58 protein-coding genes and 3 pseudogenes (1 of these 61 cut by a window edge) are annotated in these 55,228 nt (G+C 60.9%); 33 read left to right on the plus strand and 28 right to left on the minus strand.

Features of this window, described 5'->3' with window-relative positions:
* Positions 1-275: 275 nt before the first annotated feature.
* Positions 276-1,649, minus strand: coding sequence for a sensor histidine kinase (locus QD408_RS13870; RefSeq protein WP_414139690.1), 1,374 nt, complete (start codon positions 1,647-1,649; stop codon positions 276-278).
* A 238-nt stretch (positions 1,650-1,887) separates the two neighbouring features.
* Here QD408_RS13870 and QD408_RS13875 point away from each other — a divergent pair, with 238 nt between their 5' ends.
* From QD408_RS13875 to QD408_RS13910, 8 genes are all read left to right on the plus strand, one after another.
* Complete coding sequence (locus tag QD408_RS13875; protein ID WP_414139691.1) at positions 1,888-2,655, plus strand: Crp/Fnr family transcriptional regulator; 768 nt, start codon at positions 1,888-1,890, stop codon at positions 2,653-2,655.
* Between the two features lie 109 nt (positions 2,656-2,764).
* Complete coding sequence (locus tag QD408_RS13880) at positions 2,765-3,523, plus strand: FadR/GntR family transcriptional regulator (RefSeq protein WP_088681448.1); 759 nt, start codon at positions 2,765-2,767, stop codon at positions 3,521-3,523.
* Between the two features lie 24 nt (positions 3,524-3,547).
* On the plus strand, positions 3,548-4,522 hold the full coding sequence (locus QD408_RS13885) for a sialic acid TRAP transporter substrate-binding protein SiaP (RefSeq protein ID WP_414139692.1): 975 nt from the start codon (positions 3,548-3,550) through the stop codon (positions 4,520-4,522).
* A 184-nt stretch (positions 4,523-4,706) separates the two neighbouring features.
* Positions 4,707-5,279, plus strand: a complete 573-nt coding sequence (locus QD408_RS13890; protein WP_088681450.1) for a TRAP transporter small permease — start codon at positions 4,707-4,709, stop codon at positions 5,277-5,279.
* A gap of 4 nt (positions 5,280-5,283) precedes the next feature.
* Positions 5,284-6,690, plus strand: a complete 1,407-nt coding sequence (locus QD408_RS13895) for a TRAP transporter large permease (RefSeq protein WP_414139693.1) — start codon at positions 5,284-5,286, stop codon at positions 6,688-6,690.
* A gap of 10 nt (positions 6,691-6,700) precedes the next feature.
* On the plus strand, positions 6,701-7,735 hold the full coding sequence (locus QD408_RS13900) for an L-idonate 5-dehydrogenase (RefSeq protein ID WP_414139694.1): 1,035 nt from the start codon (positions 6,701-6,703) through the stop codon (positions 7,733-7,735).
* A 327-nt stretch (positions 7,736-8,062) separates the two neighbouring features.
* Positions 8,063-9,325: a hypothetical protein gene (locus tag QD408_RS13905; RefSeq protein WP_414139695.1), complete on the plus strand. Its 1,263-nt coding sequence runs from the start codon at positions 8,063-8,065 to the stop codon at positions 9,323-9,325.
* 66 nt (positions 9,326-9,391) lie between these two features.
* Entirely contained in the window at positions 9,392-10,657 is a 1,266-nt protein-coding gene (locus QD408_RS13910) for a hypothetical protein (RefSeq protein ID WP_414139696.1), read from the plus strand.
* A 103-nt stretch (positions 10,658-10,760) separates the two neighbouring features.
* Here the strand turns inward: QD408_RS13910 and QD408_RS13915 are convergent, their stop codons facing one another.
* From QD408_RS13915 to QD408_RS13930, 4 genes are all read right to left on the minus strand, one after another.
* Entirely contained in the window at positions 10,761-12,107 is a 1,347-nt protein-coding gene (locus tag QD408_RS13915; RefSeq protein ID WP_414139793.1) for an NAD(P)/FAD-dependent oxidoreductase, read from the minus strand.
* A gap of 2 nt (positions 12,108-12,109) precedes the next feature.
* Positions 12,110-12,997 carry a dihydrodipicolinate synthase family protein gene (locus QD408_RS13920; protein ID WP_414139697.1) on the minus strand — a complete coding sequence of 296 codons (888 nt, stop codon included), beginning with the start codon at positions 12,995-12,997 and terminating at the stop codon, positions 12,110-12,112.
* Positions 12,998-13,067: 70 nt separating this feature from the next.
* Positions 13,068-13,763 (minus strand): GntR family transcriptional regulator, encoded by a 696-nt coding sequence (locus QD408_RS13925; protein ID WP_414139698.1) that lies wholly within the window; start codon positions 13,761-13,763, stop codon positions 13,068-13,070.
* Positions 13,764-13,912: 149 nt separating this feature from the next.
* Positions 13,913-15,208, minus strand: coding sequence for a GGDEF domain-containing protein (locus QD408_RS13930; RefSeq protein WP_414139699.1), 1,296 nt, complete (start codon positions 15,206-15,208; stop codon positions 13,913-13,915).
* Positions 15,209-15,408: 200 nt separating this feature from the next.
* Here QD408_RS13930 and QD408_RS13935 point away from each other — a divergent pair, with 200 nt between their 5' ends.
* The 3 genes from QD408_RS13935 (at position 15,409) to QD408_RS13945 (ending at position 17,714) form a co-directional block, all read left to right on the plus strand.
* Entirely contained in the window at positions 15,409-17,103 is a 1,695-nt protein-coding gene (locus tag QD408_RS13935; protein ID WP_414139700.1) for a sensor histidine kinase, read from the plus strand.
* Complete coding sequence (locus QD408_RS13940) at positions 17,100-17,456, plus strand: response regulator (RefSeq protein WP_088681459.1); 357 nt, start codon at positions 17,100-17,102, stop codon at positions 17,454-17,456. Before QD408_RS13935 ends, QD408_RS13940 begins: the two co-directional genes overlap by 4 nt.
* 72 nt (positions 17,457-17,528) lie before the next feature.
* On the plus strand, positions 17,529-17,714 hold the full coding sequence (locus QD408_RS13945; protein ID WP_088681460.1) for a hypothetical protein: 186 nt from the start codon (positions 17,529-17,531) through the stop codon (positions 17,712-17,714).
* Between the two features lie 47 nt (positions 17,715-17,761).
* On the opposite strand, the gene QD408_RS13950 is transcribed toward QD408_RS13945, so the two are convergent.
* Positions 17,762-18,280, minus strand: coding sequence for a hypothetical protein (locus tag QD408_RS13950; protein ID WP_414139701.1), 519 nt, complete (start codon positions 18,278-18,280; stop codon positions 17,762-17,764).
* Between the two features lie 59 nt (positions 18,281-18,339).
* Positions 18,340-18,876, minus strand: a complete 537-nt coding sequence (locus QD408_RS13955; protein WP_414139702.1) for a GXWXG domain-containing protein — start codon at positions 18,874-18,876, stop codon at positions 18,340-18,342.
* A gap of 131 nt (positions 18,877-19,007) precedes the next feature.
* Between QD408_RS13955 and QD408_RS13960 the strand changes: the two genes are divergently transcribed.
* Positions 19,008-19,868, plus strand: a complete 861-nt coding sequence (locus tag QD408_RS13960; RefSeq protein WP_414139794.1) for a hypothetical protein — start codon at positions 19,008-19,010, stop codon at positions 19,866-19,868.
* Positions 19,869-19,894: 26 nt separating this feature from the next.
* Here the strand turns inward: QD408_RS13960 and QD408_RS13965 are convergent, their stop codons facing one another.
* From QD408_RS13965 to QD408_RS13975, 3 genes are all read right to left on the minus strand, one after another.
* Complete coding sequence (locus QD408_RS13965; protein WP_088681463.1) at positions 19,895-20,821, minus strand: manganese catalase family protein; 927 nt, start codon at positions 20,819-20,821, stop codon at positions 19,895-19,897.
* Between the two features lie 70 nt (positions 20,822-20,891).
* Positions 20,892-21,392, minus strand: coding sequence for a metallophosphoesterase family protein (locus QD408_RS13970; RefSeq protein ID WP_414139703.1), 501 nt, complete (start codon positions 21,390-21,392; stop codon positions 20,892-20,894).
* A gap of 47 nt (positions 21,393-21,439) precedes the next feature.
* Entirely contained in the window at positions 21,440-22,261 is an 822-nt protein-coding gene (locus QD408_RS13975; protein ID WP_088681465.1) for a DUF1206 domain-containing protein, read from the minus strand.
* Positions 22,262-22,529: 268 nt separating this feature from the next.
* Here QD408_RS13975 and QD408_RS13980 point away from each other — a divergent pair, with 268 nt between their 5' ends.
* From QD408_RS13980 to QD408_RS13990, 3 genes are all read left to right on the plus strand, one after another.
* The gene (locus tag QD408_RS13980; protein ID WP_088681466.1) at positions 22,530-23,000 is read left to right on the plus strand and encodes an Hsp20 family protein; all 471 of its coding nucleotides are present in this window, start codon (positions 22,530-22,532) and stop codon (positions 22,998-23,000) included.
* Positions 23,001-23,013: 13 nt separating this feature from the next.
* The gene (locus QD408_RS13985; RefSeq protein WP_414139704.1) at positions 23,014-23,160 is read left to right on the plus strand and encodes a hypothetical protein; all 147 of its coding nucleotides are present in this window, start codon (positions 23,014-23,016) and stop codon (positions 23,158-23,160) included.
* Positions 23,161-23,244: 84 nt separating this feature from the next.
* Complete coding sequence (locus QD408_RS13990; RefSeq protein ID WP_088681467.1) at positions 23,245-23,718, plus strand: NUDIX domain-containing protein; 474 nt, start codon at positions 23,245-23,247, stop codon at positions 23,716-23,718.
* A gap of 15 nt (positions 23,719-23,733) precedes the next feature.
* Here the strand turns inward: QD408_RS13990 and QD408_RS13995 are convergent, their stop codons facing one another.
* Positions 23,734-24,732: a LacI family DNA-binding transcriptional regulator gene (locus tag QD408_RS13995; protein ID WP_414139795.1), complete on the minus strand. Its 999-nt coding sequence runs from the start codon at positions 24,730-24,732 to the stop codon at positions 23,734-23,736.
* A gap of 173 nt (positions 24,733-24,905) precedes the next feature.
* Between QD408_RS13995 and ltnD the strand changes: the two genes are divergently transcribed.
* From ltnD to QD408_RS14050, 11 genes are all read left to right on the plus strand, one after another.
* Complete coding sequence (gene ltnD, locus QD408_RS14000) at positions 24,906-25,814, plus strand: L-threonate dehydrogenase (protein ID WP_414139705.1); 909 nt, start codon at positions 24,906-24,908, stop codon at positions 25,812-25,814.
* A gap of 224 nt (positions 25,815-26,038) precedes the next feature.
* A complete protein-coding gene (gene denD, locus QD408_RS14005) occupies positions 26,039-27,025 on the plus strand; it encodes a D-erythronate dehydrogenase (protein WP_414139706.1) in 987 nt (328 codons plus the stop codon).
* Complete coding sequence (locus QD408_RS14010; protein WP_414139707.1) at positions 27,022-27,795, plus strand: SDR family oxidoreductase; 774 nt, start codon at positions 27,022-27,024, stop codon at positions 27,793-27,795. Before denD ends, QD408_RS14010 begins: the two co-directional genes overlap by 4 nt.
* A 66-nt stretch (positions 27,796-27,861) precedes the next feature.
* Positions 27,862-28,929: an ABC transporter ATP-binding protein gene (locus QD408_RS14015; RefSeq protein WP_414139708.1), complete on the plus strand. Its 1,068-nt coding sequence runs from the start codon at positions 27,862-27,864 to the stop codon at positions 28,927-28,929.
* Positions 28,930-29,109: 180 nt separating this feature from the next.
* Positions 29,110-30,414, plus strand: a complete 1,305-nt coding sequence (locus QD408_RS14020) for an ABC transporter substrate-binding protein (protein WP_414139709.1) — start codon at positions 29,110-29,112, stop codon at positions 30,412-30,414.
* A 184-nt stretch (positions 30,415-30,598) separates the two neighbouring features.
* Complete coding sequence (locus QD408_RS14025) at positions 30,599-31,525, plus strand: carbohydrate ABC transporter permease (RefSeq protein ID WP_088681473.1); 927 nt, start codon at positions 30,599-30,601, stop codon at positions 31,523-31,525.
* A gap of 10 nt (positions 31,526-31,535) precedes the next feature.
* Complete coding sequence (locus QD408_RS14030; protein ID WP_414139710.1) at positions 31,536-32,435, plus strand: carbohydrate ABC transporter permease; 900 nt, start codon at positions 31,536-31,538, stop codon at positions 32,433-32,435.
* 274 nt (positions 32,436-32,709) lie between these two features.
* The gene (locus QD408_RS14035) at positions 32,710-33,624 is read left to right on the plus strand and encodes a metal ABC transporter substrate-binding protein (protein WP_414139711.1); all 915 of its coding nucleotides are present in this window, start codon (positions 32,710-32,712) and stop codon (positions 33,622-33,624) included.
* A gap of 61 nt (positions 33,625-33,685) precedes the next feature.
* Positions 33,686-34,591, plus strand: a complete 906-nt coding sequence (locus QD408_RS14040; protein ID WP_414139712.1) for a manganese/iron ABC transporter ATP-binding protein — start codon at positions 33,686-33,688, stop codon at positions 34,589-34,591.
* A complete protein-coding gene (gene sitC, locus QD408_RS14045) occupies positions 34,588-35,448 on the plus strand; it encodes an iron/manganese ABC transporter permease subunit SitC (protein ID WP_414139713.1) in 861 nt (286 codons plus the stop codon). The genes QD408_RS14040 and sitC overlap by 4 nt, the downstream gene beginning before the upstream one ends.
* Positions 35,445-36,290, plus strand: a complete 846-nt coding sequence (locus tag QD408_RS14050) for a metal ABC transporter permease (protein ID WP_414139714.1) — start codon at positions 35,445-35,447, stop codon at positions 36,288-36,290. Before sitC ends, QD408_RS14050 begins: the two co-directional genes overlap by 4 nt.
* 556 nt (positions 36,291-36,846) lie before the next feature.
* Here QD408_RS14050 and QD408_RS14055 read toward each other — a convergent pair.
* Genes QD408_RS14055 through QD408_RS14065 form a run of 3 tightly spaced genes read right to left on the minus strand, consistent with a single transcriptional unit; the run spans position 36,847 to position 38,496 of the window.
* On the minus strand, positions 36,847-37,152 hold the full coding sequence (locus QD408_RS14055; RefSeq protein WP_414139798.1) for a hypothetical protein: 306 nt from the start codon (positions 37,150-37,152) through the stop codon (positions 36,847-36,849).
* A complete protein-coding gene (gene gspM, locus QD408_RS14060) occupies positions 37,094-37,498 on the minus strand; it encodes a type II secretion system protein GspM (protein WP_414139715.1) in 405 nt (134 codons plus the stop codon). The genes QD408_RS14055 and gspM overlap by 59 nt, the downstream gene beginning before the upstream one ends.
* Complete coding sequence (locus QD408_RS14065; protein WP_414139716.1) at positions 37,495-38,496, minus strand: PilN domain-containing protein; 1,002 nt, start codon at positions 38,494-38,496, stop codon at positions 37,495-37,497. Before QD408_RS14065 ends, gspM begins: the two co-directional genes overlap by 4 nt.
* A 117-nt stretch (positions 38,497-38,613) precedes the next feature.
* Between QD408_RS14065 and QD408_RS14070 the strand changes: the two genes are divergently transcribed.
* Entirely contained in the window at positions 38,614-38,820 is a 207-nt protein-coding gene (locus tag QD408_RS14070; RefSeq protein ID WP_027511051.1) for a cold-shock protein, read from the plus strand.
* 466 nt (positions 38,821-39,286) lie between these two features.
* Here the strand turns inward: QD408_RS14070 and serA are convergent, their stop codons facing one another.
* The 6 genes and pseudogenes from serA to QD408_RS14100 all read right to left on the minus strand — a co-directional run bounded on the left by serA (position 39,287) and on the right by QD408_RS14100 (position 43,111).
* The gene (gene serA, locus QD408_RS14075; protein WP_414139717.1) at positions 39,287-40,525 is read right to left on the minus strand and encodes a phosphoglycerate dehydrogenase; all 1,239 of its coding nucleotides are present in this window, start codon (positions 40,523-40,525) and stop codon (positions 39,287-39,289) included.
* Positions 40,526-40,738: 213 nt separating this feature from the next.
* Positions 40,739-40,867: pseudogene (locus QD408_RS14080) on the minus strand (recombinase family protein); the annotation flags it as partial.
* Positions 40,868-41,046: 179 nt separating this feature from the next.
* Positions 41,047-42,192, minus strand: a complete 1,146-nt coding sequence (locus QD408_RS14085) for a site-specific integrase (protein WP_414139718.1) — start codon at positions 42,190-42,192, stop codon at positions 41,047-41,049.
* On the minus strand, positions 42,189-42,434 hold the full coding sequence (locus QD408_RS14090; protein WP_414139719.1) for a type II toxin-antitoxin system Phd/YefM family antitoxin: 246 nt from the start codon (positions 42,432-42,434) through the stop codon (positions 42,189-42,191). The genes QD408_RS14085 and QD408_RS14090 overlap by 4 nt, the downstream gene beginning before the upstream one ends.
* A 12-nt stretch (positions 42,435-42,446) precedes the next feature.
* The gene (locus QD408_RS14095) at positions 42,447-42,824 is read right to left on the minus strand and encodes a type II toxin-antitoxin system VapC family toxin (protein WP_414139720.1); all 378 of its coding nucleotides are present in this window, start codon (positions 42,822-42,824) and stop codon (positions 42,447-42,449) included.
* Positions 42,821-43,111: a type II toxin-antitoxin system Phd/YefM family antitoxin gene (locus tag QD408_RS14100; protein ID WP_414139721.1), complete on the minus strand. Its 291-nt coding sequence runs from the start codon at positions 43,109-43,111 to the stop codon at positions 42,821-42,823. Before QD408_RS14100 ends, QD408_RS14095 begins: the two co-directional genes overlap by 4 nt.
* A 180-nt stretch (positions 43,112-43,291) precedes the next feature.
* On the opposite strand from QD408_RS14100, the gene QD408_RS14105 reads away from it, so the two are divergent.
* The gene (locus tag QD408_RS14105) at positions 43,292-44,449 is read left to right on the plus strand and encodes an RHE_PE00001 family protein (protein WP_414139722.1); all 1,158 of its coding nucleotides are present in this window, start codon (positions 43,292-43,294) and stop codon (positions 44,447-44,449) included.
* A 106-nt stretch (positions 44,450-44,555) separates the two neighbouring features.
* Here QD408_RS14105 and QD408_RS14110 read toward each other — a convergent pair whose 3' ends face one another.
* Positions 44,556-45,317 (minus strand): hypothetical protein, encoded by a 762-nt coding sequence (locus QD408_RS14110; RefSeq protein ID WP_414139723.1) that lies wholly within the window; start codon positions 45,315-45,317, stop codon positions 44,556-44,558.
* A 190-nt stretch (positions 45,318-45,507) separates the two neighbouring features.
* Here QD408_RS14110 and QD408_RS14115 point away from each other — a divergent pair, with 190 nt between their 5' ends.
* A complete protein-coding gene (locus tag QD408_RS14115) occupies positions 45,508-45,690 on the plus strand; it encodes a hypothetical protein (protein WP_414139724.1) in 183 nt (60 codons plus the stop codon).
* On the opposite strand, the gene QD408_RS14120 is transcribed toward QD408_RS14115, so the two are convergent.
* The 3 genes from QD408_RS14120 to QD408_RS14130 all read right to left on the minus strand — a co-directional run bounded on the left by QD408_RS14120 (position 45,681) and on the right by QD408_RS14130 (position 48,331).
* Positions 45,681-46,229, minus strand: coding sequence for a hypothetical protein (locus QD408_RS14120; protein ID WP_414139725.1), 549 nt, complete (start codon positions 46,227-46,229; stop codon positions 45,681-45,683). The genes QD408_RS14115 and QD408_RS14120 overlap by 10 nt on opposite strands.
* A gap of 720 nt (positions 46,230-46,949) precedes the next feature.
* On the minus strand, positions 46,950-47,945 hold the full coding sequence (locus QD408_RS14125; RefSeq protein WP_414139726.1) for a caspase family protein: 996 nt from the start codon (positions 47,943-47,945) through the stop codon (positions 46,950-46,952).
* Positions 47,942-48,331, minus strand: coding sequence for a TIR domain-containing protein (locus tag QD408_RS14130; protein ID WP_414139727.1), 390 nt, complete (start codon positions 48,329-48,331; stop codon positions 47,942-47,944). Before QD408_RS14130 ends, QD408_RS14125 begins: the two co-directional genes overlap by 4 nt.
* 188 nt (positions 48,332-48,519) lie before the next feature.
* Here QD408_RS14130 and QD408_RS14135 point away from each other — a divergent pair, with 188 nt between their 5' ends.
* Positions 48,520-49,425 (plus strand): hypothetical protein, encoded by a 906-nt coding sequence (locus QD408_RS14135; RefSeq protein ID WP_414139728.1) that lies wholly within the window; start codon positions 48,520-48,522, stop codon positions 49,423-49,425.
* A 13-nt stretch (positions 49,426-49,438) separates the two neighbouring features.
* Here the strand turns inward: QD408_RS14135 and QD408_RS14140 are convergent, their stop codons facing one another.
* The 3 genes from QD408_RS14140 to QD408_RS14150 all read right to left on the minus strand — a co-directional run bounded on the left by QD408_RS14140 (position 49,439) and on the right by QD408_RS14150 (position 52,261).
* Entirely contained in the window at positions 49,439-50,785 is a 1,347-nt protein-coding gene (locus QD408_RS14140) for a metallophosphoesterase family protein (RefSeq protein WP_414139729.1), read from the minus strand.
* A gap of 13 nt (positions 50,786-50,798) precedes the next feature.
* Positions 50,799-51,068 (minus strand): hypothetical protein, encoded by a 270-nt coding sequence (locus tag QD408_RS14145; protein WP_414139730.1) that lies wholly within the window; start codon positions 51,066-51,068, stop codon positions 50,799-50,801.
* A 236-nt stretch (positions 51,069-51,304) separates the two neighbouring features.
* Positions 51,305-52,261, minus strand: coding sequence for an IS481 family transposase (locus tag QD408_RS14150; protein ID WP_414139731.1), 957 nt, complete (start codon positions 52,259-52,261; stop codon positions 51,305-51,307).
* A 656-nt stretch (positions 52,262-52,917) separates the two neighbouring features.
* On the opposite strand from QD408_RS14150, the gene QD408_RS14155 reads away from it, so the two are divergent.
* The gene (locus tag QD408_RS14155) at positions 52,918-54,138 is read left to right on the plus strand and encodes a S8 family peptidase (protein WP_414139732.1); all 1,221 of its coding nucleotides are present in this window, start codon (positions 52,918-52,920) and stop codon (positions 54,136-54,138) included.
* A gap of 59 nt (positions 54,139-54,197) precedes the next feature.
* Here QD408_RS14155 and QD408_RS14160 read toward each other — a convergent pair.
* A pseudogene (locus tag QD408_RS14160) lies at positions 54,198-54,335 on the minus strand (IS110 family transposase); the annotation flags it as partial.
* A 73-nt stretch (positions 54,336-54,408) separates the two neighbouring features.
* Between QD408_RS14160 and QD408_RS14165 the strand changes: the two are divergent.
* Both QD408_RS14165 and QD408_RS14170 read left to right on the plus strand, forming a co-directional pair.
* A pseudogene (locus QD408_RS14165) lies at positions 54,409-54,779 on the plus strand (integrase core domain-containing protein); the annotation flags it as partial.
* Positions 54,780-54,893: 114 nt separating this feature from the next.
* On the plus strand, positions 54,894-55,228 hold the 5' end (the start) of the coding sequence (locus QD408_RS14170) for a CHAT domain-containing protein (protein WP_414139733.1). 691 nt of this gene lie beyond the right edge of the window; only the first 335 of its 1,026 coding nucleotides appear in the window; its start codon is at positions 54,894-54,896; its stop codon lies beyond the right edge, outside the window.

The raw sequence follows: 55,228 nt of genomic DNA on the forward strand, positions 1-55,228 counted from the left end.
CCAGCGGCTTTCGTGATAATCTCAGCCATCCTTGTCGTCCCTGCCTTGCATACGAACCAGGTTGTTCCAGCAACCATTCGGGCCACGATGAGGAGCCGATCGCGATCCTGCTTCTCCCCAACCCTAAAGGTTCTGGTGGCTGCGATCCGACAATCGGCGCGCCTTTGGCCGGGCGGCCGCCCGGCCAAAGGCAGTCACCTTATACAACATCTCTTATGCAAGGTGGCCCGAAGGGTCGGATGAGGGGGCCGCGCGGCACACCCTTCAGAAGTCCATCACCCCTCCCTTGGCAGCCGAATCACGAACCCCGTGCCGGGGTGCCGGTTCTCGATATGCATCTCGGCTTTGAGCTGCTGCACCAGCGCGCCGACGATCTTCATGCCGAGGCTTTTTCCCTCATTCCCGGAGGCCGATAACTCAGGCGGCAGGCCTTTGCCGTCGTCGGCGACTTCGAGGCGGATCTCGGCGCCGATGCTGCGGGCGCTGACGGTGACGGCGCCTGCCGCATCGGGATAGGCGTGTTTGAAGGCGTTCGTCACCAGCTCGTTGACGAGAAGGGCGATCTGGATGGCGCGGTCGGCGTCGATCATGCAGGGATCGGCGTCGACGGAGAGCCCGTGACTGGAGGCAGATTGCTGCAGGCGCAGGCAGAGGCTCGACAGGAAATCGGCCAGATCCACCGTTTCGATATGCGGCTGACGCCACAACTGGTCATGCACCTCGGCAATGGTTCCGACACGCGCCTCGGCATCGCGAAGCGCCCGGCAGACCTCCTCCCGCCCGGCTGAACGGGCCTGCATGGCGAGCATGGCCGCGACCAGCGCCAGGCTGTTTTTGACGCGGTGGCTCATCTCGCGCAGCATGATCTGCTGGTGTTCGTCGGCGAAATGACGCTCGGTATCGTCCCGCAGCACTTTGAGATAGCCGGCGCGCTGGGCGCGCAGCGGCATGGTCAGGCCGCTGCCCCAGAATGTCGATCCGTCCTTACGCAGGTGAAACCGCTCATTCTCAGCGCGGCCGCGCTTAAGCGCCGCCTCCATCTCGCGTTCCAGCGCGCCTCCGTCGCGATCTTCCTCCACGAACAGAATGCGTGCATCGCGCTTGAGGATCTCGTCTTCCTCATAACCGAAGATCCGGCAGGCGCCGGTATTCCAGCTGATGATCAACCCGTCGCGGTCGAAGGCGAAGATCGCATAGTCGATCGCACTTTTGAGAATGAGTTGAAGCCGCTCTTCGCTGGCGCGCAGGGCTTCGTCCTGATGAAGCGTCTGCGTGCGGTCGCGAACGATTTTCATCAGGCCGTAGATCTCGCCGGCATCGTTGCGAAGCGGCATCATCAGCCCCGAAGCCCAGAACGAGCCGCCATCCTTCCTGACATGCCAGCGGTTGTCGCCGGCGCGGCCGGCTGCGAGCGCAAGCCTGATCTCCTTGAGCAGCGTCCCTGCAAGCTGATCTTCGAACGTAAAGAGGATGGCGCTGTTCTGGCCGACGATTTCGGCTGAGGAATAGCCGAAAAGGTTCTCCGCACCGGCGCTCCAGGTCACGATGGCGCCGTCGAGATCCATCGCGAAGATGGCATAATCCCGCGCGCTCTCGACGATGTGCCGGTAGATTTCCGTCTCATCGTTCGGAAGGGGATATTGGTCCATACCAGCCCGCTCCAGGAATTGCCGTCGACCAACATTAGCACTTGCTACAGTAATTTCCCAGGCTGTGCGCTTGCGTACAAAACCCGCTCGCGGAACCTTCCGCCGGGCATGCGAGTTTAGGTCCGAGCGCCCTGCGATCGGCCATCCCCCCTCGATGAGTATACGGCCCGAGCGGACTTCCTGGCGCCGGCGGCTGGGACACGGAGCGGCGCTCTTGCCAGATGGAGCGGGCAAGGCCATGCGACCTTTCGAAAGCGAAAATCTCATTCTGTGCCAGCTCGCCGATCCGGAGTTTCTGGCGCTCGAGCGCATATGGGAGCCGCTCATTCTCCCGCGCGCTTTCGAGCTCGTGCATTTCGGAATGCCGGTCAGCCACTATTATTTCCTGGAGAACGGTATCGCTTCCATGGTGGCGACGAGCCCGGAGGGCAGGAAGGCCGAGATCGGCGTGCTCGGCCGGGACGGCATGTCGCCGCCGGCGCTGACGGTGGATGCGGAGCGGTTCTCGTTCGACGTGATGATGCAGATCGGCGGTCACGGACATCGTGTGGAAGCCGGCGCCTTGACGGGCTTCCTGGCCGAGCGGCCCGCCATCCGCCGGCTGCTTTCGCGTTCCCTTCATACCTTCTTCAAGCAGGTCGCCAACACCGCGCTTTCCAACGCCGTTCACAAGATCGACGTCCGCCTGGCGAAATGGATCCTGATGTGCCACGACCGGCTGGAAGGCGAGGAGATCGAAATCACCCACGAATATATGGCGACGATGCTCGGCGTGCGGCGCTCCAGCGTCACCGACGCGCTGCATGTGCTGGAAGGCGAACATCTCATCTATTCCACCCGCGGCCTGGTGGTCATCCGCAACCGTACCTCCCTCGAAGCCTTCGCAGCCGACGCCTATAACGTCCCCGGCATAACGGGGCGCGATTGGCCGCGGACCGGCCGTCATCATCTCGCCATGGTCCGTCCGCCAGCCCAACGGCGGCAAGCCTCGGCCTTTCCTGCCTGAGTTTCATGCGGCGCATTGACGCACAACCCTCGCGATGATATCCATGGGTCAATTGGTCAGGCCAGTTGACCAGATGCGTGCTTGAGGAGAAGCCGCCGGGGAGGCCAGAATGTTTTCGCCCGTTGAATCGCGCCGCCTCTACAGGCAGGTGGCGGATCAGATTCGTTCGATGATATCAGGCGGCGAGCTCGTCGTCGGCCAGAAGCTGCCGGCCGAGCGCGAGCTCGCGGATCAACTGTCCGTATCGCGCCCGACAGTGCGCGAGGCGCTGATCGTTCTCGAGGTCGAAGGCCTCGTCAACATCCGCATGGGCTCCGGCATCTATGTGGTGCGCCGGCACGCCGTCAGCATGGCGGCCAGCGAAAGCGAGCCGGTGGAGGGGCCTTTCGAACTACTGCAGGCGCGCGCCATCATCGAATGCGCCATCGCCGAGGAAGCCGCGACCCGGGCACGGCCTGAAGATATCGCCGTGCTCGACGAAGCGCTGACGCGCATGAGCGGCGGCGTCAACGATGCCGCGACGGTGCTCGCCGCCGACCGCGCCTTTCACACCGGCATTGCCGCCATCGTCGGCAATGCGACGCTGATCCGCGTGACGGGCGAGATGTTCGACATGCGCATGACGCCCTATTTCGCCAAGCTCGCCAGCCATTTCGAGGGGCCGACGACATGGCGCAGCGCCGTGGACGAGCACCGGGCCATCCGCGATGCGATCGCATCAGGCGACGCGGCGGGCGCGAAGGCTGCGATGCGCAGCCATCTCACCCTATCGCAGAAGAGATTTTCCGAGAGCTTCGGGGAGGAGTTTTCGGGAGAGGAGGAGCGCGGCCGCGACAAGGCGGCCGCGAAAGGAGCCATCAAGACTTAAACCCGAGCTCGGGAGGAGAGAGCAATGAAGATGAGACTGGCAACGATACTTTGCACCGCAGCCGCGATCATGGCGACGACGGCGGTCGCGCACGCGCAGACGGTGTTGAAATGGGCGCATGTCTATGAAACCTCGGAGCCCTTCCACACGGATTCCGTCTGGGCCGCGGAAGAGATCGCCAAGCGCACCGACGGGCGCTACAAGATCGAGGTCTATCCGGCCTCGCAGCTCGGCAAGGAAGCCGACATCAACCAGGGCCTCAAGCTCGGCACGGTCGACATCATCATCTCGGGATCGAGCTTTGCCGCGCGCGAATACAAGCCGATAGGCGTCACCTACTTCCCCTATATCTTCCGCAACCCCGATCACCTGATCGCATACACGAAGAGCGACGTCTTCAAGCGTCTCGCCAAGGGCTATGAGGACAAGTCCGGCAACCACATCGCCGCCGTCAGTTATTACGGCACGCGCCATACGACCTCGAACAAGCCGATCGCCAAATGCGCCGACATGCAGGGCCTGAAGATCCGCGTGCCCGACGTCCCGGCCTATCTCGCCATGCCGCGCGCCTGCGGCGCCAACACGACGCCGATCGCCTTCGCCGAAGTCTATCTCGCTCTGCAGAACGGCACGGTCGAGGCGCAGGAAAACCCGCTGACGACGATCGAGGCGAAGAAGTTCTACGAAGTCCAGAAGAACATCATCCTCACCGGCCACATCGTCGATCACCTCAACACGGTGATCTCGAAGACGCGCTGGGCGAGCCTTTCCGACGAGGACAAGAAGATCTTCGGCGAAGTGATGCAGGAAGCCGCCGAACGCACGACCAAGACGATCGCCGGCAAGGAAAACAGCCTCGTCGCGACCTTCAAGGAAAAGGGCATCAACGTCACCGAGGTCGATAAAGCGGACTTCGAAAAGACCGTGATGGAAAAGGTCAAGTTCGAGGACTTCGGCTACGAGAAGGCGGATTGGGAAGCGATCCGGGCGATTCAGTAGGAGCCACGGGGCGCGGCGTTTCGGCGCCGCGTCCTCTAGATTGCTGGCAAAGACCGCCAACCTCTCTTTCGTCATGCTCGGCCTTGTGCCGAGAATGACGGCGAGCGAGGAGCGAGCTCAGCAGTACAAAAAGGCGCCGCCCACACGCCGCGCCCTCCTTCTCCCAACCGGAACAAGGCCGATCATGTCGCAAGAAATTCACACGCCAATCACGGCCGAGGAAATCGGTCACGAATTCGAAGGGCATGCGCCGACGGCGAACGTCGCGGATTATGCCGTCGAGGACTGGATCACGCTGATCGTCTTCTGGCTGATGGCCGGCTGCGTCTTCCTGCAGTTCTTCACGCGTTATGTGCTGAACGACAGCTATGCCTGGACGGAGGAGATCGCCATCAACTGCCTGATCGGCGTCGTCTTCCTCGGTTCCGCCATGTGCGTGCGCATGTCGCGGCATATCCAGGTCGACGTTTTCTATCACTATATGCCGGCGGGGCTGGCGCGCGTGCTCGCCACCTTCGTCGATATCGTCCGCATCGGCTTCTTCGCCTATGGCTGCTACTTGATGTGGCGCTACGTCGAGATCGTCGCTGACGAGCAGATGGTCACCGTCGAGCTGCCGCGCAACATCGTCTTCTACTCCGTTCTCGTCGCCTTCGTGCTGATGCTGATCCGCGCGGTCATCGTCTTCATCGCCAATATGCGCCGCGGCTATTCCGTTCTGGAGCGGCCCGAAGAATTCCAGACTGTGGAAGGGTGATCCGATGCTGCTGCTTCTTGGTTCGTTTCTGGTTCTGATGCTGGTCGGCGTGCCCGTCGCCATCTCGATGGCCGTCGCATCCGTGCTCTATATCGTCCTTTACGGCGTCGCGCCCGATATCATCGTCGCCCAGCGCATGATCGCCGGCGTCGAAAGCTTTCCGCTGCTCGCCGTGCCCTTCTTCATCCTGGCGGGCAACCTGATGAATTCCGCCGGCGTCACCGGCCGCATCTATTCCTTCGCCGTCGCCCTCGTCGGCTGGATGAAAGGCGGGCTGGCGCAGGTCAACATCATCGGCTCGGTGATCTTCTCCGGCATGTCGGGCACGGCACTCGCCGATGCCGCCGGCATCGGCACGATCGAAATCAAGGCGATGAAGGATCACGGCTATCCGGTCGAGGCGGCGGTCGGCGTCACGGCGGCCTCGGCCACCCTCGGGCCGATCTTCCCGCCGTCCCTGCCTTTCGTCATCTACGGCATGATGGCGAACGTCTCGATCGGCGCTCTCTTCATGGCCGGCATCGTGCCCGGCGTCGTCATGACGCTGCTGATGATGATCACCGTCGCCGCCTTCGCCTACAAGAAGCGCTGGGGCTCCGACGCGCCCTTCGACGTGCGCCAACTGCTGTCGGCGGGGATGGAAATCGTCGTCGTCCTGATGGTGCCGGTGGCGATCTATCTGATGATGCGCGCCGGACTTTCAATGAACGCGGCGGCCGGCATCGCGCTTCTCGTGCTTCTGGCGCTCGACTGGTATTTCAGCTTTTCCGCCGTCATGGCGCTGATGACCCCGGTCATCCTGATCGGCGGCATGACGATGGGCTGGTTCACGCCGACGGAGGCCGCCGTCGCCGCCGTGCTCTGGTCGCTGTTCCTCGGCCTCGTGCGCTACCGCACGATGACGCTTTCGACGCTCGCCAAGGCAAGCTTCGATACGATCGAGACGACGGCGTCGGTGCTCTTCATCGTCACGGCGGCTTCCGTCTTCGCGTGGCTGCTGACGGTGAGCCAGGCCGCGCAGCTGCTCTCCGATGCGATCCTGTCGATCACCGACAACAAATGGGTCTTCCTGATCCTGGTGAACCTCCTGATGCTCTTCGTCGGCTGCTTCCTGGATACGATCGCCGCGATCACCATCCTCGTGCCGATCCTTCTGCCCATCGTCGCGAGGTTCGGCATCGATCCGGTCCAGTTCGGCCTCATCATGACGCTGAACCTGATGATCGGCCTGTTGCATCCGCCGCTCGGCATGGTGCTCTTCGTGCTGTCGCGGGTGGCGAAACTCTCGGTCGAACGCACGACCATAGCGATCCTGCCCTGGCTGCTGCCGCTCTTCCTGGCGCTGATCCTGATCACCTTCGTGCCGGCCATATCGCTCTGGCTGCCGGAGCAGGTCGGGCTGTTGAGATAGGAGGGGCAGGATGCAGACGCGGCTGGCGCGGCTTTACCAGAAGGGCGACCTCAGGGTCGAAACCGACAGCGTTCCGGCCCCCGGTCCGGGCGAGGTGCTTCTCAAGATGGCGGCCGCAGGCATCTGCGGCTCCGACCTGCATTATTACCAGGATGGCGGTTTCGGGCCGGTCAGGGTGCGCGAGCCGATCATACCGGGCCACGAAGCCTCGGGCACGGTCAGCCAGGCGGGCGAGGGGGTTAACCTCAAAGCCGGCACGCTGGTCGCGGTCAATCCGAGCCAGCCCTGCGGCCATTGCGAATATTGCGGCAAGGGTCTGCCGATCCACTGCCTCGACATGCGCTTCATGGGCAGCGCGATGCGCCTGCCGCATGAGCAGGGCATGTTCCGGGAATGGCTGGTCGTGCCGGCCAGGCAATGTTTCGAAGTCGGAGCCGCGACGACGGCCGCGGAAGCGGCCTGCAGCGAGCCGCTGTCCGTCTGCCTGCATGCGGCATCGCGCGCCGGCGAGATATCCGGCAAACGCGTCCTCGTCACCGGCGCCGGCCCGATCGGCTGCCTGATGGTTGCCGCCGCGCGCCATCATGGCGCGGCCGAGATCGTCGTGACCGATCTCGCCGATGCGGCGCTGCAAAGAGCGACAGCGATGGGCGCCAGCCGCACGATCAATGTTTCCGAAGGGGCTGCCGCACTTGCCGAATTCGAGAAGGGTAAAGGCTATTTCGACCTCGTCTTCGAATGCTCGGCCGCAGCCCCCGCCATCCGCAGCGCGATTGCCGCGATCCGGCCGCGCGGCACGATCGTCCAGGTCGGCGTCACCGGCGAGATCCCGATCCCGCTCAACGCCATCGTCGGCAAGGAGCTGCAGATCCACGGCACACAGCGCTTCCACGAGGAATTCGCCACCGCCGTCGCGCTGATCGCGAGCCGCGAGATCGACGTCCGCCCCATCATCAGCCACAGCCTGCCGCTGGAAGAGGCGAACGCGGCCTTCGAGCTTGCGGGCGACCGCACGGCGGCCTGTAAGGTGCAGCTTACGTTTTAGCCTGTTGCCAACTCGGCCACCAGGGACGAAGGCTGCTCTCCCGGTGCCGATGGCTCAGCACCTCTGAAGCTCGCTTTAGGCGATCGGCCTCATCGAATGGAACAAGGCGATCCAAGCCCCTGCCTTGCAACGAGTCCGACTGAGAGAACAGCCACGGATCATACATGCCTCCGTGGAGCGATCACGTAACATCTACCAATGCGAGCAGATTTCAAAATGTATATCTTTTGATTGCATTTTATAAATTTCTTTCAGCCGCTGTTAGAGGAATCGGCGCCATCATCGCGTGTATTGCTTGTAATTACTCCTAAAACTAGTGAGTAGGCGATGGCGACCACCTTTCAGTTTGCCCTTGGCTCAGCCTTGAGTGGCGTGCCTTGGAATTCCACCGGCCAGGCGCTTCTGCAGGATGGAATGCAGGGCGCTAACGGCACCTCGCTATTCTTCGCGGCACAAAACGCAGTTGCCGCTTTGGTCAAAGTGCTCAACAGCGGGGAGATCGATTGGAGCCAAGGTAGCGACGAGAACAACAACCCCACCTGGAACGCGTGCCTGCAAACCGGGCTTTTTACGCTCGGGATCACCCTCGTGGCCGCGGCCGATTCCGATATTTTGGGCGGCAATACCTCGCCCCCGGTCTTTAGTTGGCAAGGTAACGACTACAATGTCGTCGGTACTTTCACCGGCACCGTGACCATCAACGATACTTCGGTCTGGATGATCCAGGTTCCCGTAGGCCTTGCGTCGACGGTCGCAGTTACGGCTCTCGCAAGCTACGCCTGGGCAGGACTTATCTCTCCTCTCCTCAATGGCTTCTACCAAGGAGTAAAATCCTGCTTTGCTCAAGCCGACGGCATTGCTTCGGCCGAGGATGCCGCAGCGGCGAGCGAAGAAGCGGCGGCCGAAGCTGCCGTCGAGGAAACCGCCGTGGAGGATGCCGTTGTCAGCCTTGAAACCGGCGGCGCGGCCTTCATAGCGATCATCCTCATCGCAGCGATACCACTTCTCCTCGCCGCATTGGACCACACCACATACCATAATCTGCGACTCTATAACCTGACACCCTATCAAGTGGTTTGGCAGACGCCGGCCGTCTATGGAAACGAAGCCACGCTGATATCGATGCCGGTTTCCGGCGACGGATCCGGCGCGTGGGATTTCACCGTGCCCCCGCTCGGGTCGGTGTCTCCTCCGGGCGGGGCAAGCATCGACGTTGCGACCGAGGCTGGCTTTGCGTTCGCGAGCACGAGCGGATTTGCAGGTTTCGCCTATGTGCTGCCTATGACACTCATTGACCCTTCGTCCGGCGCGGTGCTGGCTGAGGCCGCAGCCCTGTTCGATCTTCCATGGGGCGCGCATAACTCGCTGTACGGAAGCTTCGACGAGACAAATCCCGAATATTTGTTTGAGAGATGGGACGGCGCGCTCAAGCAAACCCAATATTCCGTGAACACCGAGATTTCCGGGGCCAGCGTCACGATGACACTGACCTACGACTCCATCTCGGGCGAGCAAACGGCTCCCAACGGCCAGTCGGCCTACCTCTACAATTCCCTGCTCGTCTTTTCGGTCACTTCAGCGAGTTCCTGAACGATCACGCGGCCTCTTCGCGTGCCTATGCCTATTTCTTTGTCCAGCCAAGGGTAGGAGGCCCTCATGAACATCCAGGCTACAACAGTCCAGAATTTCCAGGCCACACTGCTGCCGAGTGCGACCGGGCTGCCGACGTCGACCGGGACTATCCCGACGGCTTTGCAGCCCCTCCTGCAGACCGGCAATGGGGCGCAGCAGTTTTTCGCGCAGCAGAACTTTGCCGCCAACCTGATAACCGACGTCAATTCGGGCGTCCTCAACTGGATCGCCGATACCGACGACAACGGCAACCCGATGTATTTCACGGCCATACAAGACGGCAACGGAAACTCGATGTACCTGGAGGTCACAACCAGTCAGGCGCCGGCTTCACAGCCGTACACAGCCCCCGATGGCCAAAGTTACGACGTGATCGGAAGTTTCCATGCGACCCTGAGCTGGAACGACGATACGATGTGGGATGTGAACGTTCCCCTCGGCATCACCAGCGGGCTCGGCGCTCTGCTTCTGGAATACTACGCCTGGAGTTCGTTCATCAAGCCTGTGCTTGAGGGAGTGCTGAGCGGCATCAAGAGCCTTTGCTCGGCAGCAAGCGACTGTGTCAGCGCCGGCGACGTCGCGGCAGCTTCGACGGCTGCAGAATCGAGCTCGGAGGTGGCGGGTGAGTCGATCGGAGAGGGCGCCACGATCAGCATGACCGCCGGCGCTTGCTGCTTTGCCGGCGCAGCCTTGTTGATAGCCCTGCCGTTCATTCTCTCGGCGATCGAGCATCCGACCGGCCAGAGTGTCAAGGTTTACAATCTGACCCCCTATACGCTCACCTGGCAGGCCCCATATACCGACGACTGCTCGATGACGCAGTTTCCCGTACTGAGCGACGGCAGCAATAACCCCGACTACACAATCGCCGCGCCATCCGTGATAACACCGCCCGGTGGTCAATCCGTGACGACTTATCACGAGGGTGACTTTGCCTTCCAGAGCACCTCCAATCTCAAAGGGATCTCGTGGGCTATGCAATTCGCATTCACCGATGACCAGAACAATACGCAAGGCACGGCTGCCGTCATGTTCGATTTGCCTTTGCTGAAAGCCAATTCGCTTGCCGGGGAATGGACGTCCGGTGAGTTGTCAGCGAACGAACTGCAGGAATGGGCGGAAACGAACTACGGCATCCTCAGTGAGACGCAATTCGTAACCAGCGACACGAACGGCCTCGTCATGACTTTGACGTATAACGCCCTTTCGGGACAACAACCGCTACCCAGCGATCCCGACGAAGAGGGCTACGTATATGCGTCGGCCATCGTATTCCAGCTGACAAGTTGAGCCGAGCCTTCGGCCCTATCTGAGCGACATCATTCAAAGCGTTATAGGGCCGCAGGTCTGAAAAGATGCGGCCCGATATCCCTGGCGTGGCGTCGGCTCGCTGTCATTCCGCCCCCGCGCTCCATTCGCGCCAGGCGAGATGGAGCTTTGCGCCGATCGTCGTCAGCGGCTGCGGCGGCAGCAAGACCGGCGCGGCGAGCTTGTCGTAGATCCGGCCGAGTTCGGATCGATGCCCGAGCACGCGCTCGGCTGCGGCGATACCGGCGGCGGTCGAGTTGGATGCGCCGAGGCCGTTGCAGCCGCAGGCCGCGAAGACGCCGCGTTCGAGCTCTCCGAAGGCCGGCACATGGTTGCGCGTCAGCGCCATCGCGCCGCCCCAGCGGTACTGCATGCCGACGCCGGCAAGCGTGGGGAAGCGATGGGCGAATTTGCCGTCATGCAGGCGGCCGGCGCTGCGGATGGCGGCGTCGCTGACTTCGATGCCGGGATTGTAGCTGTAGCGCGAGCGCACCAGGATGCGGTCTCCGCCGCCGGTGTTGATGCGCCTGACCGTCGTTCCCATCGGCAGCGCCGGGGTCGCCGCCCACTTCCTTTCGCCGCCGAGCCTTACCGGATCGAACTCCTCCGTCAGGGAGGCATAGGTGAAGACATGGAGCAGGCGCCCGCGGAAGAAGCCGAAGCTTTCCGCATGGCCGTTATTGGCCATGATGATCTTTCCCGCCCGCACGGTCCCTGTGGGTGTCTTCACCAGCCAGCCGTCACCGGAGCGCTCGAAGGAGAGAGCGGGCGTCTGCTCGAAGAGCGTCACCGGCTCCCTCAGACAATCGGCCACCGCCCTTATGTAAGCGGCCGGCTGGACGATGATCGTGCCCGGAGAAAACAGCGCCGAGGTAAAGGCTTTCGATCCGGTCACGGCCTCGATTTCTTCGCGGCCGAGCAGTCGATGCGCCTCGCCCATCTTCGCAAGCTGCTGCGAATAGGCCTCCAAGTGTTTGTCGCCTTCCGCGCTCATCGCAATGCTGTAGCGCCCGCAGGGATCGAACAGATCCTTGCTCCAGCCGTTCTCCGCCGCCAGCTCGCTCGCCAGCGCAATCGCCGAACGCTGTAACAGCACGGAATCGCGGAACTTGCCTTCCGACTCGCCGCTGAAATCGTCCGAGGAGACCTCGTGCGGCAGGTCGACGATGAAGCCCGAATTGGCGCCGGCCGGACCTTCGCCGACGATGCCCGCTTCGAGAATCGCGACCCGCACGGTCGGATCGAGCCGCGAGATGCGGTGGCCTGCGGAGAGGCCGGCAAAGCCGCCGCCGATGATCGTGACATCGGCGCTGATCGCCTCGCTCAGCGCCGCGCGCAGCGTGCGCGGCTGAAGTGTGGCCACCCAGCCCGAAACGCCCGCGCGTTTGGGAAGCCTGGAGGCGACGAAGACGTTCCTTGCAGCCTGGGTCACGGTCAAATCGCTTCCCGCTCCATGAGCGCTTCGAGGGACCGGCGCAGGACGGGAAGTTTTTCCGGGGCGAGCGCGCGCAGCGGCTTGCGCGGAACGCCCGCGCGATAGCCGACGAGATCGGCGGCCGCATAGACGGACTGCACGTAATCGCCTTCCCAGATCAGTCCCATTGCCGGCTCCAGGATCTTCCAGAGCGCGCGCACCTCGTCCCACTTGCGCGCGGCCGCCGCCTCGACGAGGGCGACGCAGGTTTTCGGAGCGAAGTTCGCGCCGCCCCAGATCAGGCCGTCGCATCCGGCATAGAGCGCATAGGGAACGAGCGGATCGGCGCCGTTCATGACGAAACGGCCGGTACGGATGAGCGCGGCCTGCTTGCCGAGATCACCGCCGCTGTCCTTGACCGCGCAAAAACCCGGAATCTCGTTCAGCTTTTCCAGAAGCTCCGGCGCGATGGCGACACCGACCGCCTGGGGCACGTTGTAGCCGATGACGGGAAGCCCAGCCTTGGCGACTTCGGCGTAGAAATCGAGAATGCCCTGATCGTCGGTCGGGCCTTCGAAGAAGGGCGGCAGCACCATGACGCCTTCGGCGCCGGCGTCGCGGGCGCGCACGGTCCGCTCCACCACGTCTTCCACCAGGAGCGCCGAGGCCTGGGCGATCACCTTGGCGCGGCCGTTGACGATCCTGGCGCCGCGGCGGATCAGCTCCTCGGATTCCTGTTTGGAGAGGTAGACATGCATGCCCGTGCCGGAGCTGAACAGGAAGCTGCGGACGCCGGCGGCGAGATAGCGTTCGACATTGTCTTCCAGCCTGTCGTAATCGATGCGCCCGGCATCGTCGAACGGGGTGGTGATTGCGAGATTGAGCCCTGGAAAGGGAAATGCGGTCATTGGAAGAAATCCCGTTGCGTTAGGCCGGCCGGGCCGGATTGTGTCGAGCTGCGCGTCCTGATCGGAATGCCTAGAGGGTCGGCGTCTCCATTCCCTCGGGGGCGGCGTACATGGCCATGTTCCGCCGGGAGAGTTCGATGTGGAGACGCGCCAGCTCGCCGGAGGCTTCGATATCGCGCCGCTCGATCGCCTCGATCATCTCGTCGTGCTGATCGAGCGCCAGTTCGAGTTCTTCCTGCATGCGCGGAGTGTTCGGATGCTGGTAGAAGATCTTGCCGATGCGGGCATGGTCGATCTGCAGGCGGCGCAGGCTCGGGACCACATAGACATTGTGGGCCATCTCGCCGATCTGCCGGTGGAACCGGTCGTTGTGAAACACCCGGCCTTCGACATCGTGCTCGTCGACCGCCTCGCGGAAGGCGCGCTGGATATCCTTCAGCACGTCGAGTTCCGCTTTCGTCCGGTTCTCCGCTGCAAGCTTGTTGGCGGTAATGTAGATCATCGGCGCAAGCAGGAAGAAGTCGCGCAGCGACTGGTAGCTCATGGAGCTGACCCGGGCGGCGCGGTTGGTCTCGAGCTCGATATACCCCTCGCCGGCCATCTGCCGCATCAACTCGCGCACCGGCGGACGGGAAAGCCCGAACTCTTCGCTCAGGGCCACTTCATCGAGGACCGAACCCGGCGGCAGCTCCATGGTCAGGATGCGCCTGCGCAGCGCGAGTTCGAGGCTGGCCTTGCGATCCGGGCTGGCGATTTCGACGTTCATATCGCTCCTCACTTCATAATTCTTTTTGTAGACATTATGAAGACTAGAGATAGACGTCAAGTCGCCAGAGCGTTTTCCCGCTCCTTGCATGGGAGGAATGCGAGCCTGTTCACTTCGATGAAATGCGCCGCACGGTGCAGCGAATGGGGTTATCGCCGCGCGGCGATCTGCCCGGTCGCCTGCTGCGGCCGGCGAAAGACGCAGACCTGGTTGCGGCCCGCTTCCTTGGCGCGATAGAGCGCCATATCGGCCTCATGCTGGAGATTGGCGAGCGAAATATCCGTGTCGAGCGCCGATTTCAAAGCGACGCCGACGCTGAGCGTCACCGAAGGGCCGACGCCGGAGGAAGGGTTCGGAAGGGCGGCGGCTTCGACGCTCTCGCGGACACGCCTGGCGATCGCCATCGCTTCCTCTTCGCCGACATCGGGAAGCACGATCAAAAATTCCTCGCCGCCGTGGCGGGAGACGAGGTCGCGATCGGCGCGCACGCAGCTCTGGATGATGCCGGCGACCTTGACGAGGCAGCGGTCACCCTCGCCATGGCCGAGCTTGTCGTTCAGCGCCTTGAAGTGATCGATGTCGCACATCAGCATGGCTGCGACGACGCCGCTTTCACCGCCGCTGCGCCAGAGGCCTTCCAGCGTCTCCATCATCCAGCGCCGGTTGGCGATGCCCGTCAGTGGGTCGGTTCTGGCGAGCCGCTCCAACCGGCCGTTCGCATCGGCCAGTTCCGCGACGCGGCGCTGGTCCCGGCAGTCCAGCAGAAATGTCTTCTGCGCCAGGATGTTCATCGTTCGCCGGGCAACCACGGTCGCGACGATGCCGCAGGAAAAGAACAGGGTCGCGGCAATGACACTGCCCGCTTCCAGGATCGGGTTGTACCATTGAAGGACGAAATAGAGGCCGAGAGCGTAACAGGCGATGGCGATCGTCCATGCCAGCGGCACGCTGAAGATCGTGATGGCGCTCGTCGCGACGAACAGCATGATGTTCAGATGCCGCTCGTAGTATTCGCCGCCGGCAAAGACGCCGACGAGCGCGACCGACAGAAGAATGAGACACATGCCTCCGAGCAGCGAGGCGCGCTGGACCGCCGCAGAACGCGGCTTGAGCCAGACGAGCGCCGTCAGGATCGCGGCCGGCGGCAGAAGGCAGGCGGGCGCGACCATCGACAGGGCAATCTCACGGGGAAGCAGGATGGCGTTCAGCGCCAGCGTCAGAACATCGACGAATGCCACCCATATCATCCAGGCACGAATGATTTTCGCGGTCTGCCGCCATGCCCGTTCGTCGAAGCGGCGGCGGAGTTCTTCCGTCAGGCGAATGTCGCGGGTTCGGCCGGATAAGAGACGGTCGACCTCAGCCGCCATCGCGTCCGTCAGCGGCCGAAGCGGGAAGAGCCCGGCTGAAGAACTTTCAGGGGAAGCGCTTTTGGCATCACTCATCCCTGGATAATCTAGCCGCAATCCCGAGGTCGGCAAGGCTTGGTGAAAGAGGTCGCGCCGAAGTGGTTAGCTTCCGGTTGCCGTCGGCCGATCGCAGGTCCGAATTCGCACATTTCTTAAATTTGCAAGCAAGATTGCGGACATGGTCTGTGCGAGATCGTTCCGGTCATGCTACCAACCCTCTTGCGAGGGGGTACAGGATGAGACTCAAGCTGGTTGCAGTTGCGGTCGCGGCGCTGGCGCCTGTGGTGGCGATGCTTGCCTATAACGAAGTCGCGCTCCGTCATCAGCGCAATGAGGAAGTGCGCGCATCGGCGGCACAGGCGGCGCGTCAGGCATCGTCGGAAGTCGAAAGAATCGTGGAGGGCCTGCATGGCCTTCTCGTTTCCGTCTCCGCCATGCCCTCCGTCCGGCACCTCGACGCCGGCGCCTGCAACGCGGCGCTCAAATCGGTCGCCGAAAGCATTCCGAACATCAGCACCATCTTCGTCGTCGGGCTCGACGGGCGGCCGGTCTGCGGCAGCACGGCGTTTCCCCCAGGCGTGGTGTTTTCCGATCGCGACTATTTCCAGCAGATACTGAAGACCAAGGACTTCACCGTCGGCACCTACACGCAGAGCCGCCTTTCCGACAGGCACGTGCTGCCGCTCGCCATGCCCTTGATGGAGGGAGACATCCTCAAGGCCGTCATCGTCGGCGGCATCAGGATGGACTGGCTGCAAAACCGCATCACCGAGCGCGGCGTGGTTTCCGGCAACACGGTGACGATCGCCGATGGGAAGGGCACCATCGTCGCCCGGGTTCCCCTCGCGGAACAGTTCGTCGGCACCGTCATACCAGACGAATACCAGCATCTGGTCCATGCCGAACAGCCCGACGTGATCGAGGTCATGAGCCAGGACGGAACGACGCGCATCCTCGGCTATCGCCCGATCGCGCTGCCGTCCAGCCCCCTCTATGTCAGCGCCGGCTTCTCGAAACCGGAGGCCTTCGCGCCGATCAACCGGGCGACGCTGACGAACACGCTCGCCATCATCGGCGGCGCGCTGTTTTCATTTGCCGCCGCCATCTTCATCGGCAATCGCTTCATCCTCGTGCCGATCTGGCGGATCGCCGACGTGATGGAGAAGTGGCGCGGCGGCCAGACAGCGGCCAGAACCGGAATGAACGGCTCGGACGAACTCGCCGTCGTCGGCGCGACCTTCGACCGGCTGCTCGACGAACTCGACGAACGCAGACGCCGCAACGAGGAGGCGGAGGAGGAGCGTATCCTTCTCGTCCGCGAGCTGGCGCACCGGGTCAAGAACGGCTTCACCCTGGTTCAGGCGATCGCCCGGCAGACCTTCTCGCGCTCCGATCCCGAAAGATACAATTCCTTTGCCGAACGGCTCGCGGCGCTCGCCGGCACCTATGATCTCATCCTGTCACGGGAAGGATCGGCCTCATCGGTCCGGGACATCGTCTCGGCAGCCCTGCGGGCGCATGTCACCTCGGAGGCGGAACGCATTCGCCTCGGCGGGCCGGACGTGGTTCTGCCCGCCGATATCGCTTTGCCGCTTTCCCTCGTGATCCACGAGCTCGCGACCAATGCGACGAAATACGGAAGCCTCGGAAGCGAGGAGGGAACGGTCGCGATCGAATGGAAGAGCGAGGACGGACGCGTCCTTCTTCTCTGGACCGAATCCGGCGGACCGCCGGTGTCGGCGCCGACGAAAAGGGGCTTCGGCTCGGTGCTCATCGAACGCGCCTTTCCCGCCAAGGCGCAGGCGCGGTCGCGCTCCGACTTCAGGCCGGAAGGCCTCGTCTTCGAAGTTATATTTTCGACGGGGGAACCTGCTGCGAAGGGGGAAGTTGAGAGTTTAGATAGGGATATGATGCATCCGAGCAAAACATGAAAATCAAGGTCGTCGTGGTCGAGGATGAACCCCTGCTGTTGATGATGGCGGTCGAAGTCGTCGAGGAAGCCGGCTTCGAGGCGCTCGCGGCACGCGATGCCGACGAGGCGCTCCTGCTTCTCGAAACGGTCGCCGACATCAGGATCCTGCTGACCGATATCGACATGCCGGGAAGCATGGACGGGTTGAAGCTGGCCCGGGCGGTGCGCGACCGCTGGCCGCCGGTGGAAATCATCATCGTCTCCGGCATGACAGAGCCCGACGCCAGTGAATTGCCGGAGCGCGGCGTCTTCTTCTCGAAGCCCTACGATACCAGGCGGCTTTCCGACACGCTCGTGCGCATGGCGGCCTGACAACATTGCTGCGGATCGGTGCATCCTTTTGGAATCTGGCGCGTTTTGTCTGCTCCAACAGAGGAGACGATCATGTCCAAACGTGAGCTCATAGACACCGGCACCGACAAGCGTTACGTCAGACGCGACGATCAGGGCCGTTTCAAGGAGTCCGACGACGTCGGCCGCTCGTTGTCCGCGGACAAACGGCGCAAGGCAAAGACCGACGCGAAATCAGGCGAAGGCGACCGCGGCGACCACAAGACGAGCAGGCATTGAGATCATCCGGGGCAGGCGGATCAAATGCCGCTCCGGAATCTCTATCCCTACTTCTCTGCCGCGGAGGGGCGTTGCAGGTCGATGCGGCTCGTGACGACGGATCGGCCTGAAACCAGATCCTTGTCGACGGTCTGCAGCTGGAGACGGTCCTGCCCGACCTTCTCGATCATCAGGGTGGCGTTCCGATCGCCATTGACGACCCTCGCCCAGGTGACATTGAGGTTGAGCCTGTTGCCCTGCCTGCTGCCGATGAGCCTGGACGGCTGTCCCGACGGGCCGATGTAATTGCCGCTGTAACGCTGTCCCGATGCCTTGACGTTGGCCGAGAAGGTCCTGACGAAAACCGCGAGCCCACGGCATTTCCCGTTCATCGACACGGCGGATTGGCCGGCGTCGGATCTCAAGGTGCAGGAGACGTTGAAGTTCGTGCCGCCGATCTTGGTCAGCACCATTCCCGTCCCGCTCCAATCGCCTCCGAGAGACTGCAGGAAAGCGGACTCCTGCGCCTGCGCATCGGCAGGCAGCGAGGAAAACGACAGCAAAGCGGCGATCAGGGCGGCACGCATGATATCCCCCGAGGTTGCGTGCGGTTACAACAGATTGGCCTGGCAGATTGTTCCCTCCCTCAAGTGTCGCTCTCCGGCGAGGCGGCGTCAACCCTGCGGAGCTTGAAGAAGTAGCGCCTGATGTCACCTCTCACGCACATCATGCCGGCCAGCTCTTCCCCGTCGATCCGGCGGAAGTAATCGACGATCGGCTGCCTGTCGTAGATCATCGCGGCCGTCGCGGCATCCTCCTCGGTCTGGAGCTTCAAGGCCGCCGTCGTTCCTCTCGCGCGGCATGCCTTCTGCAGATAGGAGAACCAGCTGCGGGCGATCGCCGTCCGCCCGAACGGCGCTGCCTTGATCGCAAGACCGATCGGGAAGAAGCCGGGCTCGATCGCCACCAGCCGACCCGGCCGCCACTGAAAGAGCAGGGCATCGGCGCGCATACCCGCATGGAAACGCTTACCGAACCAGCCGAGATTTTCGAGCACGCCGTCGAGCGGATGGCCCGACGGAATACCTTCACCTTTCCATAGGCCGGGCATTTCGATCGGCTGGACGGGCTCCAGCGACCGGAACCAGTTCGACATCTCGTTCTGCAGCTCGACGCTTTTCATCGACCTTCCTTCAACCTCCGATCCCATCACAGGTAGATCCGCCCCTGCGGCCCAGCAAGCCGCCAGCGCATCGTATCGTCTGGTTACGGTCGGCAACTCCTTGGGGAGGTGTTCGTTTCTATCTGATGAACATGGATGACGTTCCAACGAGCGAAGACGGCGAAGCGCCTGTCGAGACGGTTTCGTTTCCCTTCGACAGGATGACCGTTCAGCGCTTTCGCGAGACCTTCCCCCGCGCGCGCTGGAGCGACACGCTTCGGGCATGGACGGTTCCGGGCAAGACGGCGCGGCGGCGCATCGAGTGCTGGCTTGCCCGCGAAGCCGCGCGGGCGGATGTATTTGCCGCCGAGAAGGGGCGGGACGCCTATGCCTTCGAGCCGATCCTCAGCCCCTATCTCGACGTCATCAAGACCGGCTTTCGCATCCGCACACCCTATTCGCGAAGGGTCGTCGACGAACTTCGCCAAGTGCCCTTCGCCAGATGGAACGGCGAGCTGCGCGCCTGGGAGGTTCCCTTCGCCTCCTATGACGAACTTCAGCACCGCTGGGACGCGATCGAGGCGGCGGCGAAACGGGCCGAACCGGAAGAGCGCCGCAAACGTACCGAGGCGCGCAAGGGCAGCGAGGACGAGGCGAAGGCGAGGCGCCGGTCGGCCGAGAGGCGGCGGCGCCGCCTGCCGGTGCCGGCCGGCAATCTTCCGCCGCTGGAACGGCCGGTGGCGACCGCTGCTTACGGGATCGTCGTCGTGACAGGCGTTACCGGCGAGATCATCGATCCCGATCCGGTTGCCGAGTTTTATCCCGATGCCGGACATGAACACATCTGGGCGACATGGCGGCCGCCGACGCTGAACGAGCTCATCCATACATGGCCTGTGAAGACCGTGGCGGGCGAAAATGAGCGCAAGCGGGGCTGGTGGCAGCCGACCATCGAAGAACTCAGGGAGGCGCGGCGGACGGCGCGCTCGCGCGAGCGAAGACAGGCTCGCTGAGGCGAAATCCCCCGGCCGCCGTAAGCTCAGCGGGACTTCTGGTAGAGCTTCTGCGCGATCTCGAACATCTCTTCCGGAGCGTAATCCGGCGTGAAGGCGGATGGGACGCCGACGAGCTGGTGGATCTTGCCGCCCTCCGGCATGCCTTCGACGACTTCGAGTTCGCCCGGCGGATCGTCGGGAAGTGCTACCTCGTCATTGCTCCAGATGCCGGCGATTTCCTTGTAGTCGTTCGGGCTCCAGGTGTAGAGGCGGCGATGCGATCCCTCGTCGAGATATTTCTGCGCCTCCGGAATATTGGCGAGCGGAATGTTGGGGCAGGGCAGGAATTTCTCGATCTCGACGCCGGTGATCTTCTTCAAGGCAAGCGCATAGGCATGCGCATGCACCGAGCCGCGCACGAGCAGGTAGCCGCAGACCTCGCGCCCCGTCGGATCGGTGACCGTCTCGTAAACCCTGAGCTTGTGAAGCCTGGCCCCGCATTCCAGATGGAAATTGTGCAGGAGATCGAAGACGATATTGCCCGTGGTGGTGATGAAATCGTTATTCCAAGAGGCGCCGTTGCTGTTGACCGGCATCGCGCCGCCGCCGCCCGACAGGAAGCTTGCGGCAAGGCGGATATCCGTCATGTCCTCGAACGGCGCGCCCGAGATGTCGCCGCCATTGCCCGCGTCGCCGTCCGGCTTGTCCGGGCCGTTGGCAAGCATGGCGACGCCGTTGCTGACCAGCTCGACATGACCGAGTTCTTCCGCGGTGATGCTGGCGACCAGGCTGTAGAATGGCCGAAGCTTTGATTTGGAGCGGAAATTGAAGCTTTGGAACATGTAGTTGCCGAGCGTCGACATCTCGCCGTATTTGCCGCCGAGCAGCTCCTGCAAGGCCGCCGCCGCATTTGGGTCCGCTGCCTTCGGGGCCGGCAATTCCGCCTGCAATTGATCCACGCGCATGAACATCGGTAAGCTCCTTTGTTGGGGAAACACGTCCAAACCTCGGCAGGCGTCGACGGTTCCCTCGGATCTTCCCTCATGCGGGCGGCCGCTTCGCAGACAGGAGCGTTTCCAGCGACACCGGCCGCAGGCCCTGCGCATCGACGCCGACATCGTATTGGCGGGGCAGGGGCTTCAGGCGGCCATGGGAATGCCCATGCAGGTTGAGCGATTTCTTGCCTATCTTGTTCCAGGTGCGGAACGGATAGTGGCAGAGGACGAGCAGGTGATCGTCGAGCGTCATTTCGCTGTAGTGCTGGACGCTCGTCCACCCCGTCGCCTCAGTCGTCGTTTCCGGATCGTTGTTGCCGATGATGAGGTGCTTTCGCCCATTCAGCATCGAAAGAAGCTGATCGCAGTCGCCGCCGCGAAAGGACATGAAATCGCCGAGGTGCCAGATATCGTCCTCCGGCCCGACGACCTCGTTCCAGTTCTGGATCAGGGTAACGTCATGAGAGGCCATGTCGGGAAAGGGACGCCGATCGATCCTGAGGATGCGTGGGTCGGCAAAGTGGGTGTCGCTGGTGAAATAGATCATCCGACAGAGATGGGGCGCTTTGTGCCGTTGGACACCCCGGAGCTCCGTTAGTGGCCAGGCTTGGGGATCGAATGCTTGAGGTCGCCGAGCGACGGGCCGCGGACGATGCGGTAGCGCGCCTCGACGAGATTGTAGATGCCGAAGGCCGCCAGCCCGGCCGCGACGGCGATGTAGAGAACGGAGCCGAAAGGAAGCTGCCTCACCCATTCCAGCGCGTCGGCCATGCTGCCCGCCTGCTGCGGATCGACGCGAAAACCCGCATAGGCAAAGAAGATTCCCGTGATTGCGAAGACGACGCCGCGCGCGACGAGGCCGTAGATACAGATCAGCGTCACGACGCCGCTGCCGTCGGCGAGCCTGAGGTAACGCTCGAACCTTCGGGTAATGCCCTTGGCCGCGGTCACGACGCCGCCGATGATGAAGCCGAACCCGACCGCGATCGCGAGGTACGCGCCGAAGGGCTGCGACATGATCCACTCGGCCAATCCCTTCTCGCCCGAGCCTTCACCGCCGCCGCCGCTGAAAAGAGCGTGCCCGAGCGCATATCCGGCGAGCCCGAGATAGGTGACGGCGCTGCCGAAAAGAACCGTGCGGATGGCGACGGCCTTGGCATCGCTGCCATGGCCGTCGCTGTCGGCGAGCGATTGCGCCAGCCGCCAGGCGACGAAACCGAGAAGCCCGATGCCGATCAGCCCCACCCAGGCGCGGCCGAAAGGCTGCCCCAGAAGCGTCGCCAGCGCGGACTTGGTTTCCGGCCGGCCGCCGGCGATGCCGGAAAAGAGCGCGAGACCCGCCACCAGCAGGAAGACGACGCCGCGCGCAATATAACCGCTCTTGGCAAGCAGCTCGAAACGAAATCCCTTGGGCATGCTATTCTCCGCGCGTCGACGTGATCGCATCACTAACGCGCCACCGCGCCGAAAGTTGTCGAAGACTGGCCGGCGGCCCGCCGATCGACGCTCAAACGCGTAACTCCAAAACAATCCGAAGCGCCCTTCAAAAAATTTTTGAATCCCTCTTGAACCTGAAAATCTGCAAAACCAGATCATCTGTGTCGGCAGCCCAACGGGGGCCGATCATGGGAGACGCAAGTTTTCCAAGCGTCTCCAGTCATCTCGCTTTAAGGAGGATTTGGCTATGAGAAACGACTTCGACTTCGCACCACTCTACCGGTCCAGCATTGGCTTCGACCGTGTCTTCAATCTCCTCAACAACGCCCAGCGCCTGCAGGCCATCGACGCCTGGCCGCCCTACGACATCGTCAAGAAGGGCGAGGACGAATATTGCATCACGATGGCGGTCGCCGGCTACGCCGATGCCGATCTCGACATCACGCAAGAGCGCAACCTGCTCGTCGTGAAGGGTCACAAGGCCGAGGAGAAGGAAGGCGAATATCTGCATCGCGGCATTGCCGGCAGAGCCTTCGAGCGCCGCTTCGAGCTCGCCGATCATGTTCGCGTCGAGAACGCGTCGCTGAAGCACGGTCTGCTCTCCGTCACGCTGAAACGGGACGTTCCCGAAGCGATGAAGCCGCGCAAGATCGCCATTGGAGACGGCTCCTTTCAACAGGCGCCTCTTCAGATCGAAGCTGAACGTCAGGTGGCTTAAGGAGATTTTGGGCATGAAGTCCAGGATCCGCAAGCCATTCACGGTGGAGATCAGGAAGCGCCGTGGCGGCAAGGCGGTGACCGCCAGCCGCACCGGCGCCATCAGCAGGCTGGTTGGCAAGCTCGGCACCGGAACCTCGGGGCCGGCTGCGCGTAGCTAACGCAACCGAAGTTCGAAACGAAGAGGGCCGGCGCCACGTCGGCCCTCTGTCGCAGAGAGCCCACCACCTTTCCAGGAGCCGCCAATGCCGGTCCGTAGCGCCGGACTTCTCGCCTACCGCCGTTTCGAGACGAGGCTGGAAGTCCTGCTCGTGCATCCCGGCGGCCCGTTCTGGGCGAAGAAGGACGAGCGCGCGTGGTCGATCCCCAAGGGGCTGGTCGAGCCAGGCGAAGACGAGCTGTCTGCGGCGATCCGCGAGACGCGGGAGGAGCTCGGCTTCGACATTTCGGGAGACTTCGCTCCGCTCGGAGAATATCGCCAACCCGGCGGAAAAATCGTGGTCGTCTGGGCCGTCAAAGCGGACCCGGCGCTCGATGTCGAGAACATACGAAGTTCGGAATTCCAGCTGGAATGGCCTCCGAGATCGGGCCGTCTCCAAAATTTCCCCGAGGCCGACCGAGCGGGATGGTTTTCCATTGCGGAGGCCGAGACCAAGATCCTCAAGGGCCAGTCGGCAATGCTGGCGGATCTCGTCAAGCAGCTCGGGCGGACGCCCTGAACCGGCCATGAAGTTCTAATCGACCCCGATGATCTGCGGACGGAAGGCGATGATCTTCTCGGAGGGCATGTTTCCATCGCCCCGGCTTGCGGAAAGCAGAAGTGCGGCGGCGGCTTCGCCCATCTGGCGGCGCGGCGAGATCGAGGTTGCGATCCTGATCGGCAGGGCGCGGGCGACTTCGAGCCCGTTGAAGCCGGCGATCAGGATGTCGCCGGGGCAGGAAACGCCGAGTTCCAGACAGGCGAAGGCGCCGCCGGTCGCCATGTCGTCGCTGGCATAATAGATGCAGTCGAGATCGCGGGTCGCCGCCAGCATCGCCAGGGTGAGCTCCTTGCCGTGCGCGATGGAGGAATAGGCATCGTCGATCTGCTCGTATACGAAGGAAAAGCCGCTTTCGCGCAGCACTTTTTCGAAACCGGCTTTCCGCTTGACGGCGCGCAAGTCCCTGTCGAGCGCGCTGCCGATATAGCCGAACCGCCGCCGCCCGGCCGCCAGCAGCGCAGCCGCCATTTCCTCTCCCGCTTTGCCATGGGAAAGCCCGACGTTGAAATCGACGGGCGTGCCGTCGAGGTCCATCAGCTGGATGACGGGGATATCGGCATGCTGGAGCATCCTGACCGTATCGGCCGGCTGGTCGAGGCCGGTGACGAGGATGGCGGCGGGCCGCCAGGAGAGCATGTCGCGGATGATCTCGCGCTCCTTGCCCATGTCGTAATCTGAAATGCCGAAGACCGCCTGCATGCCGGAGCCCTGCAGCCCGGCGGAAATGCCGGCCAGCATCTCGGGAAAGACGATGTTCGACATGCTGGGAACGACGACGGCGACGAGGTTGGTGCGCTGCGATGACAGCGAGAGCGCCAGCCGGTTGCCGACATAGCTCAGCCGCTCGGCCTCCAGCAGCACTTTCTCGCGGGTTTCCTTGGAAACGTCGGCTGCGCCGCGAAGCGCGCGCGATGCCGTCATCTTGCTGACGCCGGCCGCAGCGGCAACCTCTTCCAATGTGGATTTGCGCATCGCGGTCGCCCCTGTCCTCGCATTGCCGCATACCGGCAACGACAGAGTCATAAGCTTTTTCCAGTGAAAAGGAAGACGACCGCCACTTGACATAACTGATAAAAATAAGGCTTGTTACCGATACCGGTATCGATAACGCCGCCGAAAACTTGTATGGTGCGAGGAGAAGAGCCGTGCAGGACAGCAGGAAAGCAACGGTCATCGGCCTCGGCTCGATGGGCTGGGGTGCCGCCCTCTCGCTTCTGAGGGCAGGCTTTGCCGTCAGCGGATGCGACGTCCGACAGGACGTGCTGCAACGCTTTTCCGAAGCGGGCGGCAAGGCCTGCGACACGCCGGCCGCGGCAGCCCAGGGCGCCGAGAGCGTCTTCGTCTATGTCGTCAATCACGCCCAGGTCGAACATGTGCTGTTCGGGCCGCAAGGCGCGCTGGAAACGGCGACCGCAGGCACCGTCTTCCTGCTCTGCACCACCATGGCGCCCAGTGCCACGATCTCCATTTCCGAGCGCCTGCAGGCGGCCGGCATGCTGGTCGTCGACGCGCCGGTTTCGGGAGGCCACGTCAAGGCGCTCTCCGGCGAGATCACCGTCATGGCTTCGGGGACGGACGAGGCTTTCGCGCGCGCCGGTGCGGCACTCGACGCCGTATCGGCCAAGGTCTTCCGGCTCGGCGACCGGCCCGGCCCCGGCTCCCAGGTCAAGATGATCAACCAGCTCCTGGCCGGCGTCCACATCGCCGCCACCGCGGAAGCCATGACGCTCGCGGCCAAGACCGGCATCGACCTCAAGACGCTCTACGATGTCCTGCGCGTTTCGGCCGGCTCGTCCTGGATGTTCGAAAACCGCGGCGAACACATCGTCGCCGGCGATTACACGCCGCGCTCGGCGGTCGATATTTTCGTCAAGGATCTCGGCATCGTCCGGTCGGAGGCAGAGCGGACCGGCGGCGTGACGCCGCTTGCGGCGACCGCGCTGGAACTTTTCGTCGAAGCCTCGCAGGCGGGGCTCGGCCGTGAGGACGATGCGGCGGTGGCGAAGATCCTGGCGCGCAAATGCGGCGCCACGTTGCCCGGCATGGAAGGCTAGGCCGTCATGCAAGGTGGCTTGACCCGCAGGTTGCAAATATGCCTGAATTCGACCGGACACAACCGGATCGTGTTCGCTCCAGGTCGCCGCGAGAGCCAATCGGCGAAGGAGACGATGCGCATCCTGCCGGCGTGATCTTCTGCCCTATATGCGAAGACGCAAAGGCAATGCGCCAGCGGCGCGAACTTGACTGACGACACCGGCCGACGGGAGGAAGAGCCGACATGCATGTGATGATTTTGGGCGCGGCCGGCATGGTCGGCCGCAAGCTGGTCGAAAAGATCGCGCGTGAGCCGCTGAGCTTCGGCCGGCCCGTCACCCGCCTGACGCTGGTGGACGCCTTTCAGCCGCCGGTGCCGGAAGCGCTCCGCCCCATCTCCACGGCGATGACGGTCGATCTTGCCGGCGCAGGCGCCGCCGACAGGCTGATCGAAAGCCGCCCGGATCTGATCTTCCATCTTGCCGCTATCGTTTCGGGCGAAGCGGAGGCGGATTTCGACAAGGGTTACGCCGTCAATCTCGACGGCACGCGCGCGCTGTTCGATGCGATCCGCCAGCTCGGCCTCAAGAGCGATTATGTGCCGCGCGTCGTCTTCGCCTCCTCGATCGCCGTCTTCGGCACGCCGTTCCCGGAGGTCATTCCGGACGAATTCTTCACCACGCCGCTGACGAGCTACGGCACCCAGAAGGCGATCGCCGAACTGCTGCTCGCCGACTATTCCCGCCGCGGCATCTTCGACGGCATCGGCATCCGGCTGCCGACCATCTGCGTGCGTCCCGGCGCGCCGAACAAGGCCGCATCCGGCTTCTTCTCCAACATCCTGCGCGAGCCGCTGGTCGGCAAGGAAGCGATATTGCCGGTCAGCGACAGCGTCCGGCACTGGTTTGCCAGCCCGCGCGCGGCCGTCGGCTTCTTCGTCCATGCCGCGACGATCGATACGGCGAGGATCGGCGCGCGCCGCAACCTCACCATGCCCGGCCTTTCCGCGCTGGTCTCCGAACAGATCGAAGCCCTGCGCCGGGTGGCCGGCGACAAGGCGGTCGCCCTCATCAAGCCAGTGCCCGATCCCGCGATCGAACGCATCGTCGCCGGCTGGCCGACCCAGTTCGATGCGACGAGAGCGGCCTCGCTCGGCTTTACGGCGGAGACGAGCTTCGACGAGATCCTGAAAGTACATATCGAGGATGAACTCGGTGGGAGGATCGCATGAGCGCATCGGCGGGCGGAGAGGCAAAGATCGCGCTCGTGACCGGCGGCGGCACCGGCGTCGGCCGCGCCATGTCAAAAGCGCTCGGCGCTGCCGGCTACACGGTCGTCATATCGGGTCGTCGCGCCGACGTGCTCGAAAAGGCAGTCACGGAGCTTAGCGGCGAGACGGGCGCGGAATTCTCAGCGGTTCCCGCCGATGTCGGCGATCCCGCTTCCGTGCGGGCTCTCTTCGACGCGATCTCGGACAAATACGGGCGGCTCGACCTCCTGGTCAACAATGCCGGCGTCGGCGTGCCGGGTGTGGCTCTCGAAGAGGTTTCCTTCGAGCAGTGGAGCGCCATCGTCGCGGCCAACCTCACCGGCGCCTTTCTCTGCACCCAGCAGGCTTTCCGGCTGATGAAGAGCCAGAGCCCGAGGGGCGGGCGCATCATCAACAACGGCTCCATCTCGGCGACCACGCCGCGGCCGAATTCCGCACCCTATACGGCGACGAAACACGCCATTACGGGCCTGACAAAATCCACCGCTCTCGACGGGCGTGAATTCGACATCGCCTGCGGCCAGATCGATATCGGCAATGCGGCGAGCGACATGACGACGAGGATGGCATCAGGCGTGATGCAGGCGAACGGCAGCGTCGCCGTGGAGCCGACGATCGACGCTGCGCATATTGCCGACGCGGTCGTCTACATGGCCAGCCTGCCGCTCAGCGCCAACGTGCTGACCATGACCGTGATGGCAACGAAAATGCCCTTCGTCGGGCGAGGGTGAGAAGACCGGCCGGCGCACCGGCCGAAACGACATATATGCAGTGCTCATGATCTGGGAGGAGGGAGTATGGCAAACGTTCAATTCGCGGATGTCCGGAAATCGTTCGGTGTTCATCCTGTCATCAAGGGGGTGGATATCGATATCGCCGATGGGGAATTCGTCATCCTCGTCGGCCCCTCGGGCTGCGGCAAGTCCACGCTTCTGCGGATGCTGGCCGGGCTCGAGAATATTTCCGGCGGCGAGATCAAGATCGGCGGGCGTGTCGTCAACACGCTGCCGCCGAAGGACCGCGACATTGCCATGGTGTTCCAGAATTATGCGCTCTATCCGCATATGACGGTGGAGCAGAACATGGGCTTCTCGCTCATGCTCAACAAGGCGCCGAAGGCGGAAGCCGAAAAACGGGTGAAATATGCCGCCGGCATTCTCGGCCTCGACAAGCTGCTCGACCGTTATCCGCGCCAGCTTTCCGGCGGCCAGCGCCAGCGCGTCGCCATGGGCCGGGCCATCGTGCGCAATCCTGAGGTCTTCCTGTTCGACGAGCCGCTCTCCAACCTCGATGCGAAACTGCGCGTTGCCATGCGCGCCGAGATCAAGGAACTGCATCAGCGCCTGAAGACGACGACCGTCTACGTCACCCATGACCAGATCGAGGCGATGACGATGGCCGACAAGATCGTCGTCATGCATGACGGCATCGTCGAACAGATCGGCAGCCCGCTCGAGCTTTACGACCGCCCCGCCAATCTCTTCGTCGGCGGCTTCATCGGCTCGCCGGCGATGAACATGATCCACGGCAGGCTCGATCCTGATAATCCCGGCCAGTTCGTCGCCGCCAACGGCACGCGGCTGCCGGTCGCCAATCCGCCGGCGAGCGCCATCGGCCGCGATCTCGTTTACGGGCTGCGCCCCGAATATATCTCGCTCGACCCGAACGGCGTGCCGGCCGAGATCGTGGTGATCGAACCGACCGGCTATGAGACGCATCTGACCGTCCGCCTCGGCGGCAGCGATGTCAGCTGCGTCTTCCGCGAGCGTGTCGACGCGCGGCCGGGCGAAGCCATCCGCGTGGCGATCGACGCCAAGCATGTCCATCTCTTCGACGCCGAAGGCGGCAAGAGATTGAGCGACTGACGCCATCCGGCGGGGTGACGGGAGAGGAGGAGTCTCCCATTCCGCCGGAGCGCAAGCATTCGAGGGGCGAGTTCTCCACCGGGGCGCACGCTCCTGTTTCGCGAATGCCAGGCCGCCGTTCACCAAGCGGGAGGTGAACGCCGGGGAATTGCTCCCGCTGTTTCAATGAGGAGGAATCTCATGACGATCAAGAGACGTGAATTTCTTGCTGCATCGGCAGCCGTTGCCGGTGTCGCCGGCCTCGGCATCAAGCCCTCTTTCGCGCAAGCCGAACCGACCTATACGCCGGAAAGCGGCGCAAGCCTGCGGCTCCTGCGCTGGACGCCTTTCGTAAAGGGCGATGAGGAAGCCTGGATCGCCAATACCAAGAAGTTCACCGAAGCGACCGGTGTGGAAGTGCGCATCGACAAGGAGAGCTGGGAGGACATCCGTCCGAAGGCCGCCGTTGCCGCCAATGTCGGCTCCGGCCCCGACCTCATCATGTGCTGGTTCGACGACGCGCACCAATATCCGGACAAGCTGGTCGATCTCACCGAACTCGGCAACTATCTCGGCAACAAGTACGAGGGCTGGTACGACGGCGTGAAAGGCTACGCCACACGCGATGACAAGTTCATCGCCATGCCGCTGACGGCGATCGGCAATGCCGTCGTCTATCGCGACAGCCATGTGAAGGCGGCCGGTTTCAACGAATTCCCGAACGATACCGCAGGCTTCCTCGAACTCTGCAAGGCGATGAAGACAAAGGGCACGCCCGCCGGCTTCCCGCACGGCAAGGCGGTCGGCGACGGCAACAACTACGCCCATTGGCTGCTCTGGAGCCATGGCGGCAAAATGGTCGACGAAGGCGGCACGGTGACGATCAACAGCCCCGAGACGCTGGCTTCGATCAACTATGCCAAGGAACTCTACGCGACCTTCATTCCGGGCACGGAAAGCTGGCAGGACGTCAACAACAACCGCGCCTTCCTGGCCGGCCAGGTATCGCTGATCGCCAACGGCGTCTCGGTCTATTACACGGCCAAGAACGATCCGAAGCTTGCCGAGATCGCCAAGGACATCCGCACGACGAACTTCCCGATCGGACCGGTCGGCAAGAGCGTCGAGCTTTGCCAGACGAGCTCGCTGCTGCTCTTCAAGCACAGCAAATATCCGGAAGCCGCCAAGGCCTACATCAAGTTCATGATGGAAGCCGACCAGATGAATGCCTGGATCCAGGGCTCCAGCGCCTATTGCTGCCAGCCCCTCAAGGCCTTCGCCAAGAACCCGATCTGGACCGCCGACCCGGTGCACGCACCCTATGCGCGCGCCTCGGAAAAGCTGCGCCCGAACGGTTATGCCGGCCCGCTCGGCTACGCCTCGGCAGCGACCATGGCCGACTACGTGCTGGTCGACATGTATGCCGCCGCCGTCACCGGCCAGAAATCGCCCGAGGACGCGATGAAGGAAGCCGAACGCCGGGCAAACCGCTACTACCGCGTCTGATCCGGAGCCGAGACATGCGGCATGCCTTTCCGGCATGCCGCAAAGTTCTCTAAAGCGCGTCACATCAGATTTTGATCCATGCGCCGCGCTTTAGTTCCTTGTTTTTATGCATGTCGTTGTCCCGGAACCGCTGCACACTTCCGGGCGACATGCATCAGAATTGAATGCAATCTGGAGACAAGCAATGTCGACCTTGAAATCCGGGGATACGCGCGGCCCCTCGCTCCTGCAGAACAACAATGTGCTCGGCTTCCTCTTCATGCTGCCGGCCGCGGTGTTTCTCGTCTGCTTCCTCACCTATCCCCTGGGGCTCGGCGTCTGGCTTGGCTTTACCGACACGCGGATCGGCCGGGACGGCATCTTCATCGGCCTGGAGAACTATCAGTTCCTGGCCGACGACGCGGTTTTCTGGCTGTCGGTCTTCAACACCATTCTCTACACCGTCATCGCCTCGGCTCTGAAATTCGCGCTCGGCCTGTGGCTGGCGCTGCTTCTGAACCAGCACCTTCCGTTCAAATCCTTCTTCCGGGCGATCGTGCTGCTCCCCTGGGTGGTGCCGACGGTGCTTTCGGCGCTGGCCTTCTGGTGGATCTACGATTCCCAGTTCTCGATCGTCTCCTGGTCGCTGATGAAGCTCGGGCTGATCAGCGCGCCGATCAACTTCCTCGGCGATCCCACCAATGCCCGCATCTCGGTCATCGTCGCCAATGTCTGGCGCGGCATTCCGTTCGTGGCGATCTCGCTGCTCGCCGGCCTGCAGACCATCCCGGCCTCGCTGCAGGAGGCGGCCTCGCTCGACGGCGCGACGAGCTGGCAGCGCTTCCGTTATGTGACGCTGCCGATGCTGACGCCGATCATTGCCGTCGTCATGACCTTCTCGGTGCTCTTCACCTTCACGGATTTCCAGCTGATCTACGTGCTGACCAAGGGCGGGCCCGTCAACGCCACGCATCTGATGGCCACACTCTCCTTCCAGCGCGGCATTCCGGGCGGGCAGCTCGGAGAGGGCGCGGCCATCGCCGTCGCCATGATACCCTTCCTGCTCGGCGCCATCATGTTCAGTTTCTTCGGTCTGCAACGCCGCAAATGGCAGCAGGGCGGACAGGATTAAGGAGCAAGCCATGTCGACCAATCTCAAAACGGCCGATGAGGTCCTGACAGACAATGCCGAGGGCATGAGCTACCTGAACCGCCTGCCGCGGCGCGTGGTGATGCTCTACCTGCCGATGGCGGTCTTCGTCTTCGTGCTGCTCTTTCCCTTCTACTGGATGGCGATCACCGCCGTGAAGCCGAACGAGCAGCTGACGGACTACAACAATTACAGCCCCTTCTGGGTGGTCGGGCCGACGCTCGAGCACATCAAATACCTGTTCCTGGAGACATCCTATCCCGGCTGGCTGTGGAACACGATGCTGGTGGCCGTGGGCTCCACGGCGCTGTCGCTGGTGGCCTCGGTGTTCGGCGCCTATGCGATCGAGCGCGTGCGCTTTACCGGCTCGCGCCAGATCGGCCTCGTCATCTTTCTCGCCTATCTCATTCCGCCGTCGATCCTCTTCATCCCGCTCGCCTTCATCGTCTTCAAGCTCGGGATCTACGACTCGCGCCTTGCGCTGATCTTCACCTATCCCACCTTCCTCATTCCCTTCTGCACATGGCTGCTGATGGGCTATTTCCGCTCGATCCCGTTCGAGCTCGAAGAAAGCGCGCTGGTGGACGGCGCCAACCGCTGGCAGATCCTCGTCAAGATCATCCTGCCGCTTGCAGTGCCGGGCCTGATCTCGGCCGGCATCTTCGCCTTCACGCTCTCCTGGAACGAATTCATCTACGCGCTGACATTCATCCAGTCCTCGGAGAACAAGACCATTCCGGTCGGCGTCCTCACGGAACTGGTGCGCGGCGACGTCTTCGAATGGGGATCGCTGATGGCGGGCGCACTGTTCGGCTCCCTGCCTGTCGTCATCCTCTACTCCTTCTTCGTCGACTACTACGTGTCCTCGATGACAGGCGCGGTGAAGGAATAGCCTCACCGATCGGGCCGGCTGCGGAGCGTCTGGAAACCTCCGCGGCCGCCTGCTTTGCGTGAACCATTGCGGCGGAGATTCGCTTGGGAGGCCTGCTGTTTTGCGACAGCGGGCCGATTTGATGTTCGGCGGCCAATCCTCCTCGTTGAATTTTTTATTGCAATTCATTCGCAATTGCAGAATATGGAGGAACCGGGGGCCGTGTCTTGCAAACCATATGAGCAGGTTGCGATCTCGAACTGCAATTAATTCTTAATAGCAACCGGAGACATCCATGCTCGATAAGGTACGACGGTCGGTCCTGACCGGGATGATGGGAGCGGCGTTTGCGGTCGTGCTGACGGTCATGCCGGCATCGGCGCAGGAGAAGTTCAAGGCGGTGACGACGTTCACCGTCATCGCCGACATCGCCAAGAACGTCGCGGGGGACGCAGCGGTCGTCGAGTCCATCACCAAGCCGGGCGCCGAGATCCACAATTACCAGCCGACGCCGGGCGATATCCAGCGCGCTCAGGGCGCCCAGCTCATCCTGTGGAACGGGCTCAATCTCGAGCGCTGGTTCGAGAAATTCTTCCAGAACCTGAACGATGTGCCTGACGTCGTCGTCTCCACCGGCGTCGAACCGATGGGCATTTCCGAAGGACCCTATGAGGGCAAGCCGAACCCGCATGCCTGGATGTCGCCGACGGCGGCGCTGATCTATGTCGACAATATCCGCGATGCCTTCGTGAAGTACGATCCCGCCAATGCCGAGACCTACAAGGCCAATGCCGAGGCCTACAAGGAGAAGATCAAGGCGACCATCGATCCCATCAAGACGCAGCTTGCCGCCGTGCCCGAGGCCAAGCGCTGGCTGGTGTCGAGCGAAGGCGCCTTCTCCTATCTCGCCCGCGATTTCGGCTTGAAGGAACTCTATCTGTGGCCGATCAACGCCGACCAGCAGGGCACGCCGCAGCAGGTGCGCAAGGTGATCGACGCCGCCCGCAAGAACGGCATCACCGTCGTCTTTTCCGAAAGCACGATCTCGTCCAAGCCCGCCGAACAGGTGGCGCGTGAGACCGGCGCCAAATATGGCGGCGTTCTCTATGTCGACTCGCTGAGCGAGGCCGATGGCCCGGTTCCGACCTATCTCGATCTCCTCAAGGTGACGTCGGAAACCATCGCCAAGGGCCTGGCGTCCTCGTCCTGATCGGCCGATAGGGGCCTCGCCTGCGGGCGGGGCCTGTTCATGTGTTCATGGGGGTGTTTCGATGAGTGTTCAACCCGGCCGGCAGAAGCAGGCCGCATCCGGTTTCGAGGGGACCGGGATCTTGGTGGACGGCGCGACCGTCACCTATCGCAACGGCCATACGGCGCTGCGGGACGCAAGTTTCACCACCCCCACCGGCACGATCACCGCGCTGGTCGGCGTCAACGGTTCGGGAAAATCGACGCTCTTCAAATCGATCATGGGCTTCATCCGCCTCGCCAAGGGCGAGATCCGCGTGCTCGGCATGCCGGTCAAGGATGCGCTGCGAAAGAACCTCGTCGCCTATGTGCCGCAGTCGGAAGAGGTCGACTGGAATTTTCCGGTTCTGGTCGAAGACGTGGTGATGATGGGCCGCTACGGCCATATGGGCATGATGCGCATCCCGAAGGCCGCCGATCACCAGGCGGTGGCCGCCGCCCTTGCCCGCGTCAACATGAGTGAATTCCGCAAGCGCCAGATCGGCGAACTCTCCGGCGGTCAGAAGAAGCGGGTCTTCCTCGCCCGCGCGCTGGCGCAGGACGGAAAGGTCATCCTGCTCGACGAGCCGTTTACCGGCGTGGACGTCAAGACCGAGGAGCAGATCATCAAGCTGCTCCGGGAACTCCGCGACGAGGGCCGCGTCATGCTGGTTTCGACGCATAATCTCGGCTCCGTGCCGGAATTCTGCGACCGGACGATCCTGATCAAGGGCACGGTGCTCGCCTACGGCCCGACCTTCGAGACCTTTACCCAGGAAAACCTGGAGAAGGCCTTCGGCGGCGTGCTGCGCCATTTCGTGCTGAACGAAGCTCCAAGCGGCAGGCCGACATCGATCGGCCTGGTCAGCGACGACGAACGGCCTCTCGTGTTTCGCGAAGGCAAGGCGACCGCAGGCGCATCGGATGGAGACGGCGGAGGCTGGGAATGACGGCCATTCTCACCGAGCCCTTCACCTACAACTACATGCTGAACGCCATGTGGGTCTCTGCCCTCGTCGGCGGCGTTTGCGCCTTTCTCTCCTGTTACCTGATGCTGAAGGGCTGGTCGCTGATCGGCGATGCGCTCTCGCATGCGATCGTCCCGGGGGTGGCCGGAGCCTATATGCTCGGGCTTCCCTTCTCGATCGGCGCTTTCTTCTCCGGCGGGCTTGCCGCCGCCGCCATGCTTTTCCTCAACCAGCGCACCAAGCTGAAGGAAGACGCCATTATCGGCCTGATCTTTTCCTCCTTCTTCGGGCTCGGCCTGTTCATGGTGTCGCTGAAGCCGACCGCGGTGAACATCCAGACGATCGTGCTCGGCAACATTCTCGCCATCACGCCCGAGGATACGCTGCAACTCGCCATCATCGGCTTCGTGTCGCTGGCCATCCTGCTCGTCAAGTGGAAGGATCTGATGGTCACATTCTTCGACGAGAACCACGCCCGCTCGATCGGCCTCAACCCGACCATGCTCAAGATCATGTTCTTCACGCTGCTTTCCGCCTCCACCGTCGCAGCGTTGCAGACGGTCGGCGCGTTCCTGGTCATCTGCATGGTGGTGACGCCGGGCGCGACCGCCTATCTGCTGACCGACCGTTTTCCGCGGCTCCTGCTCATCGCGGTCGCGATCGGCTCGATCACCAGCTTCGCAGGCGCCTATGCGAGCTATTTCCTCGATGGGGCGACCGGCGGCATCATCGTCGTGCTGCAGACGGCAATCTTCCTGCTTGCCTTCTTCCTCGCCCCCAAGCACGGAATGCTCGCCGCACGCAGGAGGGCCGCGCAGGCCCTGGAGGCCGGACGATGACGATCATCGAAACGCTGCTTTCGCCTTTCCAGTTCGAATTCATGGTCCATGCGCTTGTCATTTCGGTGCTGGTCGCCGTGCCGATGGCGCTTCTGTCCTGCTTCGTGGTGCTGAAGGGCTGGTCGCTGATGGGCGATGCGATCAGCCACGCCGTCTTTCCAGGCGTCGTCATCGCCTATATCGTCGGCTTTCCCTATGCCGTCGGCGCCTTCGCAGCCGGCATGATCTGCGCCATCGCCACCGGCTTCCTGAAAGACAATAGCCGCATCAAGCAGGATACGGTGATGGGCATCGTCTTCTCCGGCATGTTCGGGCTCGGCCTGGTGCTCTACGTCAAAATCCAAACCGACGTGCATCTCGACCATATCCTGTTCGGCGACATGCTCGGCGTCTCCTGGGGCGACATTGCGCAGGCGGCCGCGATCGCCGCCGTCACCGCGGGCATTCTCGGCGTCAAGTGGAAAGACTTCCTGCTGCACGCTTTCGACCCCACACAGGCAAAGGCCGTGGGGCTCAGGATCGGTCTCCTGCATTACGGCCTGCTCGCTCTCATCTCGCTCACGATCGTCGGCGCCCTGCAGGCGGTCGGCATCATCCTTTCGATCGCCATGCTGATCGCGCCGGGCGCCATCGCCTTCCTGCTGACCCGCAAGTTCAGCACCATGCTCATCCTGTCGGTCGCCATCGCCGTCACCGGCTCCTTCACCGGCGTCTACCTGTCCTTCTTCATCGACAGCGCCCCCGCACCAACCATCGTGCTGGTGCTCTCAATCGTTTTCGTCCTTGCCTTCATCCATACCACGCGCCAGGCGGCACGGATCGATGCGGCGGAGACGGTCTGAGGGCTGCGACAATTGCAGAGGCGATGACTACATTTTGGATTATAGCAGACGCTCGCCCGCGCGAATTATCTCCGATCCTCCCATTCTTATGCTGGCGTCGCGCGAGCAGGATTATTCGGACCCATACTTCAAGCAGCTTTTCCAAAACGCGTGCGGTTGATGCGTGATACTGCCGTCCTCATGATCGCCGGATACAGTTTTCCCGCGGACGACGCTCTTATCCGGCTCTTTATTCGGCAGTTCGCCGAGGAACCGGAAGACGGACAAGGCAAGGTCGTGTTCTATATCGGACCAGGCACCGATGCACAAAAAGGTCAGTTCTTGAAGAGGTTTTTCCGTCAACGGAACGGGAGAACGCGTCCATATTGATTGCGTACAACGACGGGTTCGATGCGTTCGCAGCGGAATGCTGGTTCCATGCGAATCCAATGTTCACCTGGAGAAGGAGCGCGTACCACACAGCGGCACAACGCGCGTCTTGTGCGTCAAGATTTCAGAATTGCTTGATCAGAGCATCCATCACCAGCCGGTGGTGTCGAAGCCAATAGACTCGCGGTCATCCCTCGATCGTGCCGCCGATCGGCAGCCAATCCGCTGGCTCTTCCGCCGTGACCGACAACAGGGCCGATGCGTCCGTGCCAATCTTCCGGATTCCTGCCAGATGAAAAGCCGGGATCGAAATTGCTGCAGGGGGCGGTGGCGCGGTGGGTTCTGGTTGAGGCGCGATGGGTGCAATGACAGGCTCGAATTCGCGACGCGTCGGGCTGAAAATCGGACGTGACAGCGTATCCTGCTGATCGAGACTAACAGCTATCAACTGCGGCGCCAATGAATGGAACGTCATCTGGAGCGGAATCTGCAAGACTATTGATCGAGACGACAACTGCGCCGGCTTGTGCAGCGATCCCATTGATACGTTCCTGAAGCCGCGCCCTTGTCACGGGCATCGTCTCCCCATTGAGATAAACATCTGTCACGACGGCAGCCGTTGCTGAGCCGGTTTCCGCGGGCTTCTGCTCCAAAACTGCGTTCAACCGGCCGAGTTCGAAGCGTTTTTCAGCGATTTCGTTTGCCTGCTCGCTTAGATGAGCGATCGCCAGCATTGCAAGCCAGACGGCCGAGAGAATGCCGAGCCCAAGGATGCCCAGGGCGGCCGCTCGTTGAATTCGCCGGGGAGCGTTCATCAGGCCGATCAGTATCTCGGTCATTCTTGCGCCACCTTCAGACGCATCTCAAAGTGCTCGCCACTCTGGCCAGGCACTCGAACAATTGGCGAGGTAAAGTTCGGTTCGCTGAACAGGAGCGATTCTTCCAGCGGCCCAATCAGCCCGGCAGCCGATTGGGCGAAACCCGAGACCGTCAACGTTCCCCGATCGAGCGAGAGATCGGACAGCCAGGTGCTGTCAGGGAGCCGACGGCTTATCTCTTCCCAGACTGCTATGACAGGTATCGCCTCGTCTTTGCGACGGCGCGCGATTTCAACAGCTGAAGCCTTTTTTGTGCGCTCGTTGAGCGCGGCTCGTACAGAGACGGCTCGCTGTCTTTTCAAGGCAATGTCGCTATCAAGAGCAGATAGGGCGCTGTCGTAGCGAAAAAACGCGTGGCCCGCAGTGATGCCGATCGCCAGAACCAAGATGGAGGAAACGGTCGCGACGATATAAGACCTTGGCAAAGTCCGAGCGGCTTTCGGTACAATCTCTCTGAGAGCTCGCTCCGGGATACGGGCTACAATAGCGTCAGCCTTGCCAAGGGAAATTGCCTTGATCTTTATCCCGGCCGCAGCCAGAGCCGAGACATACGGGTCGGCAAAAGTTCTTTTGATAATAGCATATACGCATGGTGAACCGTCTTTACCTCCAGCAGGCACACAATACACCTCTTCTGATCGAAACGGGGTCTGAGCGATGAGGTCGGCTTCCGCGATTTCCTTTGCTCTGGTGTATGGAAGCGCTGAGCCAGCGATCTGACGGCTTATATAGCGGTCTTCTGCAAACAGCAGCGTGCAGATTTGAGTTCCCTCAAGAACTTTCGGTAGGTCACCAAGAGCTGCTGCTTCTGCTTGCGTCGCGTCGGGTTGTCGGACTGCGACCCCCGTCCGGCTAATCTGGATGACAGGATAATCGATCCGTGAAGACCAATGAGGCAACATCCGCTGAACTTCAGTGGACCACCAATCCCAGAAGTCGAGAATCTTATCGAGAATCATGCCGGTTTTTTCAACTTGTGGATCAGCGAATCGTACAGATTGCTATCATATTGCTGTCCCATGCACCCGGCAGGACTTGAGAGATCTGAATCGCGCTATCCACAGTTTTCCGACGTTATGGCGACCGGTACGGTAAAGTGGTTCAACGCAACGAAGGGCTTCGGCTTCATCCAACCGGACGACGGCAGCGCCGATGTCTTCGTTCATATTTCCGCGGTGGAGCGGGCAGGGATGCGTGGTCTGAACGACGGCCAGAAGATCACCTATGAGCTGGTGAAGGATCGTAAGTCAGGCAAGATGTCGGCTGACAATCTCCAAGCCTGAGCCTGATTGCGATTCGACCTTCGCAAGGCCGGTCGCCCGACCTTTTCCGTTGTTAGCTCGAGGTATGCAACATCGGTGCAATCGCGCGCCTTGAATTTGCTGCAGCGCAAAATTACCTTCTGACTGCCGAAGCGATTCACCTCCTCCCGAGCCGCTTCGGTCCGACGGACAGCACTCCTCCTCCAAGCTGTCAGTCCCTATCGAAGCCCGGCGCACCTCTTCCCGCGCCGGGCTTTTTTGTTGCGCAAGCAGACGATCGCCGCAGGGCAGGCCGCATAGCGATTGTGCCTTCGTTGTCGATCAATGCCTACATGAGGCCAGCGGGGAACCATGGATCTCGGCGACAGCGACCGCGAGCTCGTCGCGGTAATGAGAGGCGAAGGTGCAGTTGGAAACGGCGCGACAGGCGGCAGGCGCGGCGATCGACGTCTTTTGTGATCCGCCCCCCATGTGGACCCTACCGGCGTCAGTAAAGTAACCGGGCTCGTATCGTTCCTGGAATCTGACGAAGTGCATCAAGTATGTCATCCGCTTTTTGCCCAACGCCCTCGGCTTCAATAACCACATAACCGGTTTCGCCATACGTCTGCAGGAACTCGCCAACGATATTCAGTCCGCGGGACGAAAAAATCGTATTCAGACTGTTCAGGATACCCGGGCGATTTTCATGAACATGGATGAAGCGCGTGCCGTTTGGACGTGGCGGCAGTTGCACCTGGGGAAAATTGACCGCGCCAAGCGTCGAGCCGACATCGGAATATTCCACAAGCTTCCGCGATACTTCCCCTCCGATGCGCTCCTGGGCTTCTTCGGTCGATCCGCCGATATGCGGAGTGAGAATTACATTGTCCAAACCCTGCAGCGGCGTTTCGAAACGCTCCTTGTTGGATGCCGGCTCCTTGGGAAACACGTCGACCGCCGCGCCTGCGAGATGTCCCTCTTTCAAAACCTTCGCAAGGGCTTCAAGATCGACCACGGTGCCACGGGAATTGTTGATGAAGAAGGCTCCCTTTTTCATTCTGCGGAGTTCGGCTTCGGCTATCATGTTTCGCGTCGAACTGGTTTCCGGAACATGCATCGTCACGAAATCTGAGATTTCCAGCAGCTCACCGAGCGAAGCCATGGATTCTGAATTGCCGTGGCGAAGCTTGTCTGAAGGATCAAAATAGCGAACGTTCATGCCCATGCTTTCCGCAAGAACGCTGAGTTGCGAGCCGATGTTGCCGTAGCCCACGATGCCCAGCGTTTTTCCTCGCATCTCACGACTACCTTCGGCAGATTTGTCCCATCCACCTTCATGAGCGGACGCCGAACGCGGGAAAATCCGCCTGGTCAGCATTATGATCTCACCGATCACAAGCTCTGCGACCGAGCGCGTATTTGAATAGGGAGCATTGAACACCGGGATCCCGCGTCGACGAGCCGCATCGAGGTCGACCTGATTTGTCCCGACGGAAAAACAGCCAACGGCCATGAGCTTCTTGGCGGAGCTGAAAATTTCTTCTGTTAGGTGCGTGCGCGAACGAATTCCGATAATATGTGCCTCGGCTATATGACGTTTGAGATCCTTGTCATCCAGCGCCTTCGGCAAATGTGTTAGATTGACGTAGCCGGATGAGGCAAAGTAGTCCACCGCGCTCTGACTGATCCCCTCCAACAAAAGCACGGAAATCCGATCACGAGGAAGAGAAAGTTGTCCGGTCATTGAATTTGCCTTCGATTCTTCGATTCGATTACGCCGAGGTTGCCTGTTCACCAAAAAAGCTCACATCACGGCTGATATGACTTAGCGACCATCCAACAGACAGCGCAAGAACAAACGCAACCCCCCGGATACAGCGTTTCCGAGATGACGATGTAGCGCTTGACGTCGGACTGTCTCGCCTAGCGGGCCGTCTCTATCGTGGCCTTCACTGAGGTTGCGGCCCCGGTCGAGCTGCACCCGCACGACATTGTCACAACTGCGCTGGGGCCGGAGTTGCCGCACGCTTGGCAGCCACGTCTGGGCGGAGGCGATGAGCTCATCGAGATAGAGTTTCTGGCGGTTCCCGGAGGTGAACTGCACTGTTTGGCGCGCTAACTTGGGTCATCTTGAGGCGGTAGGAGCGAAACGACATGCCGATGGTTCCTCACGTGATCGATACGTCGCTGGCGTCGACATATTGGCAAATCATGTCGATGAAATCCAAATTTAGCGACATATGCACTGGGCTGCCAGCGGTGGGATCAGGTAATTAACCGCGCCGCGCCGCCGCTTCGCCGCGTCGCGCTATTGTAATAGCTCGATGCCTGTTGAACGGAGCGATGTCGCGACTGCTCCATCGCCTCCGGAAGGGGAATTCCCCGGCTGGCCGCCTCGGTCAGATATCCTGATCGCAGCCCGTGCGCGGAAAACTCCCCCACCTTCAACCCGGCCTGCTTTACCCGCTGCTTGACGATGTCATTGACCGCCTTCGGATCGAGCGCCCGGCGGCTGACATTGCCCCAGCGATCGATTGCTCGAAACATACTGCCGCCGTCGATCTTCGCAGCCGTCAGCCAGGCGTTCAGGGCGTCCACCGGACGGCCGGTGAGATAGACCACCTCGTCCTGGTCGGCGCCCGAGGTCTTCGTCCGGCCGAGGTGGATCGAGAGCGAGGGGAGGGGGCTGCCGTCTTCGCCGGTGACCGGTGGTTCGACCGTCAGCTGCTCTTTTCGTAGGTTGGCGATTTCGCTGCGCCGACGGCCGCCGGAGGCGAAGGCGACCATCAGGATCGCGCGGTCGCGGATATCGCGCAGGCTGTCGCCGCCGCAGGTCGCCAGTAGTTGCGACAGCACGTCGCCGGTGACCGCCTTGGCGCTCTTGCGGCGGCGTGGCCGAGGCACGGCGCGCACGGCGAGGCGGATGGCAGACTTGAGGGCAGGGGAGGCGAAGGCGCCATCGAGGCCGCGCCATTTGGTCAGCGTCGACCAATTGGCCAGCCGCCGGCGCACGGTGTCCGGCGCATGCGGCCCGACGGCCCGCAGGAAGCCGCTATCGCGCAAGGCGTGGTCGATGGCGGCCGGCATGCCGTGCTCCGGATCGCTCTGCCGTTTCGCCGGGTCCCAGAGATGATGAGCGACGAATTTCAGCAGCAGCGCTTCCGGCGCAGGCCAGGGGAGGGGATTGCCGGTCGCTGCGAGCGACCAGGCTTCGAGGTAGGCGAGGTCGGAGGTCAGCGCCCGCAACGTGTTCTCCCCCATGCCTTCGCTGACGAGGTGCTTGAGCGTTTCGACGTCCTGATCGGTCAGGAGTTCCGCGAGCTTGTCACGGCGGTCAATCGGCAACACCGCGGCGATCGTGTCGAGCTGCTCTGCGCGGCTTTCGATCGACGTTGGTGACGCGCCGCTCATTGCGGCAGTCCGTTCTCGTCATAGAGTTCGTCGTGGTTCGAGGTCCGATCACCGATCGCCGAGCGACCCGCGGCTGCCAGTGTCAAAAAATCATCTCTCGTGCCTTGGCCCGGCTTCACGATCGCCGTGAGGACAGCGATGGGCCGCCCGGCTCGGCAGATGACGACCTCGTCATTGCGCCGGGCGAGATCAAGCAGCTCTTCAAGTTCGGCCGCTTCGGGAATATCGGCAAAAACCGTCATCACTATTGCGCCTCACCAGACCCGTTCGTGCAGCACGGTGTCGAACGCGGCGTCGAGCGACAGGAAGGCGCAATGCTCCAGCCGCGTCTGCGCGGCGAGAATACGATCCCAGGGATCGCGGTGATCCCAATCAAAGCTTGCTGCCAGTTCGGCATGCAGATCGCTGATATCAAGCGTCTGCAGGCCGCTGCCGGCAACTGCGGCACGCAGTTCCTGCGGTTTCAGATCGAGTTTTTTCAGCCGCATCTTGTTGTCGAGCTCGTAGAAGGAGACGGCGCTGACGAGGATCGTGTTGGCCTTGTCCTCGATCAGTACCCGGGCTTTTTCGGACAGCCGGTCGCTGCCGATCGTCCACCAGTAGACGGCGTGGCTGTCGAGCAGCACCTTCATGGCTTGGGCTCGCGGTCGGCCGGCTTGCCCTGCCAGACGCCGACATCGTCATTGAAGTCGCCGGCGTCGATCGCCGCCTGTTCGGCATCGACATCGTCGAACAGGTCGTCGGGCAGGCCGCGCTGGCGCAGCAGCCCGAACGGCCGCTTGCCGCCGTCGGCCGGGCCGATGCGGGCGTAGACTTCATTGCCGCGCATGATGACGATTTCCTCGCCCTGGTTGGCGCGTTCGAGCACCTCGGCGAAGTTTTTGCGCGCCTCGCTGATCTTGTAGCTGGTCTGGGGCATTTTGCGCTCCGATTTTCGGTCTCAAACTGCACGATACCACTGCAAACGCCTACGTACAAGGCGTCTGTACATCTCACATCCGATAACGATTGCTTATCGAAGGTTAGCGCATCAACCACCAGCCATACGCAGTGAGGAACCGTACCTTTCAGATAGAGTTCGTTTAGCAAATCATTTACCATGATTTCAATGTCTTACGATCTCGCGAAAATCAGCATATCAACCCTGATGCGGCCGGCTTTTGACGCCGGTGTCGCCCTCACTCGTCTCGACGAGCGCATCGCCCGTTCTCCGGTCGCAAGCGGGTGGATCGAACGCCAAAATTTCGCCGATGCCTGCGCCTCGCTATGGATCGATGGCGAACTCGTCCACCTCGAGGACCTCGTCCTCCACGACGCCACCAAGGATATTCGCACCCCAACCCACGAACTCACCATCGCTCGCGACGTTCTTCGCACCCGAAGGCGCATTGCCACTCAGTCATCCGACTGGGCGTTATCGACCGAGGGTATCCGAGCGTTGCGACAGACTCAGGCGTGGCCCGGACCATTGGACGGTCCTGACAGCGCCGCGAACGACCGCAGAGTTGAGCCTGCAAGATTGGTCGAGCAGGAAGGGGAGGATATAGATGACGTCGAAAATCTTCCGGGTGTAGACTATGCCGACATCGATGCAGTGCTGGCCCGATCGGCGGCGGCCATCGAGGACGCCACACGTCCCGGCCACGCCGGCGGCCGTGCGACGGCCAGCCGTCCTGAAAAGGATCCGATGATCTATGATCTCGACTGGGATGAGGATGCGCGTCTCGAAGAATGGCGCGGCGTGCTGCGGCAGGTTCAAGACCTGCCGGCGGTGCTGTGGGCGATCGTCGCCCTCGATGCCTGGAACGAACTGTCTGTGCTCCAGCACGCGCCCTGGCTTGGCCGGCTGTTCGCTGCCGCTATCCTGCGCGAGGCCGGCATCACCACCGGCGCCCACCTGCCGGCGATCAATCTCGGCCTGAAAACCATTCCCGTCGATCGGCGCCGCCATCGCGATCGGGAGACCCGGCTGCTCGCCATGGCCCAGGGATTTCTAGCGGCCGCCGAGATCGGTATGAAGGAACATGACCGGCTGACGTTGGCGCGCACCCTGTTTGAGCGGAAGCTGGAGGGGCGGCGGACGTCGTCGAAATTACCGGAGCTGGTCGAGCTGGTGATGGCAAAGCCGTTGGTCTCGGCCGAGATGGTGGCCAAGACGCTGGAGGTGACGCCGCAGGCGGCGCGGCGGATTGTTTTGGAGTTAGGCCTCAGGGAGATGACCGGGAGGGGGAGGTTTCGGGCGTGGGGCGTCACTTAGACGGCCCTGTTACCCGGCAAAGCGGAGAAGCTCGCATCTGCAGAGGCTCCTCGAAGGCCTTCCCGTCTGATGCTATCGAAGGCGCTGCCGTGGACGGCAAAGGGGGTCAGCTCTCGCTCCTTAGTGTGTTAAACATCTCTACTACTTCTTGGTCTATATAAGGCCCTTCACTGCGCCCACTATAGCGACCTTCATCGTCATCGCGCTCAGGATAGTGCTCGCTTTCCCATTCGTCCTGTGCCTCCTTCACGCGTTTCACAAGTTCATCTACATCAGCGCCGATATAGGTTTGGAACAGATCTAGATCCTCCAACATGCGGTCAAACTCCTCGGTTGACCTGCAATCCGAAAGCTCGTCGCGGAAGCTCTTGGTCTCGTAGGCCTCAAAAGCTAGCCGCAGCCCTTGCATAATCGGAGACTCCGCGTCGCCCTCCGTATCGAGAGCACCAACGAGCTCTGTCAGTTCGCCACCGGTACAGTGTGTTTTCGCATCTTCCAAAGCTGCGGTCGTAAGCTCAACCGCAATTTGGTCATCCGTATCACCATTGCCGGTCCCGGTGAAATCCTGCTCGACGATTTCGAGCTCCGGATCGTTGAATGCGGCATGCTCCCTGTTGATCCCCATATCGAGAATCGCCACGACGGCGCCTTCGCCGTCATAGACCGGATTTCTCCCACAGACGGCCTCGACACCCCATGACCGACCTGCAAGCACCACTGCCTCGACCTGCTGGCGGCTGGTGGCTTGGCTTGTCTTGCGCGGCGCAATCAGCTTGAGCGGCATCGGCCGTCCATAGGCTTCGATTGTCTCGTCCCGCGCGGCCTTGCGCAGCGCGTCGGGACTGGCATCGACGACCTCGAGTTCCATGATCTGCGCCTTGGGGTGCGTTGTCCCGGAGCCGGCTCCGGGCCCCGCCCGCCGCGGAAGGTTTCCGTCGTTGCGATCGACTTTAGAATGAGCAACTTTTCCATCGAGAGGTCCCCTGTTTGGCCTATCCTTTTACAATCTAGGGGTTATTGTCAAAGTGAGTTTTCGCTCCAATTTTTTCGAGGGATGCATGAAGATCCTCTATGTGGCATCCCAGGCGCCGGAAGCGGAGTCACTCGCTGTTGCCCGCGAGATTATGGACCTGCAACAGAGCCTGTCGGAATCCTCCAGCGACGTCCTCAAGACAGTGTTCCTGCCGGACATTACGATCGAGGAGCTTCCGTCGGCCGGCGAACAGCGACATCAGTCGTAAAGCTTCGGCGGTTCTCCACGTCTTTTGTAGACCGCTTGAACTCGGCCTCCCCATTGGTCGAGCAAGTGACGAAACTCATCACTTTTTATGTAGGGCTTCTCGGACGAAAGGCTGAACTCGGGCAGATACAGGCCTGTGACACCCTTCTCGAGGACACCTTCGGGCAACACCCCTTCTTCACGTAGGATCAAGATCGGCAATCCCAGCTGGAACGCCATCGCCGGCTCAATTTGGCAATAAGGGCTCGTAAGCCAGAGATTGCCATCAGTTCGCTCTTCGAACCCCTCTATATCAGCGCTGGGATATTTGGTGGCCGCGAGTGCATGAGTTCGCCTGAAGGCGATCGAAACGAGACCGCAGCAATGGGTAAGAAGCCGTCTAATGCCAACTAGCGGAGCATCATAGTCATAGCTGCTGCCAGGCCCGAGCGTCAGAGGTTCGAAGCCGCGCGCTTGCAGCTCCGTTTTGAACTGACCGACAAATTCCAATTGCGCCGAAAGATGGGGGCTCGGTCTGCTAACAAAAACAGGTATCTTCACAATGACATCTCACTCGTCTCCAGGTTGTTTGAGCGTTTTGCAGAGGTCGGCCAAATTTTGGCCACTCACCACATCTCCGTGGGAAGGTATCCGCGGCATTTATTCGCTCCGTGCCAACGAGAGGGATTTCCGTCGCATCGGTTATCATGCGCCAGGCAACAGCCACTTAAGCGAACGCCTGGCGACGGGGCAAGATGAAAAGTTGTATATCAACGCGACTTTGTTCCGACAATGGGCCAAAGTGCACGGGAATACTATAAGAAGGTATGCCAACGCTATCCCGCTTTATGGAATATCATTTACCGGATACCGGTTTATTCGTCTCGCTTTATCATTCCGTCAAATCTGTTCAAGTGGTGGTTCTTTCAGATCGAACGACGCATGCAGGCCTATATGACCATAATAAATGCGGGAAGCTGCCGGCGAGCCGCCTCTCGTCGGAGCGCAAGTGGCAGACCGCCAGGATACATGAAAGGTGCGGCGTTTTTCGCAAAGGACGCGATCTTGGCAGTTTTGTTCCTACCAGTGTTCTTCAGCATCGGGTTATTGATAGCCATTATTTTCGGCTTGATCGGCGGCATCCCGCGCGATGCGCCGGACAGACATCTACATAGATTTTTATTCGGACCAAGCGAGACGGAAACCCAAGTGATCCCCACTGCTATGCGCCTATGTTATTCCGAGCATCTGCCTAACGTCAGCCATACATCGACGATCAAACTAGAAGCGTTTCTTCTCTGCCAATCGCCGGTAATGCGCGCCTTGGGATGTCAACCTGAAGCCGGTACTGTACATTGCTGCATGCCAGGGGAACGGCTGATCGACTGGAGCGACCAGATTTACTTTGTAGTAGGTTTGTAGATCCCGAAAGATGGCTTCGTTTTCTGGGATAACGGGCATGTCCTTGTATTCTTCCGTAAACTCGCCGCGACCGGACTCGAAGCTCGGATCGACTTTGAGAATGTATCCTGGCGTTGGAAAATAGTCCTTCAGCTTGCGAAGCTGTATCCGAGGCACTTTGGGTGCCACCTCACGAAGGGTAATGAACTGTTGGACATTTGCTTTGTAGACAGGGCGCTGTTCGAAACCGCCCAACGTTTGGTCAACGAGGGAGTAAAGCGATGGAGGCGTAATGCGGCCTAAGACATCGGACGCGCTGCCGTTAAGCCCATCTAGCAAAATACCGGTAAACAGACCGTGGCCGTCGTGTTCAGCGGCCGCTTGATTCCTGTCGGCCGCAGCGAGAATGGTCACACCTTTGCCAATCACGGAAATACTGCTGTTGCCGAGGGCGGGAAGCTCGCCAACAAACCCGGAATGGCAACTATCGAGGATAATGACCGTAGAACTGATCTCACTGTGTGCAGCGTTTGCCATATTGATGATGTCAGCCAACGAGATGCCCGGTACCGCCTTGGTAAAGTCCTGGCTGACGAGATAACCCCGGTTCGTTTCAGCGTCGAGAAGACCGTGACCGGCGAAATAGAATACGACGACATCTGCCTTACCTTTGAAAAGGATCCGCAGGCCCTCGTCCATGGCTTCTGTCGTCACCTTTTCGGTGTCGCTTGTCAGGGTGATGACGTCGAAATTCGGGTCGCCGTTGCCGTGGGTTGCCAATTTATCTGCAACCGCCATCGCATCCGCCACGCAACCCTCCAGGTTGTCCTGCGCCTCACCGTAGTCGTCAATGCCGATGACAACAGCGCGTTTCATCGACTTCCTCCAATCAAGCTCTTGAGATTAGCCCACGTCCATTTATAGAGTTTGTCCGTATTCCTTGCCGCTCTGGGCATTACATTGCCGCCCTCGGAACGCCCCGCAAGCATGAAATATGAGACGCCTTCTTCCTGAGCGATCTTGACCTCGGCACTTACACCGGTCGCAGTATCGGTGTGTTTACCGCAGATAACGCAGACCACGTCAACTGCAAGAATCCGCCTGCGGGCATGCGCCTTCCAATTTTCATCGATGTGTTCCTTGATCGACCAATCGGCAAGCGAAAACGGGCTGTCGTCATTTTTCGACTGCCCAATTAAGAGGGTCTTGAGGTCTTCATCGTGATCATAGTCAAAGCTCATGAATACTTTTGTTTTCGCCATTCTATTCTCCAATCGTCGGCAAAAAAGCCTATCACCGAACTCCATACGGTTGATTTGGTCAGCACACAGACTGCCCTCATTTCTCAATCTTCGGTTTCGTGCTCCCGGCCGATATCGTCCCGCGATTCGCATTCCCGCTCAACTGAAAATCGTGTAAAATACACCCATATAGCACGTAGAGGACGTCCATGCTGCCTGATTTAAGCAAGGCTCACGCCGGCGCGATCGCAATACTGGCGGCACTTATGTTTACCTTTCACCAGTGGCCCGGGTCTTTGGTCGTAAAGATCTTGTCCGGTGTCTTCGTTCTGGCCTTCATCGTGCGCCTTCTCGCTCATGCCTACGAGTTTGGAATCAACAGGAAGGTCTTTGGTTCAGAGGACCGTAAGATCTTTTTACCCGATCTCGAATTACGCAAGGCGGTCGCTCTCTTTCGAGGTTTCTCGGAAGCGGGTGAAGACAACCTGATGTTTGCCGTCACATGCTATGCTGTGACCGTCGCGATTGCGGGATTGATCGCTAATCCTTGGTGGATAGCGATCTCCGCGTTGCTATTTTCTTTTGCGAGCGCACACAGTACACGAAGTACCTGGCCAGGTTTTACCCTCCTGCTTGGAAGTTCGAGCGACCCAAAATTTGCTCCTTTTCTGTCTCGGGTGAGCTCGGCAACATGGCCGCACAATACGACTACCATGGTCAACTTCCCCAGACCACGTGAGCTGGAAGCGGAGCTGGATCACGTGCTGCGGAACCGATTGCGAAATGTCATCGTATCGTGGGAGGCGGCAGTTGAGGCCCATGCGAGCATGGCGAAGGTGATCGTCGTCAATATAGATGACCTGAGAGAATCGGTGACCACCGAACTACACCTCATCGACAGTAAGGCGCTCTGGCATAAAACAATCGTTTTTTCACGCGGGGGAACCGAGGCAGTTCTTGGTGGTATTTCCTTCAAGGATTCGCCAACAGCCGGCGGCGCTATCGTGACGTCAAGCGTCTCGAACGTCGGAAATGTTATCAAGTCAATGACGCGCGGCGGCGCGCCGTTTCCGACGCCTGAGATCCCAATATTAAGGCTTGCTAGCGAGGCTTGAGGTTCTTCGGCAGCTAAAAACTCTCCACATATACCAACTTGCTCTCACCGTTGGAGACCTGAAAATAAGAGGCGTCGCATGACACGTTGCTGAGCTTCAACACAGCAAAACCGTTGTTCCAAACGCCGCCGGTTGTTGCCACCATCGTATTGGAAACGATTTTTGGCGCGTCTAGCAGGCCTGCAACCGGTTCATAGATATCCTCAAGATCGGGGACGGGGATGGCGCCGTTTCCAATGCAACGCCCGCGTTGAAGGCCTGCGAACTCATGATAGATAGTCAGCGAATGCTCATGCCCCCAAAACCATCCCGCGATCTTTCCCTTTGCAGCGAGGGCCTCGAATGCCTTCATAAGCTTGGGATTGAGGGGAGAGCGCGTGCCATCTTTCTCAGGTCCAATCGCAGAGAACGCGGAAAAAAGCTGGTGGTGGGACAGAAGAATTGTCTGGCCGTTGAATTCCTGCATCCGGTCGCAAAGCCAATTCAGCTCGTCATCTTCGATCCATGTCGTCACGTCGCTGACGCTATATGGGCTGTGATCGTGCAGTCCCGTGTCCATGGCCAGGAACTGCCAGCTATCGTCGTCAGCACGCAAGCAAAAAAAACTTGCCTTTTGTTTGAAAGGATCTCCGTTGAGCCTTGAGATTAGGTCGTAGTACCCTACCCCGCCGCAATACATGTCGTGGTTGCCGGAGAGTGTATAGACATTGCAGTTGCGATTTGCACGTAGCGTGCCATTTATCGGTGCTAAGAAGTTCTCCTCACATTCGTTCGGCGTTCCAGAGTAATAGATATCGCCCAGATGGATCAGCACGTCGGGCTCGAGCTCTCTGATGGCTCCAAGCACCTGAATCGCAGGCTGAGCTCCTGTGCCCCAGTCGGCGACCAGTGCGACACGCGCCTCGGACTTCATCGGGATGATTTGCCGGCCAATGACCGAGGGGCTAACGTATGGGATTTGCCTCAGACCGCCAGCGCCAAAATAGGCGTGATATTCCTTGAGGGTATTCACCCAAGCAGCATCACACGTGCTTCCGGTATATTTGGCGTTGACAGCCGCTCGATCGTCTTCGTTACCTGTGGCAAGCGCCTTGATATACTGAAGTGCAAGCTCAGCGCAGAATTTGCTCGTGCCGCCCAGACTACGGGTCGCAGGCCCACTACCGGCGGGCTTCTGCCCAGTTTCCCTGAGGGCAATATCCGTGGCGATGCTCCGAAGGGATGAACCTGTCCTTTTGAGAGAACGCATCTTCGGCCCAACCGCTTTTGACGGCTCGGTGATCTTTCTAGCAACGTCGTCCACGAGGGACTGGAACATCGACAATGTGGGATCACGGAACGTATCGAAATTTTCAGGCATCAGCTCCTCACTATCAACTTGATATAACCCATTTTTCCACGAGTGGAAGGTATTTCAGGACCTGTTCGCGGTCGCTATCCTTCTCGTCCTCTGACAAATTCTCGAATTTTGTGTCGATTTGCTTCTCCCATCGCTCAACCAGCTCCGCGGGCAGCAAAAGCGAACCATCGTCCTGGATGCGTCCTTTGGAATGAAGATAACGTTGCCAATGGGCCCACCGCTCGTGCTCAATTGCCGCAAGAGCGTCAATCAACGCTGCCCGATTTGCGTTGCCGTTGGCCATAACACCCCCTTATCAAAGCATCTGCCTGCCCAGTCGAGCAGATTTGGCAAGTATGGCAAGCTCAGGAGAGCAGGGCAAATGCTGAGGGCTCAAAGAGTTCAACCTTTGGGCTATCTGGCGAGATTTCCGTCGCTTTCATGACAACGATATCTGCCTGGAATCAAGTGGCGTTTCCGCAGTTACGCCGTTGGGAACAGCGAGATGAAGACTGATTCCATCAGATTGATGGCTGCCGACTAGATGTGGAGCCTCAACAGGTTGTCCCCGATCAGACCGAGTCTACTGACAGGCGGTTTGGATTGTAGGCTGCCGTGCGGGCGATGCCAATTGTAACGGTGGAGCCAGAGCGGCAGGTCGGTGGCGCGCTGCTGCGAGGTTTCGTAGGCCTTGGCATAGGCCCATTCGCGTAGCGCGGTCTGGACGAGGCGTTCGGCCTTACCATTTGTCTTTGGCGTATAGGGTTTGGTGCGGATGTGTTTGATGCTGAGCCGCCGCAGCGCCTTGGCGTATCGATGGGAACGGAAGCTTGTACCGTTGTCGGTCATGACGCGCTGCACCTTGACGCCATGGGCTTTGAAGAAGCGCAAGGCATTGAAGAGAAAGCGCAGACAGGAGCGTCGCGTCTCGTCGGGTAATATTTCCAAATAGGCCAGGCGTGAGTGGTCGTCGATGGCCAGATGGACGTATTCCCAACCGATGCCGCGGCTGTTGCTCTGCCCGGTGCGATCGCCGGTAATGCGGTGGCCGGTCCGGTTGAATTTGCCGAGTTTCTTGATGTCGATATGGATGAGCTCGCCGGGCTGGTCGCGTTCGTAGCGCCGCACTGGCTCAGCCGGAGCCAAGGCCTTGAGCTTGTTCAGGCCAAGGCGCTTGAGGATGCGGCTGACTGTGGCTGGTGAGACACCCGTCTCCTTGGCGACGTGTTGGCCGGTCATGCGCAGGCGGCGTAACGTCTCGATCCGGGCGGCGGTGGCCTGCGAGGTCGGATGATACAGGCGGTGCGGCCGGGAACTGCGATCATCGAGACCGGCCTCGCCCTCCTGTCGATAGCGCCTCACCCATTTGTAAACGGTCTTCACGCAGACGCCGAAAGCCGCGGCGACGGCCATCGGGCGCTGTCCTTCGATCAGCACGCGGTGCGCAATTACCGCTCGACTGCGCGGCGTGAGGCGGGCATTCATATGGATGTCCATTCGGTCCCCCGAGAATCACTGAAGCTTCGACAACCTTAGCTTTCCCGGTCCGGATCGAATGGACAACCTATTGGAAGCTCACAACTAGAGCGTTCACCGCGCGGTAGACGTCCGAAATAGTCTTTATATCCGCACGTACATCAATCTCGAGGCGGAAATCATCGTTTTGATCAATGACTAGTGGGGAAGTGCCAGTCGCGATCATGCCGCGGCTGGCAATATCTTAGCCCCTCGTAGCTTTCGAACGCGTTAAGGAATATAAATGTTGGAAGGTGTAATGGGTCGAGCAAGTCAGCCAGTGCCGCCCCCACTAGCTTAACCAGCTTTCGATCATCTTGGCCGTCAATGCCTCCCATCCGAAACACAGACCGTCAGCTGATCCGCGCACCGTGATGTGCAAGATATCAGGCCTATCGCGTGAGAGAGCCAAGGGAAGCCCTTCAAGAATAACGTCCGGAAAGAATATTCCCTGAACGCTCTCGAAGCTTTCCTTGGCATGCTTTGTTGCAGATCCGTGATTTCGCGCTCTATCGCCAAAGCTTCGGCTTCCGGTGCGCGGAAGCGATGTACAAAATCTTCAGGTCCGCCCCTCTCCCGACAGTGACTCGAACTCAGCATTAATATATTCTAGATTGCGGATCTTTTTGGGGGAAATCTTGGCCAAGCTCATCATGCTCAAGCTCACGGCACCGCGTGCGACCGTAACGAAGTATCGTGGGGGACTGACTCCCAAAACGCTGGAGCGAAAGAGTGTCAACGGCGAAGCCCAGGTCGTCGTGGTGGACGATACCAAAGATGCTTACGAAGAGGCCAGGAGGAGCGATCAGGTCGTGGCTTTCGGTCGTGCGATGCCGCTGAAGCTTATACGGCCGAAAGCCGCGGATGATGACGACCGGGCGGTGGCGGAGACAAAATCAGCGGGGTTCTCATGGGGTCTGCACGCAACCAGTGTGATGGCAACAGCATCTCGCGGGGAGGGGGTCACGGTCGCGGTCCTGGACACTGGAATTCATCAACAGCACCTTGCTTTCCAGGACCCAAAACTGACGATTATTCAGAAAAACTTCACCGCCGGGTCTCCTGAAGACGAGGATGGTCACGGTACGCATTGCGCTGGCACGATATTCGGCCGCGATGTCAATGGCGTCAGGATTGGTGTCGCGCCCGGCGTGACTAAAGCGCTCATTGGTAAAGTTATTGGTGAAGGGGCCGGGACGGAAGCGCTGATCGACGCCATTCAGTGGGCGCTGGCGGGCGGGGCCAATGTAATCTCGATGTCGCTCGGATTTGATTTTGTCTCCTTTCGGGATGAACTTGTTGCCCAAGGTGTTCCCGGCGAGGCCGCCACCTCCGAGGCGCTTGAAGCATTCCGGGAGAACGTGCGGTTATTCGACGCGATCATGCAAATCAATCGTTCGCAAGAGGGATTGAATCGATCGGCGATTATCGTTGCTGCGGCAGGAAATGAAAGCAATCGTCTTGGACACAAGCCCTTCGCGATATCCCGCTCGTCACCTGCCGCTGCGGAAGGCGTGATTTCGGTAGGGGCAATGATGCAAAGCAAAAACGGGCTAAGGGTTGCAGATTTTTCAAACTCCAAGCCGACCTTGGTCGGTCCGGGCGTGGGCATTGTTTCGGCGAAGGCGAATGTCGGAGGAGCCCTGAATGGTCTCGTCGCGATGGACGGAACGAGCATGGCCTGCCCACACGTCGCAGGGCTCGCAGCACTGCACTGGCAAGCGTTCAAAACAGGCACCCGGAGCCCATCGACGATCACGCCAAATCTGCTCAGCTCCTGCGAACTCGACGCGATCGACGCGAGCGATAGAGACATGACGGACATCGGGCGAGGACTGGCGCGCGCACCTCGGGGATAGCAGCAACGTTCAAGGCGTCAGGCATGGTTGGGGCCTACGGCGCGGAAGACCGCCGATCTCGCTTCTTGCTCCTCAGTTTTGACCGCAACGAAGCGCATGGTCGGCCGAGATGCGGCCTCAGCGATAGCTTCCGCATCGGCAGTGGCGTTCTTTTGACGCTTTACGTGGGGCTTGACGTAGGTCGGAGGGATCAGCCGCGTGGTCCGCGCCCGAGCAGTGCGGATGGTTTTGGATCACCAGCGAATATTCCTCGCGATGGGCAGCGGTTTCCTCGATCAGGCGCTTCATGAGCGGCGTCCCGTTCATGGTGGCGGCCTGATTCACCACTCGCACAGGGGCGTTCAATACATGTCGATCAAGTATTCGGAGCGACTGGCCGAGGCAGGCATCGAGCCTTCCGTCGGAACCGTCGGCGACGCTTACGACAACGCCCTCGCCGAAACGGTCAACGGCCTCTACAAGGCCGAGGTCATCCATCGGCGCGGACCGTGGCGCAGCTTCGAAGCGGTGGAATTCGCCACCCTAGAATGGATCGACTGGTTCAACCATCGACGGCTCCTGGATCCCATCGGCAACATCCGCCAGCCGAAGCCGAGGAGCAGTATTACGCCATGCTGGACGAAGCAGCCACGGCCGCATAACTTAAACCAACCAGCCTCCGGCACCGGCGCGGTTCACTCCGTGGAGAAATAGCCGCTTGCAACTTTAGATACTCTGTTCGAATTTTTCTCGACTTCAAGATCAGCGGAGCGACAATGAAAATTGTGTACATCGCGTCTCGCACTCCAACGGCAGAATCGCTCGCGATCGAGCGTGAAATCATGGATCTCAATCAAAGCATCGCGGAGGCGAGCTATGACGTCGTGCAACCGATCTTTCTGCCCGACGTCACCATTGAGGAGCTTCCCCTCTTTCTCTCCCGACACAAGCCGGATATCCTGCACATTGCCGTCCATGGAACGGCTGCCGGTTTATGGTTCGCTCGCGAACCATTCGACGGGGAGGGAGAGCGCCAACCCGTCGAAGTGAGCGGGGAAGCGCTTGCCGATCTGCTCGATCCTTTGGCACTCCCCAAACTGGTTTTCCTCAA

This window comes from Rhizobium sp. BR 249 (genome assembly GCF_047445895.1).
Taxonomy (GTDB): domain Bacteria; phylum Pseudomonadota; class Alphaproteobacteria; order Rhizobiales; family Rhizobiaceae; genus Rhizobium.

Coding starts and splice junctions, on each gene's coding strand:
- QD408_RS13870 (WP_414139690.1), bottom strand. CDS start 1,649: ATGGACCAATATCCCCTTCCGAACGATGAGACGGAAATCTACCGGCAC.
- QD408_RS13875 (WP_414139691.1), top strand. CDS start 1,888: ATGCGACCTTTCGAAAGCGAAAATCTCATTCTGTGCCAGCTCGCCGAT.
- QD408_RS13880 (WP_088681448.1), top strand. CDS start 2,765: ATGTTTTCGCCCGTTGAATCGCGCCGCCTCTACAGGCAGGTGGCGGAT.
- QD408_RS13885 (WP_414139692.1), top strand. CDS start 3,548: ATGAAGATGAGACTGGCAACGATACTTTGCACCGCAGCCGCGATCATG.
- QD408_RS13890 (WP_088681450.1), top strand. CDS start 4,707: ATGTCGCAAGAAATTCACACGCCAATCACGGCCGAGGAAATCGGTCAC.
- QD408_RS13895 (WP_414139693.1), top strand. CDS start 5,284: ATGCTGCTGCTTCTTGGTTCGTTTCTGGTTCTGATGCTGGTCGGCGTG.
- QD408_RS13900 (WP_414139694.1), top strand. CDS start 6,701: ATGCAGACGCGGCTGGCGCGGCTTTACCAGAAGGGCGACCTCAGGGTC.
- QD408_RS13905 (WP_414139695.1), top strand. CDS start 8,063: ATGGCGACCACCTTTCAGTTTGCCCTTGGCTCAGCCTTGAGTGGCGTG.
- QD408_RS13910 (WP_414139696.1), top strand. CDS start 9,392: ATGAACATCCAGGCTACAACAGTCCAGAATTTCCAGGCCACACTGCTG.
- QD408_RS13920 (WP_414139697.1), bottom strand. CDS start 12,997: ATGACCGCATTTCCCTTTCCAGGGCTCAATCTCGCAATCACCACCCCG.
- QD408_RS13925 (WP_414139698.1), bottom strand. CDS start 13,763: ATGAACGTCGAAATCGCCAGCCCGGATCGCAAGGCCAGCCTCGAACTC.
- QD408_RS13930 (WP_414139699.1), bottom strand. CDS start 15,208: ATGAGTGATGCCAAAAGCGCTTCCCCTGAAAGTTCTTCAGCCGGGCTC.
- QD408_RS13935 (WP_414139700.1), top strand. CDS start 15,409: ATGAGACTCAAGCTGGTTGCAGTTGCGGTCGCGGCGCTGGCGCCTGTG.
- QD408_RS13940 (WP_088681459.1), top strand. CDS start 17,100: ATGAAAATCAAGGTCGTCGTGGTCGAGGATGAACCCCTGCTGTTGATG.
- QD408_RS13945 (WP_088681460.1), top strand. CDS start 17,529: ATGTCCAAACGTGAGCTCATAGACACCGGCACCGACAAGCGTTACGTC.
- QD408_RS13950 (WP_414139701.1), bottom strand. CDS start 18,280: ATGCGTGCCGCCCTGATCGCCGCTTTGCTGTCGTTTTCCTCGCTGCCT.
- QD408_RS13955 (WP_414139702.1), bottom strand. CDS start 18,876: ATGAAAAGCGTCGAGCTGCAGAACGAGATGTCGAACTGGTTCCGGTCG.
- QD408_RS13960 (WP_414139794.1), top strand. CDS start 19,008: ATGGATGACGTTCCAACGAGCGAAGACGGCGAAGCGCCTGTCGAGACG.
- QD408_RS13965 (WP_088681463.1), bottom strand. CDS start 20,821: ATGTTCATGCGCGTGGATCAATTGCAGGCGGAATTGCCGGCCCCGAAG.
- QD408_RS13970 (WP_414139703.1), bottom strand. CDS start 21,392: ATGATCTATTTCACCAGCGACACCCACTTTGCCGACCCACGCATCCTC.
- QD408_RS13975 (WP_088681465.1), bottom strand. CDS start 22,261: ATGCCCAAGGGATTTCGTTTCGAGCTGCTTGCCAAGAGCGGTTATATT.
- QD408_RS13980 (WP_088681466.1), top strand. CDS start 22,530: ATGAGAAACGACTTCGACTTCGCACCACTCTACCGGTCCAGCATTGGC.
- QD408_RS13985 (WP_414139704.1), top strand. CDS start 23,014: ATGAAGTCCAGGATCCGCAAGCCATTCACGGTGGAGATCAGGAAGCGC.
- QD408_RS13990 (WP_088681467.1), top strand. CDS start 23,245: ATGCCGGTCCGTAGCGCCGGACTTCTCGCCTACCGCCGTTTCGAGACG.
- QD408_RS13995 (WP_414139795.1), bottom strand. CDS start 24,732: ATGCGCAAATCCACATTGGAAGAGGTTGCCGCTGCGGCCGGCGTCAGC.
- denD (WP_414139706.1), top strand. CDS start 26,039: ATGCATGTGATGATTTTGGGCGCGGCCGGCATGGTCGGCCGCAAGCTG.
- QD408_RS14010 (WP_414139707.1), top strand. CDS start 27,022: ATGAGCGCATCGGCGGGCGGAGAGGCAAAGATCGCGCTCGTGACCGGC.
- QD408_RS14015 (WP_414139708.1), top strand. CDS start 27,862: ATGGCAAACGTTCAATTCGCGGATGTCCGGAAATCGTTCGGTGTTCAT.
- QD408_RS14020 (WP_414139709.1), top strand. CDS start 29,110: ATGACGATCAAGAGACGTGAATTTCTTGCTGCATCGGCAGCCGTTGCC.
- QD408_RS14025 (WP_088681473.1), top strand. CDS start 30,599: ATGTCGACCTTGAAATCCGGGGATACGCGCGGCCCCTCGCTCCTGCAG.
- QD408_RS14030 (WP_414139710.1), top strand. CDS start 31,536: ATGTCGACCAATCTCAAAACGGCCGATGAGGTCCTGACAGACAATGCC.
- QD408_RS14035 (WP_414139711.1), top strand. CDS start 32,710: ATGCTCGATAAGGTACGACGGTCGGTCCTGACCGGGATGATGGGAGCG.
- QD408_RS14040 (WP_414139712.1), top strand. CDS start 33,686: ATGAGTGTTCAACCCGGCCGGCAGAAGCAGGCCGCATCCGGTTTCGAG.
- sitC (WP_414139713.1), top strand. CDS start 34,588: ATGACGGCCATTCTCACCGAGCCCTTCACCTACAACTACATGCTGAAC.
- QD408_RS14050 (WP_414139714.1), top strand. CDS start 35,445: ATGACGATCATCGAAACGCTGCTTTCGCCTTTCCAGTTCGAATTCATG.
- gspM (WP_414139715.1), bottom strand. CDS start 37,498: ATGACCGAGATACTGATCGGCCTGATGAACGCTCCCCGGCGAATTCAA.
- QD408_RS14065 (WP_414139716.1), bottom strand. CDS start 38,496: ATGATTCTCGATAAGATTCTCGACTTCTGGGATTGGTGGTCCACTGAA.
- QD408_RS14070 (WP_027511051.1), top strand. CDS start 38,614: ATGGCGACCGGTACGGTAAAGTGGTTCAACGCAACGAAGGGCTTCGGC.
- serA (WP_414139717.1), bottom strand. CDS start 40,525: ATGACCGGACAACTTTCTCTTCCTCGTGATCGGATTTCCGTGCTTTTG.
- QD408_RS14085 (WP_414139718.1), bottom strand. CDS start 42,192: ATGAGCGGCGCGTCACCAACGTCGATCGAAAGCCGCGCAGAGCAGCTC.
- QD408_RS14090 (WP_414139719.1), bottom strand. CDS start 42,434: ATGACGGTTTTTGCCGATATTCCCGAAGCGGCCGAACTTGAAGAGCTG.
- QD408_RS14095 (WP_414139720.1), bottom strand. CDS start 42,824: ATGAAGGTGCTGCTCGACAGCCACGCCGTCTACTGGTGGACGATCGGC.
- QD408_RS14100 (WP_414139721.1), bottom strand. CDS start 43,111: ATGCCCCAGACCAGCTACAAGATCAGCGAGGCGCGCAAAAACTTCGCC.
- QD408_RS14105 (WP_414139722.1), top strand. CDS start 43,292: ATGATTTCAATGTCTTACGATCTCGCGAAAATCAGCATATCAACCCTG.
- QD408_RS14110 (WP_414139723.1), bottom strand. CDS start 45,317: ATGGAACTCGAGGTCGTCGATGCCAGTCCCGACGCGCTGCGCAAGGCC.
- QD408_RS14115 (WP_414139724.1), top strand. CDS start 45,508: ATGAAGATCCTCTATGTGGCATCCCAGGCGCCGGAAGCGGAGTCACTC.
- QD408_RS14125 (WP_414139726.1), bottom strand. CDS start 47,945: ATGAAACGCGCTGTTGTCATCGGCATTGACGACTACGGTGAGGCGCAG.
- QD408_RS14130 (WP_414139727.1), bottom strand. CDS start 48,331: ATGGCGAAAACAAAAGTATTCATGAGCTTTGACTATGATCACGATGAA.
- QD408_RS14135 (WP_414139728.1), top strand. CDS start 48,520: ATGCTGCCTGATTTAAGCAAGGCTCACGCCGGCGCGATCGCAATACTG.
- QD408_RS14140 (WP_414139729.1), bottom strand. CDS start 50,785: ATGCCTGAAAATTTCGATACGTTCCGTGATCCCACATTGTCGATGTTC.
- QD408_RS14145 (WP_414139730.1), bottom strand. CDS start 51,068: ATGGCCAACGGCAACGCAAATCGGGCAGCGTTGATTGACGCTCTTGCG.
- QD408_RS14150 (WP_414139731.1), bottom strand. CDS start 52,261: ATGGACATCCATATGAATGCCCGCCTCACGCCGCGCAGTCGAGCGGTA.